The organism is Streptomyces sp. NPDC021224, from assembly GCF_044332905.1.
In the GTDB taxonomy this organism is placed as follows: Bacteria; Actinomycetota; Actinomycetes; order Streptomycetales; family Streptomycetaceae; genus Actinacidiphila.
Genome location: NZ_JBIRPW010000005.1, coordinates 57,672 through 113,772, shown reverse-complemented (window position 1 = coordinate 113,772; position 56,101 = coordinate 57,672). Strand labels below are relative to the sequence as shown.

49 protein-coding genes, 1 tRNA gene and 1 other RNA gene (2 of these 51 only partly in view) are annotated in these 56,101 nt (G+C 73.0%); 16 read left to right on the top strand and 35 right to left on the bottom strand.

Annotation, left to right across the window (positions count from 1 at the left end; genetic code table 11):
* Positions 1–894: the 3' portion of a PTS transporter subunit EIIC gene (locus ACH4PY_RS14765; protein WP_398181138.1), read on the top strand. 426 nt of this gene lie to the left of the window's left edge; the window shows 894 of its 1,320 coding nt (coding positions 427–1,320); the start codon falls outside the window, past its left edge; the stop codon is at positions 892–894.
* Positions 895–1,076: 182 nt separating this feature from the next.
* Complete coding sequence (locus ACH4PY_RS14760) at positions 1,077–2,348, top strand: PTS transporter subunit EIIC (protein ID WP_398181135.1); 1,272 nt, start codon at positions 1,077–1,079, stop codon at positions 2,346–2,348.
* 132 nt (positions 2,349–2,480) lie between these two features.
* On the opposite strand, the gene ACH4PY_RS14755 is transcribed toward ACH4PY_RS14760, so the two are convergent.
* The 8 genes from ACH4PY_RS14755 to clpS all read right to left on the bottom strand — a co-directional run bounded on the left by ACH4PY_RS14755 (position 2,481) and on the right by clpS (position 8,035).
* Positions 2,481–3,233 carry an MBL fold metallo-hydrolase gene (locus ACH4PY_RS14755; RefSeq protein ID WP_398181132.1) on the bottom strand — a complete coding sequence of 251 codons (753 nt, stop codon included), beginning with the start codon at positions 3,231–3,233 and terminating at the stop codon, positions 2,481–2,483.
* Between the two features lie 259 nt (positions 3,234–3,492).
* Positions 3,493–4,443 (bottom strand): PLP-dependent cysteine synthase family protein, encoded by a 951-nt coding sequence (locus ACH4PY_RS14750; protein ID WP_398181130.1) that lies wholly within the window; start codon positions 4,441–4,443, stop codon positions 3,493–3,495.
* Complete coding sequence (locus tag ACH4PY_RS14745; RefSeq protein WP_398181128.1) at positions 4,443–4,721, bottom strand: MoaD/ThiS family protein; 279 nt, start codon at positions 4,719–4,721, stop codon at positions 4,443–4,445. The genes ACH4PY_RS14750 and ACH4PY_RS14745 overlap by 1 nt, the downstream gene beginning before the upstream one ends.
* Before the next feature lie 159 nt (positions 4,722–4,880).
* Positions 4,881–4,994, bottom strand: a complete 114-nt coding sequence (locus tag ACH4PY_RS14740) for a putative leader peptide (RefSeq protein ID WP_398181125.1) — start codon at positions 4,992–4,994, stop codon at positions 4,881–4,883.
* Positions 4,995–5,053: 59 nt separating this feature from the next.
* Positions 5,054–5,473, bottom strand: a complete 420-nt coding sequence (locus ACH4PY_RS14735) for a Mov34/MPN/PAD-1 family protein (RefSeq protein WP_398181122.1) — start codon at positions 5,471–5,473, stop codon at positions 5,054–5,056.
* Positions 5,474–5,561: 88 nt separating this feature from the next.
* Positions 5,562–7,076, bottom strand: a complete 1,515-nt coding sequence (locus tag ACH4PY_RS14730) for an amino acid permease (protein ID WP_398181119.1) — start codon at positions 7,074–7,076, stop codon at positions 5,562–5,564.
* Positions 7,077–7,148: 72 nt separating this feature from the next.
* Complete coding sequence (locus ACH4PY_RS14725; protein ID WP_398181117.1) at positions 7,149–7,718, bottom strand: DUF2017 domain-containing protein; 570 nt, start codon at positions 7,716–7,718, stop codon at positions 7,149–7,151.
* Complete coding sequence (gene clpS / locus ACH4PY_RS14720; protein WP_398181114.1) at positions 7,718–8,035, bottom strand: ATP-dependent Clp protease adapter ClpS; 318 nt, start codon at positions 8,033–8,035, stop codon at positions 7,718–7,720. Before clpS ends, ACH4PY_RS14725 begins: the two co-directional genes overlap by 1 nt.
* Before the next feature lie 135 nt (positions 8,036–8,170).
* Between clpS and ACH4PY_RS14715 the strand changes: the two genes are divergently transcribed.
* On the top strand, positions 8,171–9,493 hold the full coding sequence (locus ACH4PY_RS14715; RefSeq protein WP_398181111.1) for a nicotinate phosphoribosyltransferase: 1,323 nt from the start codon (positions 8,171–8,173) through the stop codon (positions 9,491–9,493).
* Positions 9,494–9,799: 306 nt separating this feature from the next.
* A complete protein-coding gene (locus tag ACH4PY_RS14710; protein WP_398181108.1) occupies positions 9,800–10,375 on the top strand; it encodes an isochorismatase family protein in 576 nt (191 codons plus the stop codon).
* A 3-nt stretch (positions 10,376–10,378) separates the two neighbouring features.
* Here the strand turns inward: ACH4PY_RS14710 and ACH4PY_RS14705 are convergent, their stop codons facing one another.
* Both ACH4PY_RS14705 and ACH4PY_RS14700 read right to left on the bottom strand, forming a co-directional pair.
* Entirely contained in the window at positions 10,379–10,681 is a 303-nt protein-coding gene (locus tag ACH4PY_RS14705; RefSeq protein ID WP_398181105.1) for a hypothetical protein, read from the bottom strand.
* Positions 10,682–10,769: 88 nt separating this feature from the next.
* On the bottom strand, positions 10,770–13,202 hold the full coding sequence (locus tag ACH4PY_RS14700; protein WP_398181102.1) for an immune inhibitor A domain-containing protein: 2,433 nt from the start codon (positions 13,200–13,202) through the stop codon (positions 10,770–10,772).
* Between the two features lie 353 nt (positions 13,203–13,555).
* Here ACH4PY_RS14700 and ACH4PY_RS14695 point away from each other — a divergent pair, with 353 nt between their 5' ends.
* The gene (locus tag ACH4PY_RS14695; protein ID WP_398181099.1) at positions 13,556–13,840 is read left to right on the top strand and encodes a hypothetical protein; all 285 of its coding nucleotides are present in this window, start codon (positions 13,556–13,558) and stop codon (positions 13,838–13,840) included.
* 41 nt (positions 13,841–13,881) lie between these two features.
* On the opposite strand, the gene ACH4PY_RS14690 is transcribed toward ACH4PY_RS14695, so the two are convergent.
* Positions 13,882–14,607 (bottom strand): RDD family protein, encoded by a 726-nt coding sequence (locus ACH4PY_RS14690; RefSeq protein WP_398181096.1) that lies wholly within the window; start codon positions 14,605–14,607, stop codon positions 13,882–13,884.
* 115 nt (positions 14,608–14,722) lie between these two features.
* Positions 14,723–15,916, bottom strand: a complete 1,194-nt coding sequence (locus ACH4PY_RS14685) for an RDD family protein (protein ID WP_398181093.1) — start codon at positions 15,914–15,916, stop codon at positions 14,723–14,725.
* Between the two features lie 270 nt (positions 15,917–16,186).
* Here ACH4PY_RS14685 and ACH4PY_RS14680 point away from each other — a divergent pair, with 270 nt between their 5' ends.
* Complete coding sequence (locus ACH4PY_RS14680; RefSeq protein ID WP_398181091.1) at positions 16,187–16,669, top strand: SsgA family sporulation/cell division regulator; 483 nt, start codon at positions 16,187–16,189, stop codon at positions 16,667–16,669.
* Between the two features lie 40 nt (positions 16,670–16,709).
* Here ACH4PY_RS14680 and ACH4PY_RS14675 read toward each other — a convergent pair whose 3' ends face one another.
* A complete protein-coding gene (locus ACH4PY_RS14675; protein ID WP_398181088.1) occupies positions 16,710–18,077 on the bottom strand; it encodes an FAD-binding oxidoreductase in 1,368 nt (455 codons plus the stop codon).
* Positions 18,078–18,292: 215 nt separating this feature from the next.
* Here ACH4PY_RS14675 and ACH4PY_RS14670 point away from each other — a divergent pair, with 215 nt between their 5' ends.
* From ACH4PY_RS14670 to ACH4PY_RS14660, 3 genes are all read left to right on the top strand, one after another.
* Entirely contained in the window at positions 18,293–20,074 is a 1,782-nt protein-coding gene (locus ACH4PY_RS14670; RefSeq protein ID WP_398181085.1) for a DEAD/DEAH box helicase, read from the top strand.
* 241 nt (positions 20,075–20,315) lie between these two features.
* Positions 20,316–21,113, top strand: a complete 798-nt coding sequence (locus tag ACH4PY_RS14665) for an IclR family transcriptional regulator (RefSeq protein WP_398181083.1) — start codon at positions 20,316–20,318, stop codon at positions 21,111–21,113.
* Positions 21,114–21,172: 59 nt separating this feature from the next.
* Positions 21,173–21,961, top strand: coding sequence for a S16 family serine protease (locus ACH4PY_RS14660; protein WP_398181080.1), 789 nt, complete (start codon positions 21,173–21,175; stop codon positions 21,959–21,961).
* Positions 21,962–21,970: 9 nt separating this feature from the next.
* Here ACH4PY_RS14660 and ACH4PY_RS14655 read toward each other — a convergent pair whose 3' ends face one another.
* From ACH4PY_RS14655 to ACH4PY_RS14645, 3 genes are all read right to left on the bottom strand, one after another.
* Complete coding sequence (locus tag ACH4PY_RS14655) at positions 21,971–23,242, bottom strand: MFS transporter (RefSeq protein WP_398181078.1); 1,272 nt, start codon at positions 23,240–23,242, stop codon at positions 21,971–21,973.
* A gap of 91 nt (positions 23,243–23,333) precedes the next feature.
* Positions 23,334–23,948: an ArsR/SmtB family transcription factor gene (locus ACH4PY_RS14650; protein ID WP_398181075.1), complete on the bottom strand. Its 615-nt coding sequence runs from the start codon at positions 23,946–23,948 to the stop codon at positions 23,334–23,336.
* Positions 23,949–24,016: 68 nt separating this feature from the next.
* Positions 24,017–24,487 (bottom strand): Lrp/AsnC family transcriptional regulator, encoded by a 471-nt coding sequence (locus ACH4PY_RS14645; RefSeq protein WP_398181073.1) that lies wholly within the window; start codon positions 24,485–24,487, stop codon positions 24,017–24,019.
* A gap of 130 nt (positions 24,488–24,617) precedes the next feature.
* Between ACH4PY_RS14645 and hppD the strand changes: the two genes are divergently transcribed.
* The gene (gene hppD, locus ACH4PY_RS14640; protein ID WP_398181070.1) at positions 24,618–25,757 is read left to right on the top strand and encodes a 4-hydroxyphenylpyruvate dioxygenase; all 1,140 of its coding nucleotides are present in this window, start codon (positions 24,618–24,620) and stop codon (positions 25,755–25,757) included.
* Between the two features lie 34 nt (positions 25,758–25,791).
* Here the strand turns inward: hppD and ACH4PY_RS14635 are convergent, their stop codons facing one another.
* Positions 25,792–27,258: an MFS transporter gene (locus tag ACH4PY_RS14635; RefSeq protein ID WP_398181067.1), complete on the bottom strand. Its 1,467-nt coding sequence runs from the start codon at positions 27,256–27,258 to the stop codon at positions 25,792–25,794.
* Positions 27,259–27,497: 239 nt separating this feature from the next.
* On the opposite strand from ACH4PY_RS14635, the gene ACH4PY_RS14630 reads away from it, so the two are divergent.
* The 5 genes from ACH4PY_RS14630 to ACH4PY_RS14610 all read left to right on the top strand — a co-directional run bounded on the left by ACH4PY_RS14630 (position 27,498) and on the right by ACH4PY_RS14610 (position 32,005).
* Positions 27,498–27,569, top strand: a tRNA-Cys gene (locus tag ACH4PY_RS14630).
* A 128-nt stretch (positions 27,570–27,697) separates the two neighbouring features.
* Positions 27,698–29,698: a hypothetical protein gene (locus tag ACH4PY_RS14625; RefSeq protein ID WP_398181065.1), complete on the top strand. Its 2,001-nt coding sequence runs from the start codon at positions 27,698–27,700 to the stop codon at positions 29,696–29,698.
* A 79-nt stretch (positions 29,699–29,777) separates the two neighbouring features.
* A complete protein-coding gene (locus ACH4PY_RS14620; RefSeq protein ID WP_398181062.1) occupies positions 29,778–30,842 on the top strand; it encodes a hypothetical protein in 1,065 nt (354 codons plus the stop codon).
* Between the two features lie 26 nt (positions 30,843–30,868).
* On the top strand, positions 30,869–31,153 hold the full coding sequence (locus ACH4PY_RS14615; RefSeq protein WP_398181059.1) for a hypothetical protein: 285 nt from the start codon (positions 30,869–30,871) through the stop codon (positions 31,151–31,153).
* A gap of 84 nt (positions 31,154–31,237) precedes the next feature.
* Complete coding sequence (locus tag ACH4PY_RS14610) at positions 31,238–32,005, top strand: isocitrate lyase/phosphoenolpyruvate mutase family protein (RefSeq protein WP_398181056.1); 768 nt, start codon at positions 31,238–31,240, stop codon at positions 32,003–32,005.
* Between the two features lie 22 nt (positions 32,006–32,027).
* Here ACH4PY_RS14610 and ACH4PY_RS14605 read toward each other — a convergent pair whose 3' ends face one another.
* From ACH4PY_RS14605 to ACH4PY_RS14565, 9 genes are all read right to left on the bottom strand, one after another.
* Positions 32,028–33,059, bottom strand: coding sequence for a hypothetical protein (locus ACH4PY_RS14605; RefSeq protein WP_398181053.1), 1,032 nt, complete (start codon positions 33,057–33,059; stop codon positions 32,028–32,030).
* The gene (locus ACH4PY_RS14600) at positions 33,056–33,706 is read right to left on the bottom strand and encodes a hypothetical protein (protein WP_398181050.1); all 651 of its coding nucleotides are present in this window, start codon (positions 33,704–33,706) and stop codon (positions 33,056–33,058) included. Before ACH4PY_RS14600 ends, ACH4PY_RS14605 begins: the two co-directional genes overlap by 4 nt.
* 216 nt (positions 33,707–33,922) lie before the next feature.
* Entirely contained in the window at positions 33,923–36,241 is a 2,319-nt protein-coding gene (locus ACH4PY_RS14595; protein ID WP_398181047.1) for a xanthine dehydrogenase family protein molybdopterin-binding subunit, read from the bottom strand.
* Positions 36,242–36,323: 82 nt separating this feature from the next.
* On the bottom strand, positions 36,324–37,967 hold the full coding sequence (locus ACH4PY_RS14590) for a 2Fe-2S iron-sulfur cluster-binding protein (protein ID WP_398181044.1): 1,644 nt from the start codon (positions 37,965–37,967) through the stop codon (positions 36,324–36,326).
* A complete protein-coding gene (locus ACH4PY_RS14585) occupies positions 37,964–38,839 on the bottom strand; it encodes an FAD binding domain-containing protein (RefSeq protein ID WP_398181042.1) in 876 nt (291 codons plus the stop codon). The genes ACH4PY_RS14590 and ACH4PY_RS14585 overlap by 4 nt, the downstream gene beginning before the upstream one ends.
* Positions 38,840–39,126: 287 nt before the next feature.
* Positions 39,127–40,749, bottom strand: coding sequence for a beta-N-acetylhexosaminidase (locus ACH4PY_RS14580; protein ID WP_398181039.1), 1,623 nt, complete (start codon positions 40,747–40,749; stop codon positions 39,127–39,129).
* Positions 40,750–41,027: 278 nt separating this feature from the next.
* Positions 41,028–42,278 (bottom strand): tetratricopeptide repeat protein, encoded by a 1,251-nt coding sequence (locus ACH4PY_RS14575; RefSeq protein WP_398181036.1) that lies wholly within the window; start codon positions 42,276–42,278, stop codon positions 41,028–41,030.
* Positions 42,279–42,305: 27 nt separating this feature from the next.
* Complete coding sequence (locus tag ACH4PY_RS14570; RefSeq protein ID WP_398181034.1) at positions 42,306–42,605, bottom strand: DUF3039 domain-containing protein; 300 nt, start codon at positions 42,603–42,605, stop codon at positions 42,306–42,308.
* A gap of 11 nt (positions 42,606–42,616) precedes the next feature.
* On the bottom strand, positions 42,617–43,195 hold the full coding sequence (locus ACH4PY_RS14565) for a YqgE/AlgH family protein (protein WP_398182100.1): 579 nt from the start codon (positions 43,193–43,195) through the stop codon (positions 42,617–42,619).
* Between the two features lie 290 nt (positions 43,196–43,485).
* On the opposite strand from ACH4PY_RS14565, the gene murA reads away from it, so the two are divergent.
* Positions 43,486–44,859, top strand: a complete 1,374-nt coding sequence (gene murA / locus ACH4PY_RS14560) for a UDP-N-acetylglucosamine 1-carboxyvinyltransferase (RefSeq protein ID WP_398181032.1) — start codon at positions 43,486–43,488, stop codon at positions 44,857–44,859.
* Positions 44,860–44,961: 102 nt separating this feature from the next.
* On the opposite strand, the gene ACH4PY_RS14555 is transcribed toward murA, so the two are convergent.
* The 9 genes from ACH4PY_RS14555 to ACH4PY_RS14515 form a co-directional block, all read right to left on the bottom strand.
* Positions 44,962–45,243, bottom strand: coding sequence for an HU family DNA-binding protein (locus tag ACH4PY_RS14555; RefSeq protein WP_398181029.1), 282 nt, complete (start codon positions 45,241–45,243; stop codon positions 44,962–44,964).
* 303 nt (positions 45,244–45,546) lie between these two features.
* Positions 45,547–46,998: an NAD-dependent malic enzyme gene (locus ACH4PY_RS14550; RefSeq protein ID WP_398181026.1), complete on the bottom strand. Its 1,452-nt coding sequence runs from the start codon at positions 46,996–46,998 to the stop codon at positions 45,547–45,549.
* A 547-nt stretch (positions 46,999–47,545) separates the two neighbouring features.
* Entirely contained in the window at positions 47,546–49,825 is a 2,280-nt protein-coding gene (locus ACH4PY_RS14545; protein WP_398181023.1) for a HelD family protein, read from the bottom strand.
* A gap of 177 nt (positions 49,826–50,002) precedes the next feature.
* Entirely contained in the window at positions 50,003–50,590 is a 588-nt protein-coding gene (locus ACH4PY_RS14540) for a CGNR zinc finger domain-containing protein (protein WP_398181020.1), read from the bottom strand.
* Positions 50,591–51,266: 676 nt separating this feature from the next.
* Entirely contained in the window at positions 51,267–52,415 is a 1,149-nt protein-coding gene (locus tag ACH4PY_RS14535; RefSeq protein WP_398181017.1) for a uroporphyrinogen-III synthase, read from the bottom strand.
* A gap of 130 nt (positions 52,416–52,545) precedes the next feature.
* The gene (locus ACH4PY_RS14530; RefSeq protein ID WP_398181014.1) at positions 52,546–53,910 is read right to left on the bottom strand and encodes a nitrate/nitrite transporter; all 1,365 of its coding nucleotides are present in this window, start codon (positions 53,908–53,910) and stop codon (positions 52,546–52,548) included.
* Between the two features lie 184 nt (positions 53,911–54,094).
* Positions 54,095–54,464: a transfer-messenger RNA gene (ssrA, locus tag ACH4PY_RS14525) on the bottom strand.
* Positions 54,465–54,601: 137 nt separating this feature from the next.
* Positions 54,602–55,078, bottom strand: a complete 477-nt coding sequence (gene smpB / locus ACH4PY_RS14520) for an SsrA-binding protein SmpB (RefSeq protein WP_398181011.1) — start codon at positions 55,076–55,078, stop codon at positions 54,602–54,604.
* Positions 55,079–55,096: 18 nt separating this feature from the next.
* A protein-coding gene (locus ACH4PY_RS14515) for a S41 family peptidase (protein WP_398181008.1) crosses the window boundary here: on the bottom strand, positions 55,097–56,101 show its 3' portion. Its footprint extends 267 nt past the window's final position; only the last 1,005 of its 1,272 coding nucleotides appear in the window; its start codon lies beyond the right edge, outside the window; the stop codon is at positions 55,097–55,099.

The window sequence follows — 56,101 nt, the reverse complement described above, 5'->3', positions numbered from 1 at the left end:
GACGGGACGACGACGCTCGCGGAGTTCCAGACTCCGGGCGTCTTCGGCGGCATCGTGATGGGTCTGCTGACCGCCTTCTTGTGGCAGCGCTTCCACCGCACGAGGCTGCCGGACTGGCTGGGCTTCTTCAACGGCCGCCGTCTCGTCCCGATCATCATGGCGGGGGTGGCGATCGCCTTCGCGGTGGTGTGCCTGTTCATCTGGCCGCCGATCGGCGACGGTCTGACGAGCTTCAGCAAGAAGCTGGTGGACCTGGGCTCGTGGGGTGCGGGCATCTTCGGTGTGGCGAACCGCGCGCTGCTCACGGTGGGCCTGCACCAGTTCCTGAACACCTTCGTGTGGTTCCAGTTCGGTGACTTCACCAAGCCGGACGGCACGGTCGTGCACGGCGACATCCCGCGGTTCCTGGCGGGCGACCCGACGGCGGGGCAGTTCCAGACCGGCTTCTTCCCGATCATGATGTTCGCGCTGCCCGCGGCGGCGCTGGCGATGACGCACACGGCCAAGCCGCACCGCCGCAAGGAGGTCGGCGGGCTGATGCTGTCGGTCGCGCTGACCTCGTTCGTGACGGGCATCACCGAGCCGATCGAGTACTCGTTCCTCTTCATCGCGCCGCTGCTGTACGCGTTCCACGCGGTGCTCACGGGTGTGTCGATGGCGCTGTGCTGGGCGCTGGGCATCAAGGACGGTTTCAGCTTCTCCGCGGGCCTGATCGACTACGTCATCAACTGGAACCTGGCGACCAAGCCGTGGCTGATCCTGGTGGTGGGCGCGGGCTTCGCGGTCGTCTACTACGTGCTCTTCCGCGCGGTGATCCAGTATTTCGATCTGAAAACGCCGGGCCGCGAGCCGGAGGAGCTGGGCGAGGAGATGGAGCGCGACAACGTCAAATAACCGCGACACCGCGTGACGGCGGCCCGGACCATGCGTAAGACCCCCTGGTCAGCGGACTGGGGGGTCTTCGCTGTGCGTGAGCGGTGTGACGCAGCGCACCCGGAAGCGCGGATTCCTTTACCCGTAGGGGTCGTGTAAAACTGGTCTACACCACTGAGTGGTATAGACCACGGAGGAATCTGATGACAACGGCCACGGCCACCGCCGGCACTCCGGCGGCCCCCGCAAAGAAGCGGGGCTCCGGCCTCTTCCAGGGGCTGCAAAAGGTCGGCCGCAGCCTTCAGCTGCCGATCGCCGTCCTGCCCGCCGCCGGCATCATGGTCCGGCTGGGCCAGGACGATGTCTTCGGCTCGAAGGGCCTGCACTGGGACAAGGTCGCGTCCGTCTTCGCGAACGCGGGCGGCGCCCTCACCGGCGCGCTGCCGATGCTGTTCTGCATAGGCGTCGCCATCGGCTTCGCGAAGAAGTCCGACGGCTCGACCGCGCTGGCCGCCCTGGTCGGCTTCCTGGTCTACACCAAGGTGCTCCAGGCCTTCCCCGTCCACGACGCGATCATCAACACGACCGCGAACAAGGGCATCGACGTCGCCGCGGTCTACAACGACCCGGGCGTCCTCGGCGGCATCATCATGGGTCTGCTGTCCGCGATCGTGTGGCAGCGCTTCCACCGCACGAAGCTGCCCGACTGGCTCGGCTTCTTCAACGGCCGCCGCCTCGTCCCGATCCTGATGGCCTTCGTCGGCCTGCTGATCGGTGTGTTCTTCGGCCTCGTCTGGGAGCCCATCGGCAACGGCATCACGCACTTCGGCAACTGGATGACCGGTCTCGGCTCCGGCGGTGCCGCGATCTTCGGCGGTGTGAACCGCGCGCTGATCCCGGTCGGCATGCACCAGTTCGTCAACGCGGTGGCCTGGTTCCAGATCGGCGACTTCACCGACGCCTCCGGCACCGTCGTGCACGGTGACATCCCGCGCTTCCTCGCGGGCGACCACACCGCGGGCATGTTCCAGTCCGGCTTCTTCCCGATCATGATGTTCGGTCTGCCGGCCGCCGCCCTGGCGATGGCGCACACCGCCCGCCCGGAGCGCCGCAAGGCCGTCCTCGGCATGATGGTCTCCATCGGCCTGACCTCGTTCGTGACCGGTGTCACCGAGCCGATCGAGTTCTCGTTCATGTTCATCGCGCCGATCCTGTACGTGATCCACATCGTGCTCACGGCGGCCTCGATGGCGATCACCTGGGGCCTGGGCGTGCACGCGGGCTTCAACTTCTCCGCGGGCCTGATCGACTACGCGATCAACTGGAGCCACGCCACCAAGCCCTGGCTGATCATCCCGATCGGACTGGTCTTCGCGGTGATCTACTACGTGGTCTTCCGGTTCGCGATCCTCAAGTTCGACCTCAAGACCCCGGGCCGCGAGCCCGAGGAGGAGATCGAGGACCTCACGAAGTAGCGGACCCCACGAAGTAGCGGACCACCCGCCCCGGCGTCCGGCCGGGCTCCCGTACCGATACGGGAACCTGCTGCGCACCTGCCGGGTGCCGTGGGCGGGCGGGTGTGAGGCGGGTGTGGCCTGCCGGCTGGACTACAGCTGGTAGACCGCGCCCGCCTTCGCCAGTTCCACGGGCCCGTCGAAGGCGGTGCGGGCGTCGCGCAGGTTGACCGCCGGGCTGGTCCACGGCGGGATGTGGGTGAGCACCAGGCGCGAGACGCCGGCGCGGTCGGCGATCTGGCCGGCCTCCAGGCCGTTGAGGTGGAGGTCGGGGATGTCCTCCTTGCCGTGCACGAAGGACGCCTCGCACAGGAAGAGGTCGGCGCCCTCGGCGAGGGTGTCGAGGGCCCGGCAGGGGCCGGTGTCACCGGAGTACGCGAGGGTGCGGCCCTGGTGGCCGAGCCGGAAGCCGTAGGCCTCGACGGGGTGGCTGACCAGGTCGGTGGTGACGTCGAAGGGGCCGAGGGAGAAGCGGCCGGGGGTGAGGGTGCGGAAGTCGAAGACCTCGCTCATGCACTTCTCGTCGGGCACGTCGCCGTACGCGATGTTGAGCCGCCGCTCGGTGCCGGCCGGGCCGTAGACGGGGATGACGGGGGCGGGGCCGCCGTCGTGCCGGTAGTAGCGGGCGACGAAGTAGCCGCACATGTCGATGCAGTGGTCGGCGTGCAGATGGCTCAGCACGACGGCGTCGAGGTCGTACAGCCCGACGTGCCGCTGGAGTTCGCCGAGGGCGCCGTTTCCCATGTCGATGAGCAGCCGGAAGCCGTCCGCCTCGACGAGATAGCTCGAACAGGCCGAGTCCGCGGACGGGAAAGACCCCGAGCAGCCGACGACGGTGAGCTTCATTCCGGGAAACACCTCCGTGGGCGCGCCGCATTCACCCCATTCCTGAGGGCGTGGGGGTATTGGCGGAAGCGGTCCGCCATGTCTTGCGAGGGTAAGGCGCGCTGCGCCGCGCGGGGCCACCGTGGCACCCCGTTGTGGGCGGAATCACCAGTCCGGGGGTTCTTTTCCGTCCCGTACGGCCGCACTTGGCGATTTGTGTGGTGCGCGACACCGGGCGTGGCGCACGTCCCGGGGTGTCGCCCCGGGACGTGCGGGGGGCTCAGGCCCAGAGCTGGCCGTGCAGGGCGGCGACGGCGGCCTCGTCGCTGGGGGCGGTGTAGATGCCCGTCGACAGGTACTTCCAGCCGCCGTCGGCGACGACGAAGACGACGTCGGCGCGTTCACCCGCGCGCTGCGCCTTGGCGGCGACGCCGAGCGCGGCGTGCAGCGCGGCGCCGGTGGAGACACCGGCGAAGATGCCTTCCTGGGCGAGGAGTTCGCGGGTGCGGCGGACGGCGTCCTGCGAGCCGACCGAGAAGCGGGTGGTCAGCACGGACTCGTCGTAGAGCTCCGGCACGAAGCCCTCGTCGAGGTTGCGCAGGCCGTAGACCAGGTCGTCGTAGCGCGGCTCGGCGGCGACGATCGTGACACCGGGCACCTTCTCGCGCAGGTAGCGGCCGACGCCCATGAGGGTGCCGGTGGTGCCGAGGCCTGCGACGAAGTGGGTGATGGTCGGCAGGTCCGCGAGGATCTCGGGGCCGGTGGTGGCGTAGTGGGCGCCGGGGTTGGCCGGGTTGCCGTACTGGTAGAGCATGATCCAGTCCGGGTGCTCGGCGGCCAGTTCCTTGGCGACGCGTACGGCGGTGTTGGAGCCGCCGGCCGCGGGCGAGGAGATGATCTCGGCGCCCCACATGGCGAGCAGCTCGCGGCGCTCGGAGGAGGTGTTCTCCGGCATCACGCACACGATGCGGTAGCCCTTGAGGCGGGCGGCCATCGCGAGCGAGATGCCGGTGTTGCCGGAGGTCGGCTCCAGGATGGTGCAGCCGGGGGTGAGGCGTCCGTCCGCCTCGGCCTGCTCGATCATGTACAGGGCAGGGCGGTCCTTGACGGAGCCGGTGGGGTTGCGGTCCTCCAGCTTCGCCCAGACGCTCACCTCGTCGGACGGGGACAGGCGCGGCAGGCGGACCAGCGGCGTGTTGCCGACGGCCGCCAGCGGGCTGTCGTAGCGCATCAGGCCATGCCCCCGGCGACGGCGGGCAGGATCGTCACGCTGTCGCCGTCCTTGACGTCGGTCGCGATGCCCTTGAGGAAGCGGACGTCCTCGTCGTTGAGGTAGACGTTGACGAAGCGGCGCAGCTCGCCCTCCTCCACGACCCGGGCCCGCAGGCCGGCGTGCCGGGTGTCGAGGTCGGTGAGCAGCTCGTCGAGCGTGCTGCCGCTGCCTTCCACGGACTTCTCGCCGTCGGTGTAGGTGCGGAGGATGGTGGGGATGCGGACCTCGATGGCCATTCGTTCGCTCCAGTGAGTGCGTGGGGCATGCGGGGGTTCGTGTCGCGGTGGCGACGCGGGCTGGCTGCGGTGCTGTGCGGGCCGTACGGGGTTCGTGCGGTCGTGCGGGTCCGGGGCCCGGGGGCCCTGGGGTCGCGTGCGGCAGGGCGGGGCGCGCCGTCAGTCGCCGGGGGCGGACGGACACGCCGCGCTGGTGCGGCGGCACAGGTCGACGTGCAGCCGCGCCACGAGCAGCGAGCCCGGCGCCTTGTCGCTCACGTCGGAGGAAACCATGGGCTCATCGTATCGATTCCCGCCACCGGCCCCAGGGCCTCGTCTCGGTATCCGGGACGTCAGGCGTACGAAGCCACTACTGTGACCGGCTCTTCGGTCACCGTGCCGTCCACGATGCGGAACGAGCGGAACTGCGGCTCGGAAAACTCCTCCGCGGTGGACACCAGGACGTAGTGCGCGCCGGGCTCGTTGGCGTACGAGATGTCGGTGCGCGAGGGGTAGGCCTCGGTCGCGGTGTGCGAGTGGTAGACGATCACCGGCTCCTCGTCCCGGTCGTCCATGTCCCGGTAGAGCCCCAGCAGGTCGGTGGAGTCGAACTCGTAGAAGGTCGGGGAGCGGGCGGCGTTCAGCATCGGGATGAAGCGCTCGGGACGGCCGCTGCCCTCGGGACCGGCCACGATGCCGCAGGCCTCGTCGGGGTGGTCGGCGCGGGCGTGGGCCACGATCGCGTCGTGCAGCTCCTGGGTGATGGTCAGCATGCAAGAAAAGTACCGCCCGCCCCCGTCGTCCCTCCCCCGCCGGTGGCCGGTCTCACAGCGTCCCGGACGAGCGCGGCGGGCCGCGCGGTCACAGCGCCGCCGCGTCGGGTGCAGCCGGGCCGTCCGGGGTGCCCGGCGCCGTCTCGGCGGGCCGCGGCGGCAGGTGCGGGCGGCGGGTGAAGGCGGCGGGGTTGCGGCGGCGCAGCACCCGGTATCCGGCGGCGAGCAGCGCGAACCACACGGGCACCCCGTAGAGCGAGATCCGGGCCTGGCTGTCGGCGCCGGTCATGACGAGCACGGCGGCGAGGAAGCCGAGCGCGGCCCAGCTGGCGGCGGCCCCGCCGGGGGCGCGGAACCACGCGGTGGCGGCGCGCCCGGCGCGGACGGCGGCGCGGTAGCGGATGTGGGAGCAGAGGATGACGCCCCACGTCCACACCCCGGCGACGGTCGCGAAGGCGGTGATGTACGTGAACGCGCCGTCGGGGTCGACGTAGTTGATCCACACCCCGACGCCCATCAGGGCGACCGACGCGGCGGTGCCGGCCGCGGGGGTGCGGCGGCCGGTGAGTCGGGAGAAGAAGGCCGGGCCCTGGCCGTTGACGGCGAGGTCGCGGAGCATCCGGCCGGTGGAGTACATGCCGGAGTTGCACGACGACAGGGCGGCCGACAGCACCACGAAGTTGACGATGCCGGCGCCGAAGGGGATGCCGATGACGGCGAAGGCGGCCACGAAGGGGCTGACCCCGGGCTGGAAGTGCGTCCAGGGCACCACGCACAGGATGACGGTGAGCGCGCCGACGTAGAACAGCACGATGCGCCACGGCAGGGTGTTGATGGCCTTGGGCAGCGTCTCGCGGGGGTTCTGCGCCTCGCCCGCGGTCACGCCGACCAGCTCGACGGCGATGTAGGCGAACATGACGATCTGGAGGGTCAGCAGCGACCGGCCGATGCCGTGCGGGAAGAAGCCGCCGTCCTGCCACAGGTGGCCGGCCGACGCGGTGTCGCCGGCCGCGGACACGCCGAGGGTCAGCACGGCGACGCCGATGAGGATCATCCCGACGATCGCGGTCACCTTGATCATCGACAGCCAGAACTCGACCTCGCCGAAGAGCTTCACCGAGATCAGGTTGGCCGCGAAGAGCACCAGCAGGAAGCCGCCGGCCGCCGTCCACTGCGGTACGTGCGGCCACCAGTACTGCACGTAGGTGGCCGCGGCGGTGACCTCGGCCATCCCGGTGACGACCCACATCAGCCAGTACGTCCAGCCGGTGACGTAGCCCGCGAAGGGGCCCAGGAACTCCCGGCCGTAGTCGGCGAAGGAGCCGGACACCGGGCGGTAGGTGAGCAGTTCGCCGAGCGCGCGCATGATCGCGAAGACCGCGGCGCCCGCGACGGCGTACATCAGGATCAGGCTGGGGCCCGCCTGGTGGATGGCGCGGCCCGCGCCGAGGAAGAGCCCGGTGCCGATGGCGCCGCCGATCGCGATCATCTGGATCTGCCGGCTGCCGAGCCCGCGCTCGTAGTCGGCGTCCGCGTCCCCGCCCGGGCCCGTGCCGCCGCCGGGGGCGGGGGCGCCGGGCGGCACGTCCTTCACGTCCGTCATGCCCGGATCCGTACCACGCGGGCGGTACGCCGGAATCCACGCTCCGCCACCCGGGGGGCCGCGCGGGCGGTCTCAGCCGGTCATCGCCTCGACGAGGGACTCCTGGAGGCTGCCGAGCCAGAGGTAGGCCATCACCATGGGCTTGCGCTCGTCGCTGTCGGGCAGCTGGTAGAGGCCGTTCTGGTCGTCCTCGCTGACGTCGAGGTAGGTGCCGATCGTCAGCCGCAGGTCGTTGAGCGCGCCGAGCCACTGGCGGGCCTCGGGCGGGGCCAGCCGCAGCTCCGAGCCGTCGCGGTCGAGGCAGCGCACCATCGCGAGGGCGTCCTCGCGCTTGCGGGAGCGCAGGTCGTTCTCGGTGAAGCGGCGGAATTCCGAGGCGTCCCCGTCGTCCTCGTAGGCGTTGGGGAAGAGCCTGGCCAGCGCCGGGTCCTCCGGGGGCTTGCTGGGGCCCTCGGCGAACAGCTCCGCGAGCGGGTCGGCGTCCGGGTCGGACTCGGCGGCTCCCGGGCCGGGGCCGATCAGCTCCAGCAGCTGCACGGCGAGCGTGCGCAGGATGGAGATCTCGTCCTCGTCCAGCAGGATCGCGGCGCCTCCGCCGTCGACGCCCGTGAACACGCCCCGCCGGGCGCGGCGGCGGCCCATCAGCGGTCCTGCGACAGGGTCGCCCACAGGCCGTAGCCGTGCATCGCCTGCACGTCGCGCTCCATCTCTTCGCGGGTGCCGCTGGAGACCACGGCTTTCCCCTTGTAGTGGACGTCCTCCATGAGCTTGGTGGCCTTGTCCTTGGAATAGCCGAAGTACGTCTGGAAGACGTAGGTCACGTAGCTCATGAGGTTGACGGGGTCGTTGTGCACGAGCGTCACCCAGGGGACGTCCGGCTCCGGCACCTCGAACGGCGCTTCGCTCGAAGCGGGGCGGGTCTCGACGGGCTCGACAGGCGCGACACTCACAGGTTCCATGCTGCCGCCGGTGGGGGCTCTCGCACAAATGGGCGTGCCAGCCGGGGTGTGCGCGGGGCGCCTTCTCACCGTGTGAGGGGCCGCACACGACGGAGATCTCGTCAGTTTGACGAAATCGGGGGTAGCATCGGAGCCATGAGCACAGCAGAGCTGGGACTGCCGGTGGACGTGCCGTCCACCGCGCTTTTCACCGACCGCTACGAGCTGACCATGCTGCAGGCCGCACTGCGCAGCGGGGCGGCGCACCGCCGCTCGGTCTTCGAGGCCTTCACCCGGCGGCTGCCGGAAGGCCGCCGCTACGGCGTCGTCGCGGGCACCGGCCGGGTGCTCGACGCCGTCGAGAACTTCCGCTTCGACGCGCCCGTCCTGGACTTCCTGCGCCGCGAGCAGGTCGTCGACGACGACACCCTCGAATGGCTGGCCGGCTACCGCTTCAGCGGCGACATCTGGGGCTACCCCGAGGGCGAGGTCTACTTCCCCGGCTCGCCGATCCTGCGCGTCGAGGGCACCTTCGCCGAGGCCGTCGTCCTGGAGACGGTCGTGCTGTCGATCCTCAACCACGACTCCGCCATCGCCGCGGCCGCCTCCCGCATGGCCGTCGCCGCCGGCGGCCGCCCGCTGCTGGAGATGGGCGCCCGCCGCGCCCACGAACTCGCCGCCGTCGCCGCCTCCCGCGCCGCCTACGTCGGCGGCTTCCGCACCAGCTCCAACCTCGCCGCGGGCTTCCGCTACGGCATCCCCACCGTCGGCACCAGCGCCCACGCCTTCACCCTGCTGCACGACACCGAACGCGACGCCTTCACCGCCCAGGTCGAATCCCTCGGCCGCGGCACCACGCTGCTCGTCGACACCTACGACGTCGCCGAGGCCGTCCGCGCCGCCGTCGAGATCGCCGGACCCGAACTCGGCGCGGTCCGCATCGACTCCGGCGACCTGCTGCTGCTCGCCCACCGGGTGCGGCAGCAGCTCGACGACCTCGGGGCGAAGAACACGAAGATCGTCGTGACGTCCGACCTCGACGAGTACGCCATCGCCTCGCTCGCCGCCGCGCCCGTCGACTCCTACGGCGTCGGCACCTCGCTCGTCACCGGCAGCGGGCACCCGACGTGCTCCATGGTCTACAAGCTCGTCGCCCGCGCCGGCGACGACGGCGGGCCGCTCGTACCCGTCGCCAAGAAGTCCATGGGCGGCAAGACCAGCGTCGGCGGCCGCAAGTGGGCCGCGCGGCGGGTGGACGCGGACGGGGTCGCCGCCGCGGAGGTCGTCGGGAGCGGGCCGATTCCCGCGGAGCTGACCGACCGGCAGCTGCTCGTGCCCCTCGTCCGGGGCGGGGACATCATCGGCCGCGAGCCCCTGGAGGCGGCGAGGCTGCGCCACATCGAGGCTCGCGCCTCGCTGCCCGTGTCCGCGACCCAGCTCTCCCGCGGCGAGCCGGTGCTCCCCACGGAGGTGCTGTAACCGGGGCGCCGCCCCGGACCCGGGCTCCTTCGCGAAGGAGGGCAGGCGTTTTTCTGGGGGCGCGGGGAACTGCGCGCTCAGCCACAGCGCGCCTGCACGTCGCCACCGGCCGAAAGGGGCAGTTCGGTCCGTCCCGGACCACCGGCCGGTGGGGGCGGGCCGCGCAGTTCCCCGCGCCCCTGGTGGTTGCCCCGCGCGGCATGCGCGCCCCGGCGGGGCGTGCCGCACCCCCCCGTGCGGGCGCGGGGAGGGTGCGGGAGAATCCTCACGCTCAGGCCGTATCCATCCATCCGCCGGAAGGGCATCATGCACCGCGCACTCATCGTCGTCGACGTGCAGAACGACTTCTGCGAGGGAGGCAGCCTCGCGGTTGCCGGTGGGGCGGACGTGGCCGCCGGGGTCACGGATCTGATCGGGGAGTCCGCCGGGAGCTACCGGCACGTCGTGGCGACCCGCGACCACCACATCGACCCGGGGGACCACTTCTCGGAGCACCCGGACTTCGTGACGTCCTGGCCCGTGCACTGCGTGGCGGGGACGGAGGGGGTCGGCTTCCATCCGAACTTCACGCCCGCGGTGGCGTCGGGCGCGGTGGACGCGGTCTTCGACAAGGGCGCGTACGCGGCCGCGTACAGCGGTTTCGAGGGGCAGGACGAGAACGGCACGAGCCTCGCGGACTGGCTGACCGCGCGGGAGGTCGCGGAGGTGGACGTCGTGGGGATCGCGACCGACCACTGTGTGCGGGCCACCGCGCTGGACGCGGCGCGCGCCGGGTTCACGACCCGGGTGCTGCTGCGGCTGACCGCGGGGGTGGCGCCGGAGACCGTGCGGCGGGCGCTGGACGAGCTGCGCGGCGCGGGTGTGGAGCTGGTGGAGGCGTAGGCCTCAGACGCGGTTGAGCGCGGATATCGGGTGCCAGGGGTCGGACGTGCGGGCGCGGTAGTCGCGCCAGATCAGGCCGTCCGGGTGGTGCAGGACCGCGCTGATCTCGTCCGGCGTGGGCGGTTCGGCGTTGCCGGTGAGGCGGGCGCCGCGGAAGCCGAGGTTGCTGAGCCGGGTCAGGGCGCGCTGCCGGTTGAGCGCGTGGACGACCACGCGTATCCGGTGTGCCGCGTCGGCAGGGTCGGGCAGCGCGAGCGCCACGATGACCGTGCCGCTCGGCAGCTTGCTGAAGCCTCCGACCGCCATGCTCACATCGTGCGCCGTTCGGCCGCCGTCCACCAGCAGACGGCGGCCGAACGCATCGTTACCGCAGGTCAAACGCCCCGTGACGGGGTCAGCGGTGGGCCGGGCCGACCTGCACCGTCATGGTGCTGCCGTCCAGCGGCTGGGACACGATGGTGATGCGCGTGTTGGTGTCGGGCACCTGCACGCTGCCGTACGGGTTGCTCGCGTCGTAGTACGTGCCGTAGTGGTCGTCGAAGACCGGCGCGCCGAGCTTGGGCTCGATCTTCGTCGCGACCCCGTTGCTGTGCAGGGTCAGGCCCTTGGTCGGGAACCAGCTGAAGGTCGAGTCGTAGGCCTGGATGCGGTTGCGCATGATCGTGCCGTCCGACCACTTCTCGGCCTTGGCGTGCGCGTCGACCGGGAGTATCTCGCCCTGACCGGGGTGCAGGCCGACGTCGTTGTTGGCCTGCGAGGTGTCCCACAGCCAGATGAGCAGCCCGTTCTGGTACGGGAAGTGCTCGGCCTTCTGCGGGGCGGTGTTGAGCCAGCCGAAGTTGTACGGGCCGGTCTTCAGCGTCTGGTCGAAGGAGACGTACTGCCGGTTCTCCGCGATGTAGAACTCGGGGTAGTCGTCGGTGAAGGACGCGCCGATGCGGCTGAAGCCCTTGGCCGTCCAGCCGTTGTCGTCGCTCTCGGCGCCGTCGCTGAAGACCGCCGAGCCGTCCGCGGTGACGCTGATCGCGTCGGCGGTGAAGCCCTGCTGGGCGACGCCGCCGTCGGTCAGGTAGCGGAAGCGCAGCTGGATCTGCTTCCCGGCGTAGGCGTCGAGCGGGAAGGACAGGTCCTCGTAGGCGCCGCTGGTGCCGGTGAGCGCCGGGTAGCCGCCGCCGTCACGGGGCAGCGCCTTGCCGTTGGCGGTGCCGTCGATCGGGGTCCAGTTGGCGCCGCCGTCCGTGGAGACCTCGGTGTAGAGGAAGTCGTAGTTCTCCTCGATGTCCCACCAGCCCTTGAGGGTGAGGGACGCGGACGACGTGCCCGTGAGGTCGACCGCGCGGGTCAGCGTGTTGGACAGGTCGTCGCCGCTGCCCGACCACCACTGCTTGTCGCCCTCGGCCGGCTGGGTGACGGTCGTGGTCACCGTCTTGTCCGGGAGGCCGACGATCAGCGCCTGCTTGTCCTTGGTGTTGTACTCGGCGACGCCCAGCTTGGTGGTGGAGCGGGTCGCGGCCTTGGCCGTGCCGTAGTTGAGCCAGCCCAGCTGGAGCTTGTCCCAGGCGTTCATGTCGTCGGGGCGGTCGCCGATCGAGTCGCCGCCCGTGCCGAGCCAGGAGCCGGAGGACATGAGCGTCCAGAAGGCGGTGTTGTTCTCGCCGATGTACGTGGTGTCGTACTCGTCGGGCAGGCCCAGGTCGTGGCCGTACTCGTGGGCGAAGACGCCGAGGCCGCCGTTCTCCGGCTGGAGGGTGTAGTCGCCGACCCAGATGCCGGTGTCGCCGATCTGGGTGCCGCCCGCGCGGTTGTCCGCCGGGCCGGTGCGGCCGACGTCGGTGCCGTACGCGTACCAGCGGTGCGCCCACAGCGCGTTCGTGGCCTGCGCGCCGCCGCCGCCGGATTCGTCGACACCGGCGTGCACGATCTGGAAGTGGTCGATGTAGCCGTCGGGCTCGTTGAAGTTGCCGTCGCCGTCGTAGTCGTAGCGGTCCCACTGGTCGTACTGCGCCAGGTCCGCCTTGATCTGCGCGTCGGTGCGGCCCTGGGCCTTCTGGTCGGCGACGTACGCGGTCGTCGCGTCGCGGATCAGGTCCCAGGCGCTGGAGCAGATGGTGCTGCCGCAGTAGTTCGAGCCGTAACGGGCCTCGTTCCAGGGCACCTTGACCCAGGCGGAGACCTCACCGTCCACGGAGTAGCGGCCCGAGGACTGGCGCTCGTAGTAGGTCGCGAGCGAGTCCTTGCCGGCGGCGTGGCTGAAGTAGAGGTCCTGGAAGTGCTGCTGGTTGTAGTCGGCCTGCCAGGCGGTGCTGGTGTCCTTGGAGCGGTCGGGCCGGGCGATCTGGTTGTGCGCCGGGCCCGGGTCGCCGCCGTACTTGGTCACGGGCGGCTGGGGGCCGTCCGGACCGTCCGGGTCGTAGGTGGTCGTGCTGTCCACCTGGTCGCCGAACTCCGCGAGGATGGTGAAGATCTTGTCGGTCTTCTCCCGGCCCAGCTCGACGTACTTGCTCTTGCCCTTGCCGCCCTTGGCGCTCTTGCCGTGGCCGAGGTCGACGACCTTCGAGCCGCCGATCTGCTGCACGGTGGCCCGGCCCGCGACGACCTGCTGGAGCGCGGCGGAGCGCTCGGCGTCCTGCTGCGCGCTGAAGGGGCCCGGCAGGTCGTGGGACTGGTTGCCCGCCGGGTCGTGGGACGAAGCCGCCGGCACGCCCGCGGGCGCGCTCCCCCGGTCCGCCCCGGCGGCGCCCGCCGCGGTGGCGGTGGGCAGCACCCCCAGAACGGCGATGGCCAGGGACAACGCGGCGGTGTGGGTGATCCTCCGCTGAATCTTCAAGATTAATTGACCTCCCCTTGGGAAAGACCATTGCATCGGAGTGCCGGAGGAAAAAACAGACCTTGACTTGAGCATGGCAGGACAGTACGTTTACCGGTTTCACGGCTCCGCTGAGCGGACGTCAGCTCCACCGGACTCCCGTACCGGGCACGGGCGGTGACGCCCCCTCCGGCCGCGCTCCCCCCGCGCCCCGCACCTCGCACGGCATCGGACGCGCGTGCGACCCCGTGCGCCCCCTCGTGCACCGCACCGTCGGTAAGGTTGTGCTTACCGGGTGGCGCCCCCGGGCATGCCGAACACGAGCCACCCGTCAGCGTGCCCCCGCTTCGACGTACCCGAGGACGGTCCTTCCGATGCCACGTCCGACGTCCGCGCAACTCTTCTACGGTTCCCTCACCGTCGTCCTGTCCACCCTCGCGGCGCTGCTCGTCGCCGACATCAGCTCCGGCGCCGCCGTCGTCGCCGTCGCCGCCGTCGGCCTGCTGCTCGGCCTGGTCGTCGCCGTCGCGGTCACCGCGCCCGGCGCGGCCCGCCGCCGCACCGCCGCCCCGCAGCCCGCCGCCGTCCCGGTCCCCCGCTCCCGGGTGGCCGGCGGCACGGAGCCGCAGCGGGTCGAGGAGCACAGCCTGCGGCGCTGAGACCTCGTGCGGCGCCGCCGTCCCCTGCGTGCGGCGCCCCATCAGACGGCGGTCACGACCACGGTCCTGGCCGCCTTCTCGTGCAGCCCCTGCTTGTACGGCTTGTCGAACAGCACGGTGATCCCGATCAGCAGGAACCAGAAGCAGCTGCAGCAGAACGCCGGCAGCCACAGCACCGCGGCGCGCACCGCGGCCGCGTTCGTGCCCGGCACGCTGCCGTCGGCGAGCATCGCCGCCCGCAGGCCCATCAGCTTCTTGCCCACCGTCTGACCGGTGGACTTCGTCATGTACCACTCGTAGAGGAAGCCGAGCCCGGCGGTGAAGACCCCGCCGATCGCAGAGCGCCCGGCGCTCCAGTCGCTGCCGTGCACACCGCCCGCCGCCCAGTCCAGCAGGCCCGCGGGGACCAGCACGATGACGATGTCGATGACGCGGGCGATGACCCGCTTGCCCGCCGCCGCGAGCGGGGGCATCCCCGGCAGGGGCTGCTGCCCACCGCCACCCCCGCCGCCGCCGTAACCGGGCGGGGGTCCGCCCTGCCCCGGCGGGGGGTTGCCGTACGGGTCGCCGCCGCCGGGCGGGGGATTGCCGTACGGGTCGCCTCCGCCGGGCGGCGGGTTGCCGTAGGGGTTACCGCCCCACTGGCCGCCGCCCCCTCCGCCGGGCGGGGGGTTGCCGTACGGGTTGCCCCCGCCGGGCGGCGGGTTGTCGTACGGGTTGCCGGGCGGCGGCTGCGGCTGGGTGGGCGGCGGCTGATCACTGCTCATGACCCGAGTCAAACCCGCGAGCTGACGGTGCGCCCGCCGCCAAGATCCATCCGGGGGACCCGGACCCCGCGAGAGCGCCGACCGCCCGGCGCGGCGGAGAACGTACCCGGCGAGGCTAGGCTCCGGCGACGAACGTGCGGGCGGCCTTGTCGTGCCAGCCCTGGCGCCAGGGGCGGTCGAAGAGGGCCCAGGCCACACCGACGACGCCGACGGCGAGCGCGTTGAGGACCGAGCGGAGCGCCCAGCGGCGCAGGCTGACGCCGAAGCTCGGGGGGAGCTGGCCCTCGATGTCGAGGACCTTCAGACCCATCAGCTTCTTGCCGAGCGTGCGGCCCCAGCGCGCGGTGGGCAGCACCTCCAGCAGCACCCCCGCGAGGACGGCGACCAGCAGGATCGCCCCCGCCTCCGCACCGGTCGTGGTGTCGAGCAGCCACACCTTGACCGTCTCGCCGGTGAGCTTGGCCGCGTCGATCTTGTCCTTGGCGTGGTGGTAGGCCGCCGAGCCCAGCGGCACCGCCGCCGCCCCGGTGACGGCGGCGAAGAGCACGGTGTCGACGAGTCGCGCGGCGAAGCGGCGCCACAGGCCGCCGGGCCGGTCGTGGCCGCGGGCGGAGGCGAAGGGGTCGGCGGCGACGGGCCGCCACGGCACCGCGGCGCCGCCGTCCCGGGCCAGCTCCTGGACCTGTTCCGCCCAGGGCGCCGGGCCCTGCTGCGGCACCGCGGGCGGCGTGGCGACCGGCGTCCCGGGCGCCGGCGGCCCGACGGGCGAGGGCGTCGTCCAGGAGGGCTGCTCGGGGGCCTGCGGCTGCGGCACCAGCGGGCGGGCGGCGCCGCCCCCGTCCGGTGCGCGCCAGGAGATCGGCGGCAGGTCACCGCCGGGCGGGTTGGCGGCGGGCACCGGCCACACGGGCGCGGCGGGAGCCGGGCCCCCCGCGGCGGCGGCCGCCGGGGGCCGGGAGGCCGTAGGGTCGGGCCACACCGGCCGTGCGGCGGAGGGAGCGGAGGCGGCGGAGGGCGCGGCGGGCGCCGGCTGCTCGGGTTCGCCCTGGACGGCGGCGGGCGCGGTCGGGTCGGCGTCGAGGAAGACGGGACCGGACTCGTCCAGCGCGGGGGCGGCGGGCGCGGCGGAGGCCGGTGCGGCGGAACCGGGCGCGGGGCGGCTCGTCCCCGGGACCCACGACGTGCCGTTCCAGTACCGGATGTAGTTCGGAATCGACGGGTCCGGGTAGTAGCCCGGCGCCGGTGACGGCGAGCCGCCGGCCCCGGCCGCGCCGGAAGGACCGGAGGTACCAGAAGGGGGAGCGCTCATGGGTCACAGCTTCCGTATCTGCTCGGCCGGGGGATACAGCGTCCAGACATACCAGACCCGGGCGGCCGTTGGGCTCGCGCCACCGCGCGCCACCCCGTCTGACACGTCATTACCCGTCCGCGCCCCCGCGCGCCCCCTCTTCCGGAATTTTGAACCGAAACCCGAGAAGTCGCGTAATGGTGAGGGAGGCACGCGCTCTCTCCAGGTGCTGGCCCCGCTCGCGACACCCGCCAACTGGGGCCACCGCGCCAAGGAAAGGACGTCGACTCGATGCAGACCGTGGTGGAACGCGAACTCGAAATGCAACTGGTGCTGTCGCCCGAGCGCAGCATCCCGGTGCCGGCCCGGCTGGTCTACCGCACGGACGACCCGTTCGCCGTGCACATCACCTTCCATGTGGGTTCCGACCTGCCCGTCAACTGGACCTTCGCCCGTGAGCTGATCGTGGAGGGCGTCTTCCGCCCCTGCGGGCACGGCGACGTGCGGATCTGGCCGACGAAGGTGGGCGGCCGCAGCGTGCTGTGCATGGCGCTCAGTTCACCGGACGGCGAGGCGCTGCTGGAGGCGCCCTCGTCGCCCGTCGCGGCCTGGCTGGAGCGCACCCTGCGGGCGGTGCCGCCGGGCACCGAGCACGAGCAACTGGGCATGGACGACGGGCTGGAGCGGCTGCTCGCGCCCGCCGCCGGTGACGACCTGTGGCTGCGCGACCCGTGGAAGGAGTCCTCGGACGACACCCCCGACACCGGTGCGTGACGGGGGCGCCGCGGGAGACCGCCCGCACGCGGTGCGGGCGTCAGAAGACCTTGCCGGGGTTGAGCAGCCCCTTGGGGTCGAACACGGCCTTGATGCCGCGCTGGAGTTCCATGCCGGTCGGGCCGATCTCCCGGGCCAGCCACTCGCGTTTGAGCAGACCCACCCCGTGCTCGCCGGTGATCGTGCCGCCGAGTTCCAGACCGAGCGCCATGATCTCGTCGAAGGACGCGCGGGCCCGCCCGGTCTCGTCCTCGTCGTGCCGGTCGAAGCAGACGACGGGGTGGGTGTTGCCGTCGCCCGCGTGCGCGCACACGCCTATCGTCAGGTCGTGCTTCGCGGCGATCGCGGCGACGCCCTCCAGCATGTCCGCGAGCCGTCCGCGCGGCACGCACACATCGTCGATCATCATCGCCGTCGACACCTTCTCCAGCGCCGTCAGCGACAGCCGCCGCGCCTGGAGCAGCATCTCCGACTCCGCCGCGTCCTCCGCGGGCACCACCTCGGTCGCGCCCGCGGCCGTGCACAGCTCACCGACCGCCGCGAGGTCGGCCGCCGCGTCCGGGGTGTCGAACGCGGCCAGCAGCAGCGCCTCGGTGGACTCCGGCAGCCCCATCTTCGCCAGCGCGTTGACCGCCCGCACCGTCGTGCCGTCCATGAGCTCCAGCAGCGACGGCACGTGCCCGCCCGCCATGATCGCGCACACCGCGGCGCCCGCCGCGGCCGCCGACGGGAACTCGGCGACCATCGCGAGCTGCTGCGGCGGCGCAGGCTTGAGCGCGAGCACCGCCCGCACCACGACCCCGAGGGTGCCCTCGGAGCCCACGAACAGCCGCGTCAGGTCCAGCCCGGCGACGCCCTTGGCCGTACGCCTCCCGGTGCTCAGCAGCCGCCCGTCGGCCAGCACGACGTCCAGGCCGAGCACGTACTCGGCGGTGACGCCGTACTTGACGCAGCACAGGCCGCCCGCGCCGGTCCCGATGTTGCCGCCGATCGTGCACTGCTCCCAGCTCGACGGATCCGGCGGGTAGTACAGCCCCTGCTCGCCGACCGCGCGCGACAGCACGGCGTTGACGACACCGGGCTCGACGACGGCGATCCGCTCCACCGGGTCGATCTCCAGGATCCGGTCCATCTTCGCGAGCGACAGCACGATGCAGCCGTCCACGGCGTTGGCGCCGCCCGAAAGACCCGTGCGGGCGCCCTGCGGGACGACGGGGACGTCGTGCGCGGACGCGGTCCGCATCACGTGCTGGACGTCTTCGACGGTGCGCGCCAGCACGACGGCGAGGGGGGTGCCCGCCTCGGAGAATCCCGCCATGTCCGCGGAGTACGCCTCCGCGACCGCCGCGTCCGTGATCACTGCCCCGCCGGGCAGCCCGGCTGCCAACTCCTCGATGACCTCACCCATTCCCTTACCTTCGCATCCGCGACGCCTGTCGCACTAGGTCTCTTCTCCGCCGGGGGCGCCGCCCTGCGCGGAGGGCAGGGACCACGGTGTGACGTCGGTCGCACAGACGTGGGGGGCTGAGCGTCAGAGCCGAGGGCCGGGCCGGTGGCCGTTACGCTGGGGCGTCCCACGGGCCGGCTGGGCCGGCCGCCGCCTTCCACCCCCCGCCGGAGACCGTGACTACCTCGCACCCCCACCACCTGTCCCCCGCTTTCCCCGGCCGCGCGCCCTGGGGGACGGCGAACAAGCTGCGGGCCTGGCAGCAGGGCGCCATCGACGCGTACGTGGCGCGCCAGCCGCGGGACTTCCTGGCGGTGGCGACACCCGGCGCCGGCAAGACCACGTTCGCGCTGTCGCTCGCGTCGTACCTGCTGCACAACCACCTGGTGCAGCAGATCACCGTCGTGGCGCCGACCGAGCATCTCAAGACGCAGTGGGCGGACGCGGCGGCGCGGATAGGGATCCGGCTGGATCCGCAGTACAGCGCGGGTCCGGTCGGGCGGGAGTTCCACGGCGTGGCCGTGACGTACGCGGGCGTCGGCGTGCGGCCGATGCTGCACCGCAACCGGTGCGAGTCGCGCAAGACGCTGGTGATCCTGGACGAGATCCACCACGCCGGCGACAGCAAGTCGTGGGGCGAGGCGTGCCTGGAGGCGTTCGAGCCGGCGACGCGGCGGCTGGCGCTGACCGGTACGCCCTTCCGGTCGGACACCAACCCGATCCCGTTCGTGGTGTACGAGGAGGGCAACGACGGCATCCGCCGCAGCTCCGCGGACTACACGTACGGCTACGGGAACGCGCTCGCCGACAACGTCGTGCGGCCGGTGATCTTCATGTCGTACAGCGGCAACATGCGCTGGCGCACCAAGGCGGGCGACGAGATCGCGGCGCGGCTGGGCGAGCCGATGACGAAGGACGCGACCGCGCAGGCGTGGCGTACCGCGCTGGCGCCGACCGGCGACTGGATGCCGAACGTGCTGCGGGCCGCCGACCAGCGGCTGACCGAGGTGCGCAAGGGCATCCCGGACGCGGGCGGCCTGGTGATCGCCACCGACCAGGACTCGGCGCGGGCGTACGCCAAGCTGCTGCGCGAGCTGACCGGCAACAAGGCGACCGTGGTGCTGTCGGACGACACGGGCGCGTCCAAGCGGATCGAGGAGTTCAGCGCGTCGGAGGACCGCTGGATGGTCGCGGTGCGGATGGTGTCGGAGGGCGTGGACGTGCCGCGGCTGGCGGTCGGGGTGTACGCCACGACGATCTCCACGCCGCTGTTCTTCGCGCAGGCGGTGGGCCGTTTCGTGCGGTCACGGCGGCGCGGCGAGACGGCGTCCGTCTTCGTCCCGACGATCCCGACGCTGCTGGAGTTCGCCGCGGAGATGGAGGTCGAGCGCGACCATGTGCTCGACAAGCCGAAGAAGGCGGGCGAGGACGACCCGTACGCCGAGGAGGACCAGCTGCTCGCGGAGGCCGAGCGGGAGCAGGACGAGGCCACCGACGACGACCAACTGCCCTTCGAGGCGCTGGAGTCCGACGCGGTCTTCGACCGGGTGCTCTACGACGGCGCCGAGTTCGGCATGCAGGCGCACCCGGGCAGCGAGGAGGAGCAGGACTACCTGGGCATTCCGGGGCTGCTGGAGCCGGACCAGGTGCAGATACTCCTGCAGCGGCGGCAGGCCCGGCAGATCGCGCACAGCCGGCGCAAGCCGGACGAGGAGGCGGATCTGCTGGAGCTGCCCGCCGAGCGCCGCCCGGTCGTCTCGCACCGGCAGCTGCTGGAGCTGCGAAAGCAGTTGAACACCCTGGTCGCCGCGTACAACCATCAGAGCGGCAAGCCGCACGGCGTGATCCACACGGAGCTGCGCCGGGTGTGCGGCGGTCCGCCGAGTGCCGAGGCGACCGCCGGTCAGCTCGGCGAACGGATCAAGAAGGTGCAGGAGTGGGCCACCCGAATGCGATGATTTCGGCTGTGTTACAGCGATATGAAAAGCAACGAGGCGTCACCACACCGCCCGGATTGTGGACGGCCTCTTCCGCTGAGCGGTACACGACCGCTACCGTGCCGATCACGCACGCGCCGTGGCAGAGCCGCCGCGGAGCGCAGCCGGTAAGCCGACATCCGGCGGCCTCTCCGCGCACCGCCGCGGGACCGGCGGTGCATCCCCCCGACAGGCGCCGCCGATTCTATGAGGGAGGGGCGTCGTGACCGCCGAGACGTCTCAGACACTGGACCGGGGCCTTCGGGTCCTGAAACTGCTCGCCGACACCGACCACGGGCTGACCGTCACCGAACTGGCGTCCAAACTCGGCGTCAACCGGACGGTCGTCTACCGGCTGCTGGCCACCCTGGAGCAGCACTCGCTGGTCCGCCGCGACCTCGGCGGCCGGGCCCGGGTGGGCCTCGGTGTGCTCGGCCTCGCCCACCAGGTGCACCCGCTGCTGCGCGAGGCGGCGCTGCCCGCGCTGCGCTCGCTGGCCGAGGACATCGGCGCGACCGCCCACCTCACCCTCGTCGACGGCAGCGAGGCGCTCGCCGTCGCCGTGGTCGAACCCACCTGGACCGACTACCACGTCGCCTACCGCACGGGCTTCCGGCACCCGCTGGACCGCGGCGCGGCCGGCCGGGCCATCCTCGCCGGGCGCGGCATGCAGCCCACCGCGGACGGCAGCCGCTGGGAGCGCTTCGCCGACAGCGTCGAGGCCGAGGGCGAGGGCGCCACGGCCGACGCCGACCCCGCGGGCGGTACGGGCGACGAGCGCGGCACCCTGGTGCGTACCGGTACCGCCACCGTCGGCACGGGCCTGGCGACCGACCGGGTCCGCTACGTCCTCACCCACGGCGAGCTGGAGGCGGGCGCGAGCGGCGCCGCGGCCCCGCTGCTGGGGGTGCCGGGCGTGGAGGGCAGCGTCGGCGTGGTGATGCTCTCCGAGGCGGTGCCCGAGCGGGTGGGACCGCGGGTGGTGGAGGCCGCGACGGAGGTCTCCGAGGCGCTGCGCTGAGGCCTGCCGCGGGGGGCGCGGGTTCGGGGCGGGCGCCCGGGTGAAATAAGGTCGGGCGCATGCCTAAGCTTTCCCGCCGCTCCACGATCCTCGCCGCGTGCTCGGCGGTCGTGGCCGCCCTGCTGGCCGTGGCCGCCCTCGCGCCGCTGCCGGTGGTCATCGCCGAGCCCGGGCTCACCGCCGACGTGCTCGGCAGCAACGCGGGCACCCCGGTCATCACGGTCAGCGGGTCCCCGGTGCGGGCCACCAGCGGGCAGCTGCGGATGGTCACCATCCAGGCGACGGGGCCGTCGGCGTCGGTGCACTTCACGGACGTGGCCAAGGCGTGGTTCGCCGACGACCAGGCCGCGATGCCGCGCGAGGCGGTCTACCCCAGCGGGAACACGACCGAGGAGATCGACAAGGTCAACCAGAAGGAGATGACGCAGTCGCAGCAGGACGCGACCGCCGCGGCCCTGAACCATCTCCACCTGTCACCCTCCACGGTGAAGGTCGAGCTGCGGCTCGCGGACGTCGGCGGCCCCAGCGCAGGACTGCTCTTCTCCCTCGGCATCATCGACAAGATCGCCGGCAACGGCCGCGGCGGCGACCTCACCGCCGGCCGTGTCATCGCCGGCACCGGCACGATCGACGCGCAGGGCAAGGTCGGCGCGGTCGGCGGTGTGCCCCTCAAGGAGCTGGCCGCCCGGCGGGACGGCGCCACCGTCTTCCTCGTCCCGCGCGCGGAGTGCTCGGACGCCAAGGCCCGGCTGCCGAAGGGCCTTCAGCTCATCCCCGTCGAGACGCTGAACGGCACCCTGTCCGCGCTGGACGCGCTCGCGGCGGGGAAGAAGACGCCCACCTGCTGAGGCGCCCGCTCAGGCGGCGTCCGCGGACACCGTGACCGTCGCGGCCTGCGGGTGCGGGGCGTCCCAGCTGCGGAAGGCGGGCAGCACCAGCGGGCTCAGCGTCGTGAGCAGGTAGGCGCCGCTGACGGCGGCGAGCGTGGCCCGCAGCCCGGCGTACTGCACCAGATACCCGGCGGCGAGCCCGCCGAGCGGCATCGCCATCAGGCACCCGGACGTGACGGCGCCGAAGACCCGGCTGCGCAGCCGCTCCGGGACGAGCCGCACCATCTCCGTACCGATGATCGGGTTGAGCACGCCCGCCGCGATCCCGCACGTCGCCGTGACGGCCATCAGCGGGGGCAGCCCCGGCACGAACGCGGCGACCGCGGTGCGCGGGAAGCCCGCGACCAGGAACGCCCCGATGAACAGCCCGCGGCGCGGCAGCCGGTGCCCGTACGCGCCGTACAGCAGCGAGCCGACGAGCGCGGCGCCGCCCGTCGCCCCGGACACCAGCCCGATCGCGTACGCGCCGCCGAGGTGCTCGCGCGCGTCGACCGGCAGCAGCACCGCCGACCACGCCTGGTCCAGCGCGTTGGTGACCATCACCATCACCACGACCGCGAACAGCAGCCGGGCGCGCACCAGATACCCGTAGCCCTCGCGCAACTGCGCCCCGTAGCCCAGCTCCGCGGGCTCCGCGTCCTTGCCGCGCGGCCTGCCGTGCGCGCGGGCACCCAGGCCGATCAGCAGCGCGGAGGCGGCGAAGGTCGCGGCGTCCACGAGCAGCACGTCGGCCGCGCCGAGCGCCGCGATGAGCCCCCCGGCGAGCGGCGCCCCGAGCATCCGCGCCCCGCGCGTGGCGCCCTCGTAGCCGCTGGACGCCCGCGCCACGGTCGTGCCCGCCAGCTCCGCGAGCCGCGGCATGAGCACCTCCCGCGCGGTCTCGCCGGGCGCGTGGAACAGCCCGGAGACGGCGACGAGCGCGAGCAGCGTCCCGTACGACAGCGCGCCCGCCATGTGCAGCACGGGGATCGCCCCGACCGCGACGGCGCACACCGCGTCGGACACCACACTGCTCACGGTCTGCCCGAGCCGGTCGATGAGCGGCCCGCCGAGCAGCGCGGCGGCCGCCACCGGCAGTGTCGAGGCGAAGGCGACGAGCCCGGCGCGAGCCGGGCTGCCGGTGGTCTGGAGCACGAACCACGGGACGGCGACGATCGTCAGCATGTTGCCGGTGACGGATATGACGTTGGCGACGAGCAGCAGGACCAGCGGTCGCCGGTCGGCACGGTCGGTGGGCACGTTTCCCCCTGGGACGTGATGCGTCTGCGGGCCGGTCCGCCGCCGGGTGGGCGGGCGGACCGCGGTTGCTCTGCGCGGCGGCTTCGTGCGGCTAGTCCGCGTGGCGCGGGAAGGCGTGCAGGTGGACGCGGATCCGGGCGGAGTCCGCGGCGTCCTCCGCGACCTGGCCGCGGTAGGAGTCGATGAGCTCGTGCAGCCGGTCGTCCAGCTCACGGGCGAGGTCCGGGGTGAGGTGCAGGGTGAAGTCGCTGACGTCGAAGGCCTCCTGCCACCGCTCGGGCCACTCCCCCATGGTGCCGAGCCAGGCGCCCAGCTCCTCGGAATGCGCGGCGGCCTGCGCGAACAGCAGCGTGTTGAGGGCCCCGCGCACCTCCGGATCCGGGTGCCGCATGAACTCCGTGACACTGTCCACCCGGCTCCCCCGGTGCGCCGCCCGCCACCACCGCTCCCGCCCCGTCCCCCGCCCGGGATCGTCCACGACGAACCCGTACGCGGCGAGCTGCCGCAGGTGGTAGCTGGTCGCCCCGCTGGACTCCCCGAGCCGCGCGGCGAGCGCGGACGCGGTGGCGGGCCCGAACTCCCGCAGCGCCCCCAGCAGCCGCACCCGCAGCGGATGCGCGAGCCCGCGCAGCGACCGCGGATCGAGCGGGGGCACGTCGTCGTGGCGCGGCGCCTCGGCCGCGGGCAGGTCGGTCACACGGACCACGCTAGGCGTGCAAAGGTTCCTTTGCAACGGATTTTGCAAAGCAACCTTTGCACGCCCGGTCCCTGCCGCTACGCCTCCCGCGCCGCCTGCTCCACCAGGGGGATGATCCGCATCGGCACCGGGTTCTCCAGGGCGATGGCCGTCGAGGCGCGGACGATGCCGTGGAAGCCGACGACGCGGTCGATCACACGCTGGAGGTCGGCGTTGGAGCGGGCGACCAGGCGGCAGAGCATGTCGCCCTCGCCGGTGGTGGTGTGCAGCTCCAGGACCTCGGGGACGGACGCGAGGTGGGCGCGGACGTCGGGGCCGAGGCCCTGGCGGATCTCCAGGGTCGCGAAGGCGGTCACCGGGTAGCCCAGCGCCGCCGGGTCGACCTGGGGGCCGAAGCCGCGGACCACGCCCTGGGAGCGGAGGCGGTCCAGGCGGGCCTGGACGGTGCCGCGGGCCACGCCGAGGCGGCGGGAGGCCTCCAGGACGCCTATCCGCGGCTCCTGGTCCAGCAGCACGATGAGCCGCCCGTCCAGCGCGTCGATCCCCATCCCCGCCCACCGGCCTTCCGCATGGTCATCCTGCACAGATTGACCCCCCGATCGTCGCTTCCGCTGGACAGCTTGTCCATGGAAATCCGGAACTGTTGCGCACCCTGAGAGCCGGGGAGACGCTGTGGGCATGACTGAGACCAAGGGCGAGACCACGGACGGGACCGGGGACGTCTTCCCCGTCAAGGGCATGGACGCGGTCGTCTTCGCGGTGGGCAACGCGAAGCAGGCCGCGCACTACTACTCCACCGCGTTCGGAATGCGCCGGGTGGCGTACTCCGGGCCCGAGAACGGCAGCCGCGAGACCGCCTCGTACGTCCTGGAGTCGGGTGGCGCGCGCTTCGTCCTCACCTCCGTCATCAAGCCCGTGACCGAGCGCGGCCGCTTCCTCGCCGAGCACGTCGCCGCCCACGGCGACGGCGTGATCGACCTCGCGATCGAGGTGCCCGACACCCGGGCCGCGTACGCGTACGCCGTCGAGCACGGCGCCACCGGCCTCGCGGAGCCGTACGAGCTCAAGGACGACCACGGCACGGTGGTGCTCGCCGAGATCGCCACGTACGGGCAGACCCGGCACACCCTCGTCGAGCGCACCGGCTACGACGGCCCCTACCTGCCCGGGTACGACACCGCCGCCCCGCTCGTCGAACCGCCCGCCCGCCGCTACTTCCAGGCCGTCGACCACTGCGTCGGCAACGTCGAACTCGGCCGCATGAACGAATGGGTGGAGTTCTACAACCGCGTCATGGGCTTCACCAACATGAAGGAATTCGTGGGCGACGACATCGCCACCGAATACTCCGCCCTCATGTCGAAGGTCGTCGCCGACGGCACGCTCAAGGTGAAATTCCCGCTCAACGAGCCCGCGGCCGGCAAGAAGAAATCCCAGATCGACGAATACCTGGAGTTCTACGGCGGCCCCGGCGTCCAGCACATCGCGCTGGCCACCAACGACATCGTCGCCTCCGTCCGCGCCATGCGCGCCGCGGGCGTCGAATTCCTCGACACCCCCGACTCCTACTACGACACCCTCGGCGAATGGGTCGGCGACACCCGCGTCCCCCTCCACGAACTGCGCGAGCTGAAGATCCTCGCCGACCGCGACGAGGACGGCTACCTGCTGCAGATCTTCACCAAGCCCGTCCAGGACCGCCCGACCGTCTTCTTCGAGATGATCGAGCGGCACGGCTCGATGGGCTTCGGCAAGGGCAACTTCAAGGCCCTCTTCGAGGCGATCGAGCGTGAGCAGGAGCGCCGCGGCAACCTGTGAGCCGTAGACCGGTGGGGTCCGCGGGCCCCACCGGTCACGCCGCCTCCGGCCGCAGCCGGCGGGAGATCGCGGCGGCCGCCAGCGCCAGGGCCGCCGCCGGGAGGAAGACCGCGGCGAAGGCCGCGGGATGAGCGGCCGTACGGGCGGCGGCGTGCGCCACCGGAGCCACCGAGCCGCCGCCGAGGGCCGCGAAGACCGAGCCCGCGGCGCCGACGAAGACCACGTTCGCGAGGGCGTCGCCGACCTGGAGGGCCGCGGAGTTCGTGCCGGTGTCCGCCGGGCGGGACACCCGCAGCATCAGCACCGTGAGCGTCGAGATCGTCATCCCCATGCCCATGCCGCCCGCGCACCACGCCACCGCCACGACCGCCGGCGGCACCGCGTGGTCCAGCGCGAGCGGCACCACCGCGATGGCGCCCGCCGTGAGCAGCATGCCCACCTGCACGAGCCGCTCGCGCACCGGCTCGAAACGCGGCCTGGCCTGGAGGTACGAGCCGAGCGCCCACGTCAGGCCGCCGCCCGCGAGGGAGAGGCCGGCGAGCGTCGGTGACAGTCCGCGCTGGGTGACGAGCATGAGCGGGATGAACGTCTCCGCCGCCGCGAAGGTGCCGGACGCGAGCCCGCGCATGAGGACGACCGTGGGCAGCCCGCGGGCCGCCCGGAAGGTGCCGCGGGGCAGCAGACGCAGGGCCGCGGGCACCAGCAGGGCCGCCCCCGCGAGCGCGGGCAGCACCGACAGCAGCCGCAGGTCCTGGCCCGCGTACTGGAGCAGCACCGCCCCGCAGGCCAGCAGCGCGGCGAGCCCGATCCGCCGCCCGTCCATCCGCGGCCGCGCCGCGGGGTCGCGCGGGGCCGCGTGCGCTGCCGTACGCCGCAGGGCCGGGAGCATCACCGCGAGCGGCAGCACGACCAGCGCCGGGATCGCCAGGAAGACCCAGCGCCAGCCCAGCTGTTCGGTCACCGTCCCGGACACCAGCGGCCCCACGATGGACGGCACGACCCAGGACGCCGAGAAGGACGCCATCACCGCGGGCCGCAGCCGCTCCGGATAGGCCAGCCCCACCACCACGTACAGCGCGACGATGACCAGCCCGCCGCCGAGCCCCTGCACCGCCCGCCCGAGCACGAACACGCCCATCGCGCTCGCCGTGCCGCTGATCACCAGCCCCGCCCCGAAGGCCGCGATCCCGGTCGCCAGCGGGGCGAGCGGGCCGCCGCGGTCGCACCACTGGCCGCTCACGACCATCGCGAACAGGGACGTCGTGAAGTAGCCGGAGAAGCCGAAGGCGTAGAGGCCGAGCCCGTGCAGATCGCGGGCCGCGACGGGCATGGCCGTGCCGACGGCGGTGGCCTCGAAGGCCACGAGCAGCACGACGGACACGACCCCGAAGGTGAGGGCGCGGTACTCGCGCCCGAGAATCCCGCCGTCGTCCGCGGCCTCCCCGGCCCCCTCACCAGGTACGACGCCCGGTTCGGCCTTCCTGTCCCCTGCAACGCTCATCGCCCCAGCGTAAGGGGCGTTCCCGCGTTTCACCCCTGCCGTGCGACGGTACTCCGCTCCCCCTTCCGCCCTACGTCCCGCGCCCTACCCGCCCCCTCCCGTGAACCCGTGTGAACGCGCCGTTGCGGTCGCATGGCACTCCCCCCTTTCCCGTTGACCCCCTCCCCCGCGGACGGCGATGCTCGTAGCGCAAGGAAAACGCAGCACGAAAGAGCACCGAGCAGCACGAAGCAACGCACGGCCGTGTGCCCGAGTGGTTCAGGGACTCGATTGCAAATCGAGTGACACCGGTTCGAATCCGGTCACGGCCTCTTTCCCGCTCCGCGCCCGATGGCGCAAAATGGACGTTTAAGCGGAATCACCCCGCACGTACCTCCCGTCTCACCTAACGTCGCTTCCGGCCCCTGCGATCGGCGCGGGCCTTGGGGGGAGCGAAAAGGTGAACGACTTCTCGGGAGTGGACCCGGACCGGGTGCGCTTACTCGCGAACCGGCTGAAGACGCTGGCGGACACCCTGGAGCGCGAGGCGCCCGGCATCCGCAAGCATTTCGACGACTGGCACGGCACGATCAGCCAGTCCCTGCTCTTCCAGCAGGTCACGCAGATGCGCAAGGACGCCGACGACATGGCCAAGCGGGCCGACCTGGCCCTGGAACTCGCGCACGGAACCCACATCGGCGACCCGTCCAGCCCGACGTACGGCTTCGTCGACGTCCCCTGGGACGTCAACGAGATCGACGTCACGCGCGAGGCCCAGCAGGAGGCGCAGCTCCTGAAGGAAGCGATGGACGACCCCGACGACCCGAAGTCGCGGAAGACCATCGCCGAGGTCGCGCAGTCGATGGCCGACCACAAGGACGACCCCGCCTACATGCAGGCGTTCATGGCGAACGGCGGCCTGGACCAGGCGGCGCGCGCCGCCCGCGTCCTGCACGGGCAGGACGGCACCACTGCGGACGAACAGGTGCTCAGCAAGCAGTCCGAGGCGATACTCGCCCAGTTCGGGCAGGGCGTCCAGGGCGCGACCACCATGGCCCAGCAGGGCAGGATCACCGTGCCGCCGGGCTGGGAGAAGTCACTCACCCAGCCCGCCGACGGCGACATGTGGTCGGTCGGCATGCTCTTCAAGTACGGCCCGCCCGGCGACAAGTGGGACGCCAAGGTCCTCTCCGACGTCGGCGGCGCGATGCTCGACTGGCGCAGCTCCCGGGACATGCGCCCCCATTACGCGGAGCCGACCACCACCTGGTCGGGCGGCTACATCGACCCCGACCAGAACGCCTGGTACGTCTCCCTCGGCCTCAACTACGGCGGCGGCAAGAACTCCGAGCAGAAGCGGATGAGCATCTCCGCGAACGACCCGTCGATCGCCCTGATGCAGCGCGTCAGCGAGAACGCCGACGCCTCCCGCGACCTGCTGACCGGCCCCAAGGGCCCCGACCACGCCAAGGTCCTGGTCAGCAACAAGTGGCACACCCCGGGCCTTGACCAGCTCAACGACGCCAAGTTCCCCGCCGCCGTCATCCGCGCCGCCACCCTCGACCGCACGCACCACCCGCAGGACTCGGTCGAGGCGACAGCGAACATCGTGAACGCCGCCGGCGCCGAATACACGCTGGAACAGCACATGAAGCCGGCGGAACGCAAGGACTACCCGCCGGGGAACACGGAGATCACGCACACGCTCTCCAGCGTCTTCCAGGCGTACGTGCCGGATTTCGCCGAATCCTGGAGAACGGACGCCCGGAAGGCCGGTCCGAACACGCAGGACGGTTCACTGGCCGTCGGCGACGCCCAGACCCGGCTGTTCCTCAGCATGATCATGCAGAACCCGAAGGAATCGGCGAACCTGCTCCAGTCCGTGGACTCGCAAATCACCCTCGCCACCATGGGCGGCCTGGACACGGACACCTTGCAGGACCTCAACCACTACGCCGCGCTGCGGGGCGAGATCTTCGGCACGAACAGCGGCAACGCGATCCACGACGCCGAACTCCTGGACTCCGAGAATTCCAGCCGGGAAATGTGGTTCAACATCTTCTCCAGCGGCGTCGCCGCTTATCCCGGCGGTCCGGCCTGGGGACAGGCCGCGATCTGGGCGGGCCTGCCCTATGCGGACACGCTGTTCTCCACCGGCAACGCCGCCCAGGCGGAGAGCGAGTACGAGAAAGGGCTGTACGAGCAGAAGGACGCGATGCGTATACCGGTCATGCAGGGAATGCTGCGCTCCGGAAAGATCCAGCCACCTGCGGGCCGCCCGGAGTGGGGCAACGGCGACATCGTCATCAAGACCAAGGACGACGCAAAGGTGTTCAACGACTGGTGGGCCGCACTCACCGCGGGGGACCACAAGGACCGCGTTCCCGTTCTCGACAAGGCGGACGCCGGAATGATGGAGTATTTCAACGAGGGCAGCGGAAGGGTCAAGTCCCCTTCCTGAGGGGCACATCACCGTAACCCATTCACCAACTCGTCGGCGACGCACGGCGTGGAAGAAAAGGCGGGACATGCGGTACCGAATGAGCCAGAGACGTTCCGCGACGGCGCTGCTGGTCCTTGCCGTCCTGGCCGGGGGCGCCGCGTGCGGGGGCGGGGACGGGTGGAAGCCGCCCGCCAAGGGGCAGGCGGCCGTGCTCTTCCGCAACGCGGGCAACGGCCTGGACCCCAGCCACGACATCAGCCCGCTCGGCGCGCTGTATCTCGCCGACGACGGCACCCTGGCCGTCTACGACGGCTTCGTCTACACCGTCTCACCCGGGCGCGAGGTCACCAAGTGGTGGCAACCGGACGTCGCGCGGGACGGTGCCGGCGGGCTGGTCGCGCTGCCGGACCACAGCGTCGCCGTAGGCGCCTACGGCCGCGTGTACCGCCGGGACGCCAAGGGCCGGACGACGCCGCTGGCCGGGGTGGTACGCAAAGGCGCGACCCGCCACCAGCCCGTACCGGCGAGCGCCGACGCGGCCGCTTACCACTTCTACGGCGTCGCCACCCCCTTCGGTATCCGCCCCGACGGCGCCCTTCTCGTCTCCGACGCCGAAGCCGTATGGGCCCTCAAGGACGGCACCCTCACCCGGCTGTACGTCTACCCCCACAACGGCACGGACAAGCCGGGCCGCCTCCCCGCCGACTACGCCATCACGTCCAACACCGTGGACGGCGCCGGGAACGCATACGTCGGCACCGGCAACGACGACGGCGGCGTGGGCGGCCCCACGCTCGACGAGATACGGGTCGTGCACCCGGACGGCACCTCCGCCCCCCTCGCCGTCCCCGCCCGGGCTCCCGGCATCGCGCCGCCGCTCAGCGGCCTCAAGGCCCTGTCCATGGCAGGCGGCGACGGCGAGAGCGTCTACGTCAACACCAGGCATGACAACGACCAGTACCTGCTCCGCATCAGCGGCGGCGGCGGCGTCACGGTGCTCGCCCACCACCTCGTCGCCGACGACAGCGAGATCGACTGCAAGAACCACCAGCCCATGCAGGCCAGGGAAATCTCCTGCGCCCTCCCGGAAACGATCACCTACCGCAACGGCAGGCTCGTCATGGGCGGGCACGTGCACTACTTCCTCGAACTCGCCGTCTGACCGCACGGCCACCGGAAAGGACACCCATGGGCGCGCCCGACGCGGACCGGCTCGACACCGCCTGCCGCCACGACATGCAGCTCATCACGACCTCCGTCGGCAAGATCCAGGGAGCCATCGGGGACGTGATCTCCCTGATGGGCCCGGACACCTGGTCCGGGACCCCCGCACAGAACTGGGAGACCGACGCCCGCGGCCGCATGGCCCAGCTCCTGCGCCTCTTCACCACCTACCCGCCCGAGCAGGACCGGCTCATCGAGAAGGCACGTCAGGACCAGGACGCGAAGGACAGCAAGCGCACCGGGACCTGACGGGGAGCGGGGGCGGATTGGCCCATGTTTTCCGGGGCCGAGTGGTCCAGTGCGGCGGGTCGCCCAGGCCGTAACGTCGGGCGTATGACGACGCACCAGACGAACACCGCGCGGACCGCCGACGCCACCGGGCACGCCGCCGTGCTGCGGGGCCTGCACCACGGGCGGGCGCAGGGGGATCCGCTGATCCTGCCCGGGCCGTGGGACGCGGCCAGCGCCCGGGTCTTCGCCGACGCGGGCTTTCCCGCGCTGGCCACGCCGAGTGCCGGGGTCGCGGCCTCGCTCGGCTACCCGGACGGGCAGGGCACCCCGGCGGCGGAGATGTTCGCGGCGATCCGGCGGATCACCCGGGCCGTGGACGTCCCCGTGAGCGCCGACATCGAGGCGGGGTACGGGCTCGGGCCCGAGGAGCTGGTGGAGCGGCTGCTGGAGGCGGGCGCCGCCGGATGCAACCTGGAGGACAGCGACCCGGAAACGGCCACGCTGGTGGACGCCGGGAGGCAGGCCGAGCGCCTGGCCGCGGTGGTCGCGGCGGCGGGCGGCGCGCTCGTCGTCAACGCGCGCGTCGACACCTACCTGCGCGGCGACCGCACCCCCCAGGCCGCGATCGACCGCGCCCTGGCGTACGCGGCCGCGGGCGCCGACTGCGTCTACCCGATCATGGCGCCCGCCACCCACCTGGGGCAGATCGCCGAGGCGGTGGGCGTCCCCGTCAACGCGATGTGCAAGCCGGGCACCCCCTCGCCCCGCGAGCTGGGCGCGCTGGGCGCCTCCCGGGTGACCTTCGGCGGCGGCCTCCAGGCGCAGGCGCTGGAGGCCGTCCGCGAGATGGCCGCGGGGCTGGTTGGCTGAACGGCCGCGGGGGGCCGGGCCGTCAGCGGACGACGGCCTGGCTCTCCCGTACCGTCACGGCCGTCGGCGTCCGCGACTCCCCGTCGGGCAGCGGCGGATCGGCCGCGGGCCCGTCCGGATTCGCGGAGGGCGTCCAGTGCACCTTCCACACCACGGACGTGGTCAGGGTGTAGCCGCCGCGCGCGGACGCCTTGCGGTAGGTGATGTTGCAGGGCGCCCCGTGGGAGTTCAGCTTGTAGCCCCCACCGGACTTCGCCAGCGTGTACGTGCAGCTCGCCGGGTCCGCGTCCCCGGTCGTCGAGACCCGCAGCGCTGACGGCTCGGCGACGACCGTCGAGGCGACGTGGATGCCGAACGCCGGATAGTCCAGGCTCGCCGTCACCGTCACCCGGTCCAGCGGCTCGGCGAACGTCACCTCCGTGGGGAGGTTGACGAGCTGGTTCTTCGGCGTCGGCCGCAGCGTGACCGGCGGGGGCGGCAGGACGGTGGCCGCGTAGGCCATTCCGGCGAGCGTCTTGGGGTCGATGGGCGAGACCTCGGGCGGCGGCGGGTTGTCCGGCGTGAACCAGGCGTAGGGGTCCAGGGCGGCGCACTGGTCGGCCTTGCTCAGGTCGGGGATCTTCAGCTCCCACCAGGCGCCCTTCTGGCCCTTGTGGAAGTCGTCCGCCCCGTACTCCTTGGCCATGCTCGCGTAGGCGTCCGCCGACGACGTGTAGTGGCTGTTGAGGAAGCCCTCGAACTCCTCCGGGGAGTACACCGGTTCGTACCAGCACGCCGGCGGCTTCCACACGGCGCCGGCGGGCGGCGTCATCGTCGAGCCCGTGCCGCGGTAGCTGTAGGAGAAGCGGACCGAGGTCTGGAGGGTGTCGCCGCCGGGCGGGGCGGAGTCCCCCGGACCGTCGTGGTGGCCGAAGGCGCCCTTGGCCGCGCTCGGCCACGCCAGGGACAGCAGGCAGGCCTGCGCCAGGGCGGCGGCCGCGAGCACGGTGCGGACGCGCGTGCGCGAGCGCGCGCGGGTGCGGGTACGGGTACGGGTACGGAAGGGGTTCGTCATCGCTGGCAGCTCTTCGCCCGGTCCTGCGACCGATAGTCCGTCATCTGCCACGTCCCGTCGGCGGACTTCTTCATCCGCGCGGTGTGCGCGGTGAAGTCGTCGAGGCTCGGCGTGGTCCTGGTGACCTTTCCGGTCTTGGTGTCCTTGTCGAACGTGTCGCGCTGGCTCTCGCAGAAGGTGACGCCCGCGGTCGTCGCGTCGGTGACGGTCACCTTGCGGTCGTAGAACAGCGTCGTGCCGGTGATCGTCGTGTGGTGGTTCTGCCCCCAGTGGAGCTGGGAGTCCCAGTAGCCCGCGGCGAGCCCGGTCACGTACGCCTTGTACGCCGGCAGCTTGGGGTCCAGCGTGGCGAGGGCCAGGTAGACCGCCTGCTGCGCGTACGCCTGGTCCCGCAGGACCGCGTCCTTGACCGCGTCCCCCGTCGGGTCCGCGTCCACGACGACCTTGACGTCCCTCGGGAAGTCGAACACCGGGCCGGGCGGGGCGGACTCGGACGCCGTCGTACTCGCGCTCGGGGCGGGGGCCGGGGTGCCGGTGCCCGATGCGTCGATCTTCTTGTCGCCGCCCCCGCCTCCGCCGCAGGCGGTGAGCAGGAGGGCCGCGGCCAGGGTGGCGGCCGCGGTGAGGTGGGACGTTCGGGGTCGCATCGTGTGGTGCCCTGTTCTCCCGGGTGGACTGCGCGTGCTCTGGTCGGCGGGAGAAACGGGCTCGGCCGTCACCTCGGCGTCATCAGGGGCACCACGGTCTCCGCAGCCCCCGTGCAGCACCGCCGGTCACCGGCAGCCACACCTGCATCCCCCTGAGCCTTACGCTAGCGGGCCGTCAGGTGTCGCGTCCACGAATACCCCGTGGCGGGTGTGTGGTCATGCCGTGGTGGGGGGCTTGACGATGGCCGCCTGGGGGCGGATCGGGAGGCGGGAGACGGGGCGTCCGGTCGCCGCGCGCACCGCCGCGGCGACGGCGGCGGGCGCGGTCACGACGGGCACCGCGCTGACCGCCTTCGCGCCGAACGGCGCGACGACGTCCCGCTCCTCGACGAGCTTGACGATGCGCACCTCGGGCGCGTCGAGGGCGGTCGGGAGGGCGTAGCCGGTGAGCGAGGGGCGTTTGACGATCCCCCGGGGCGCGCGCAGGTCCTCCATGAGGGCCAGGCCCATGCCCTGGGTGACGCCCGCCTCGATACGGGCGGCGAGCTGGCGCGGGTTGAGGACGCGGCCGACGTCCTGGGCGACGGCGAACTCGACGACACGCACCGCGCCCAGTTCGATGTCGACGTCGACGACCGCGCGCACCGCGCAGAAGGTGAGGCCGACGAAGGCGTCGCCCTGGCCGTTGTCGTCGAGCCGGTCGGTGGGGTGCGGGCGGCACTGCGCGGTGGCCCACAGCTCCTTGCCGTCGAGGGTCTCGGCGACGGTCGTGGAGAGCACCCCGTCGTACGAGGTGATCTTGCCGTCGGCGATGGTGAGCAGCTCCACGGACATGCCGAACTTCGCGGCGAGCGGCTGGAGGAGCTGGGTGCGGACCATCTTCGCGGCGCGCTCCACGGCCCCGCCCGACACCCAGGTGTGACGGCCGCGGGCGGCGGGCCCGGCGGGCGGCTGGTCGGTGTCGGCGGGCAGCACGCGGACGTCGTCGACGCCGAGCACCTCCTGCACGATCTGCCGGGCGAGGGTCGCGAAGCCCTGGCCGGTGTCGACGGCGGCGCAGATGACGGTGGCCCGGCCGTCGTGCACCCGCACGGTCGCGGTGGACACCTCGTCGGTGCCCTCGGCGCCGAGGACGTGGACCATGCCGAGCGCGTAGCCGACGCCGCGGCGCACCGCGCCGGGTTCGCCCGCGCCCGCGGTGCCGCCGGGCAGCAGCCACTGCGACTCGTCGTCGCCGTCGGGCAGCGGCGGCAGGTCGGCGTCACGGACGGCCTTGAGCAGCTCGCCGACGGGCGCCGGGCAGGTGACGGTCTGGCCGGTGGGCAGCAGGTCGCCGGTGGCCATGACGTTGCGCATGCGGATCTCGGCGGGCTCCAGGCCGAGTTTCGCGGCGAGCTTGTCCATCTGGCCCTCGTAGGCCGTGCAGACCTGGAGCGCGCCCTCGCCCCGGACGTGGCCCGAGGGCGGGTTGTTGGTGCGCACCGCCCAGCCCTCGACGAAGACGTGCGGGACGACGTACGGCCCGGCGGCGAAGGCGACGGCGGCGGCGAGGGCGTCCGAGGACGCGTCGGCGTACGCGCCGGCGTCCAGCAGGATCTGCGCCTCGACCTTGACCAGGCGGCCCTCGGAGTCGGCGTGGTGGCGGTAGCGCAGCAGGGTGGGGTGCCGGTGGGCGTGGCCGAGGAAGGACTCCTCGCGGGTCGCGACGAACTTCACCGGGCAGCCGGTCCGCAGCGCCAGCAGGCCCAGCGGCAGCTGGATGCCGGAGTCCTCGCGGTCGCCCATCGCGCCGGGCACACCGGTGACGACGACCTTGACGTGGTCGGCCTCCAGGCCGAAGCAGGCGGCGGCGATGTCGCGGTCGGCGTGCGGGTCGGTGGAGGCGACGTACAGCTCCACGCCGCCGTCCGGGCGCGGCACGGCCAGACCCGCCTCGGCGCCGATCGGCGCGGGGTCCTGGCGGCCGACCCGGTACAGGCCCTCGACGATGACCTCGCCGACGGCCTCCGGGTCGCCGAAGCGCAGCGGGATGTGCCGGATCAGGTTGCCGTCGGGGTGCAGCGGCTCGGCGGCGAAGGCCTTCTCCGGGTCGGTGACCGGCTCCAGCACCTCGTACTCGACGAGGATCGCGGCGGCGGCGAGCCGCGCGGTGTCGGGGTGGTCGGCGGCGACGGCGGCGATCGGCTCGCCGTGGTGGCGGACCATGTCGGTGGCGAAGACCGGCCGGTCGGCGACCCGGCGGCCGTGCATCGCGTCGCCGGGCACGTCCTCGTGCGTGATGACGGCGCGCACGCCGGGCATCGCGGCGGCCTCGGCGGTGTCGATCCGGACGATCCGCGCGTGCGGGTGCGGCGAGCGCAGCACCGCGGCCCACAGCAGCCCCTCGGCCCACAGGTCGGCGGCGTACGGGTAGGTGCCCTGCGTCTTGGCGGGCGCGTCGGTGGACGGCAGCGACGTGCCGATGCCGTGCGGGCTGCCGCCCGCGGGCGCCGGCGCCGTCTCCGTGGCGGGACCCGGCCCCTCGATGACGCTCATCGCGCGCCTCCCGTCGTGTGCGGTGCCGTACGCGGCCGTACGGGCGAGGACTCGGCGTGGGCGGCGGGGAGGCGGCGCGCGGTCATACGGCGTTCTCCGGGGATGCGGGTCCGGGCTGGGCGGGGATACGGGCGGCGGGCGGCGGTTCGTCCGCCTCCTGGGCGGTACGGCCGTCCCGGGCGGCGACGACCTGGCGTACGGCGTCCACCACACCGCGGTAGCCGGAGCACCGGCACAGGTTGCCGGAGAGGGCCTGCCGGGTCTCCAGGTCGGTGGGGCGGTGGTTGCCCTCCAGCAGGTCGTGCATCGTCATCGCCATGCCGGGGATGCAGAAGCCGCACTGGACGGCGCCGCAGTCGGCGAGCGCCTGCTGGATGTCGCAGGGGCGGCCGTCCACGGACAGGCCCTCCACGGTGCGTACTTCGGAGCCCGCGGCGGTCGCGGCGGGCACCAGGCAGGAGGCCACCAGCCGGCCGTCGACCTGCACCGAGCAGGCACCGCACTCGCCCTGCTCGCAGCCGTCCTTGGCGCCCGCCAGGCCCAGCCGCTCGCGCAGCACGTACAGCAGCGACTCGCCGAGCCACGCGTCGGTGACCGGGCGTTCGGCGCCGTTGACCCGCAGGACGTAGGAGGCGACGGGGTGTTCGCTGCGGGTCGGCTCGGGCGCCTCCTCCGCGGGCTCGGGCTCGGCCCCTTCCGCGGGCTCCGCGTCGTCGTCCGCGCCGACGGCCTCGGCCTGCGGCAGCGGCTGCGGCTCGGCCCCGGGCACGTACTCGGGCCCGGCGTCCTCGGCGGCGTCCTCCTGCGGGGCCGCGGCACCGTCCTGCGCGGGCCCCGACTCCCCCCGCGGGTAACCCGAGGCGTCCTCCGGCGCGGCGGCCGGCTCACGGGCGGGGTAGACGCCGCCGCCCTCCGGCGCGGTGCCCACCTCCCGCGGCGCGTACCCGGCGGTGCTCTCCGGCTCGTGCGGCGGGTATCCGGCGGGCTCCCCCGGCGCGTGCCCGGCGCCGTCCTCCACCCCGTACCCGGCGGCGCTCTCCGGCTCGTGCGGCGGGTATCCGGCGGGCTCCCCCGGCGCGTGCCCGGCGCCGTCCTCCGCCCCGTACCCGGGGGCGCTCTCCGGCGCGGCGTAGTCGCCCGGGTAGGGCTCCGCCGGGGCGTCGGGGCCCGGCGGCGCGTCCGGCACCTCGTCGACCGCGGCGGGCCACCCCGTCTCGGCGGGCGGCTGCCAGGGCGCCGCGCCCGGTGCGGTGAAGGCCGACCACGAGGTCTCCCGGGGCGCGGCCGCCTCCGGCTCCTGGGGCGGCGCGGACCAGCCCGCGGTCTCCCCCGCGGCGGCCTCCGCCTCGGCGCGGGCCTGCGCCTGCGCGGCCTGCGCGGCGGCGGCGCCCTGCCCGAACATCCCGGCGGGGAAGGACTGCGTGGTGGTGGGGGCGGGCGAGGGCGCCTGGTCCCAGGGCGAGGTGAAGGCGCCCACCGAGTACTCGCCGGAGTCGCCCTCGGGCTCGTCCCGGATCACCGGGATCGTCCAGCTGGTGGCGGGGTCCTGCTCGCCCACCGGGCCGTGCGCGCTGAGCGGGTCCTCGCCGGGGCGCGGCTCGGGCGGCAGCTGCGCGGCGAAGGAGACGTGCATGGTCTGGTCGGGGTCGTAGTCCCCGCCGCCCGGAACGGGCTGCCAGGCCCCGGAGTTGCCGGCGCCGCCCGGCGTCTGCGGCTGGTCGGTCATGCCAGGGCCCTCCCGAGCGCTCGGCGGGACAGTGCGGCCACGGTACGGCGCAACTGGACGGCCGCCGGAGGCAGGTCCACGCCGGGCTGGTCGGGGATGCACGCGGCGGCCACGTACTCCCCGAAGGCGGTGCAGGCCTCCGGGGCGAGGCTGCGTTCGCCGTCCCAGTCGATGAGCCCGGCGACCCACTGCTCGGCCTCCAGCGGGCGCAGCGGCACCTGCGCGACCGCGCCGACCGCGCAGCGCACCTGGCGTCTGGCCGGGTCGACGACGAGCGCGACCGACGCGACGGCCCGGCCGGGGCCGGTGCGGCCGGTGGCTTTCAGGAACGTCTGCGGGGCGTGCAGCAGCGGGATGCGCACGAAGGCGACCAGTTCGCCGGGCCGCAGCGGGTCCATGCCGGTCAGCAGGTGGCTGACCGGGATCTCCCGGTCCGACTCCGGCCCGGCCAGCACGACGCTCGCCTCCAGCGCGGCCAGCACCGGCAGCGCGTCACCGGTCGGCGCGGCCGAGACGATGTTGCCGCCGAGCGTGCCCGCGTTGCGGATCTGCGGCGGCCCCGCGGAGCGCGCGGCGGCGGCGAGCGCGGGGATGAGCGCGGCGAAGTCGGGGCGGCCCATGCGCGCGTGGGTCAGTCCCGCGCCCAGCAGCGCGGCCCCGTCGGCGTACTGCCAGCCGCGGATCTCGGCGATCCGGCCCAGGCCCACGAGTGCCGCCGGGCGCAGCAGCCCGGAGTTCACCGCCGCCATCAGGTCGGTGCCGCCCGCGACCGGCACGGCGGTGGGCATGGCGGCGAGCGCCGCCACCGCCTCGTCGAGCGAGGACGGCAGTGTGACGATCTCCGCCGCCGCCTGCTGTGCATACGCGCTCACGCAGCTGCCCCTTCCCGGCCTTCCTCGGTCACGCGGTAGCCGTACCGTACGTGCTGACAGCCCGGACGTGGCAACTCTGGCACATCTTCCCCAGGGGCCGTCGCGCAGGTCCACGACGTACCGATCCGTCCGCCACGCCGGTGATCGTACGTCTCCCGGGGAAATCGGCACAGTGCCATGTTTGGCGTCCTTCGCGAATTTGCGCCGGATTACGCGTCCACCGTGCCAGGTCCCGCCGTACGGGGCACGGAAGTTCACGGATTTCCCGCGCCCGCCGTACGGCCGGGTCACACGATCGGGGGCGGCCCGTCCTTCGGGCGCCCGACGACGCCGGGACGGCGCTGCCAGGGCCGCGGACCGGACGGCGGCCGGTACTCGACACCGAGGGCGTCCAGCCGCGCGTAGTGCGTACGCATCCGCGCCTCGAAACCCGCCCAGTCGCGCTCCGGCGGCGCGGGGAGCTCGGACCAGGCGACCTCCGCGAAGGCCGACAGCCGCGGGTAGACGGCATAGTCCACCGCGCGGCCCGAGTCCAGCACCTCCGTCCAGACGTTGGCCTGCGTACCGATCACATGCGCCGCCTCCGCCGCGGTCAGCTCCGCCGGGACGGGCTCGAACCGGTAGACGTCCTCCAGCGTCCGCACATGCGCGATCGGCACCGGCTCGTCCGGGCCGTCCGCCTGCCGCCAGTCCAGGTACACCTCCGTCTGCGGGCACATCACCACGTCGTGCCCGGCCCGCACCGCCGCGATCCCGCCCGCGTAGCCCTGCCACGACGACACGGCCGCGCCCTCCGCGAGGCCGCCCTCCAGGATCTCGTCCCACCCGATGAGCCGCCGCCCGCGCTCCGCCAGCCACCGGTCGAAGTGCCGGACGAACGCGCTCTGCAGCCCGTCCTCGTCCCCGACGCCCAGCTCCGCGATGCGCGCCTGCGCCACCGGCGACCGCCGCCACTGCTCCTTCGGGCACTCGTCACCGCCGACGTGCACGAACGTGCTCGGGAAGATCTCCAGCAGCTCCCCGAACACGTCCTCGTAGAACCGCAGTACGGTCTCGGTCGGCGCCAGCACGTTGGGGTTGACGCCCCAGCGGTCCAGCACGCCCAGCGCCGCGGTGTCCACCACGTCGGTGTTGCCCAGCTCCGGATACGCGGCGATCGCCGCCTGCGAATGCCCGGGTACGTCGATCTCCGGCACCACCGTGATGTGCCGCTCCGCCGCGTACGCGACGATCTCCCGCAGGTCGTCCTGCGTGTAGAAGCCGCCGTGCGGGCGCTCGTCCCACACCGGCGAGGGCTCCAGCCCCACCCTCGTGCGCTCCCGCCACGCACCGACCTCCGTCAGCCGCGGGTGGCCGCGCACCTCCATCCGCCAGCCCTGGTCGTCGGTCAGGTGCAGATGCAGGACGTTCAGCTTGTGGACCGCCATCAGGTCCAGATGCCGCAGGACGCCGTCCTTCGGCATGAAGTGCCGCGCCACGTCCAGCAGGAAGCCGCGCCACGCGAAGCGCGGACGGTCCGCGATCTCGCACACCGGCAGGGTCCAGGCGGCGCGGTTCGGCAGCGGGGCCCGGCGGAACGCGGCGGGGCCCAGCAGTTGGCGCACCGTCTGCGCCGCCCAGAACACGCCCGCCGCGTCGCCGCCCCTGAGCTCCACCCGCTCCGGGGTGACCGTCAGCCGGTACGACTCGGCGCCGAGCCCCTCCTCGAGCCCGAGGCTCACGGTGCCGCCCCCGGCGCCGTCCTGGGCGCCGAACTCCACGCCGGTGGCCGCGCCCAGCACTCCGCGCAGCCACCGCGCGGTGCGCTCCGCGCCGGGTCCCACCTCCAGCCGTACGGCGTCCCCCAGCGCGAAGCGCCCTTCCCCTTGCCGCACCGTCTGCGGCGCCGGAATCAATTCCACGCCGCACATCCTGCCGCGCGGGGGGCTGGGGGGTGCGCTCCGGGGTGGCTTGTCGCGGTGCGCTGCGCGGCCTTGCGGTGGGTGGGGGTTGCTCGCGCAGTTCTCCCCCAGAGCTTCGCCTGGGAGGTGCCCCCACGCGCTCCTTTGCGCGGCGCGACCGGTGGGGGGACAGCACCCGTTTTCCAGGGGCGCGGGGAACTGCGCGACCAGCCCACCACCGGCGGACGGTCGCGACGGCTACCGCACGTGGCAGCCCGGGGCGCAAAGCTCCCCCCGCAGGGGGGAGGTCAGATGGAGCGGCGGGAGTGGAAGGTGACCGTGCCGGCGACGGCCCAGGTGGCCGCCAGCCAGCCGGCATGCGCAAGCGCGAGGTCACGCCACGTGGCCCGCGTCGCGGACGCGGCAAGCGCCCCGGCGAGCCCCGCACCGAGCAGCACCGCGGGCATGACGATCTGGAGGCGGCCGAACCAGGAGAAGAGGAAGGTGCGGCGGGTGAAGTCGGGGCCGTACCACCAGTGGACGCCGACGAGGGCGAGGACGACGCCCGCGGCGCCCGCGGCGGTGACGGGCAGGGCCGCCCACAGCGGCCACAGCTCGCGCCGCCAGGCGCGGTCGGCGACGAGTCCGGTGGTGAGGAGGGGGGCGACGGGGATGACCGCCCCGACGTGCGCGGCGCGCAGCCGCCGGAGCCGGTCGTCGGTGGCCAGCTCGGTGCGGACGGTCGCGCGGATGCCGCGCATCCGCGCGACCGCTCCGGTGCCGGTCCGCCGGCTGTGCAGGCGGACGAGGACGACGAGCAGCAGCGCGGTCACGAGGAGTACCGCCCCGGCGGCGACGAACTGCCAGTCGTCGCCGGTTTCGATGCGGTAGAGCTGGATGGCCCACAGGACGGCGACGGCGACCCCGCCGGTGAGGATCCCGGCGCGGGGGGCCTGGAGCTGTCCGGGGTCGGCGCCGAGCAGCAGGGAGCGTTCGACGGCGGCGCGGTGCTCCGCCCGCAGCCGGCGGGGGATGCGGCCGAGGATGCCGCGTCCGGCGCTGAGCGAGCGGGCGAGGGCGACCTGGGCCTCGGCCTCGCGGGGGGCCAGCTCGACGGCTCTGCGGGCGGCGGCGACCGCGTCGGGGACGCGGCCGAGCCGCCGGTAGACGTCGGAGAGCAGCACGGCGGGTTCCCAGCCGTCCGGGTCCGCCCCGCCGGCGCGCAGCGCGACGATCAGCGCGTCGTGGACCTCGTCGAGTGAGAGAAGGACCACACCGGCGAGCACGAAGACGTCGGCCGCCTCGGCGGGCCCGGCCAGGGCCAGCGCCCAGTCGACGGCCTCGCGGGCCTCGGCAGGGCGCCGCTCCTGGGCGAGGACCCAGGCGCGCAGCAGGTAGCCGGCGCTGCCGTTGCGCTCCACGAAGGCGTCGCCGACCACGGCGTGCGCCTCCGCGAAGCGCCCTTGGGCGACGAGCGCGTGGACGCGCTCGCCGCTGGTGGAGTCGTCGTCGGGCGCGTCCGGCGTACCGAACACGCCCCCGTCACCCTCGTCTTCCACGGGCCTCCCCTGTCCGCCGGAAGGGCGTCAGGCGTTGCCGCCGCTGCCCTTGCCGGACTTGTCCTTGCCCCCGCCGCCGAGCGGCATGCCCTCGTAGATCTCCTTGCACATCGGGCAGACGGGGTACTTCTTCGGGTCGCGTCCGGGGACCCAGACCTTGCCGCACAGGGCGACGACGGGCGTGCCTTCCAGCGCGCTCGCCATGATCTTGTCCTTCTGGACGTAGTGCGCATAGCGCTCGTGGTCGCCGTCACCGTGGGAGAGCTGCGGAGTCGGCTCGACCAGGGTGCCGGTGCCCGCCCCGCGCTCGGGCTCAAGAGTGCTCATAAGAGACAAGACTAGTTGAGGGAGGGATCGTCGGGATACGTGGCCACCATGGCCAGCTCGTTCCGCTGTCGGCGCAGCACGGAGCGCCACAACCGCTCCGGGTCGGGCGCGGACACGTCACCCGGCTCGGACTCGACGACGTACCACGCCCCGTCGACCAGCTCGCGTTCCAGCTGTCCGGGTCCCCAGCCGGAGTAGCCGGCGAAGATGCGCAGGGAGCCCAGCTCGGCGGCGAGCAGCTCGGGCGGGGCCTCCAGGTCGACCAGGCCGATCGCGCCGTGCACGCGCCGCCAGCCGAGCAGCTCGACCGCTTCGCCGGGGCGCGGCTCGCCGGGTACGACGGCCAGGCCGAGGGCGGAGTCCAGCGAGACCGGGCCGCCCTGGAAGACGACCTGCGGGAGCACCGCGAGGGCCGCCCAGGGCTGGAGGACGTCGCCGACGCCGACCGGGGTGGGACGGTTCAGGACCACGCCGAGGGACCCCTCGGCGTCGTGGTCGAGGAGCAGCACGACCGCCCGGTCGAAGTTGGGGTCGGCCAGCTTCGGGGTGGCGACGAGCAGCCGTCCGGTGAGCGAGGACACCTCGGTCATGGTCCACATGATCCCGCATGCGGGCCGCGCTGGGGAGTCGTCGCCGGGACCGGTGACCAGCGCCTGGGCGCGCCCGCCGGTGGTACGCGCGGGCGTACGGCGGCGTCCGGCGGGCATACGGCGGGCATACGGCGGCGGGGGCGCCGGTAGGCCGCAGGCGGTACCCCCGCGGCAGGGCAACAGGAGGGGCGCGCGGGGCGCATTACCATTTCCCCTGTTCCTCTTGTTCTGCTGTTCCACGGCTCCACGGCTCCACCCCGTTCCGAACCGTTCCGACGATCGCGAGATCCATGACCGACATCGCCGATGTACTGCTTGTCCATGGCGGAACCCCTCTCGAAGGCGAGATCCGGGTCAGAGGCGCGAAGAACCTCGTGCCGAAGGCCATGGTCGCCGCCCTCCTCGGCAGTGAACCCAGCCGGCTGCGCAACGTGCCGGAGATCCGCGACGTCAAGGTGGTGCGCGGGCTGCTCCAGCTGCACGGCGTGACGGTCGAGGCGGGCGACGAGCCGGGTGAGCTGGTGCTCGACCCGACCCGGGTGGAGAGCGCCAACGTCGCGGACATCGACGCGCACGCGGGCTCCTCGCGCATCCCGATCCTCTTCTGCGGCCCGCTGCTGCACCGCCTCGGCCACGCCTTCATCCCGGGCCTGGGCGGCTGCGACATCGGCGGCCGGCCGATCGACTTCCACTTCGACGTGCTGCGGCAGTTCGGCGCGCGCATCGAGAAGCGGGCCGACGGCCAGTACCTGGAGGCCCCGCAGCGGCTGCGCGGCTGCAAGATCCGGCTGCCGTACCCGTCGGTGGGCTCCACCGAGCAGGTGCTGCTGACGGCGGTGCTGGCCGAGGGCGTGACGGAGCTGTCCAACGCCGCGGTCGAACCGGAGATCGAGGACCTGATCTGCGTCCTGCAGAAAATGGGCGCGATCATTTCCATGGACACCGACCGCACGATCCGCATCACCGGTGTGGACAAGCTCGGCGGCTACACCCACCGGGCGATCCCGGACCGGCTGGAGGCGGCGTCCTGGGCGAGCGCGGCGCTCGCCACCGAGGGCAACATCTACGTGCGCGGCGCGCAGCAGCGCTCGATGATGACCTTCCTCAACACCTTCCGCCGGGTCGGCGGCGCCTTCGCGATCGACGACGAGGGCATCAGGTTCTGGCACCCGGGCGGCCCGCTGGACGCCATCGCGCTGGAGACCGACGTCCACCCCGGCTTCCAGACCGACTGGCAGCAGCCGCTGGTCGTCGCACTGACGCAGGCCTCGGGCCTGTCGATCGTGCACGAGACGGTGTACGAGTCCCGGCTCGGCTTCACCGAGGCGCTCAACCAGATGGGCGCGCACATCCAGCTCTACCGCGAGTGCCTGGGCGGCAGCGCGTGCCGTTTCGGGCAGCGCAACTTCCTGCACTCGGCGGTGGTGTCCGGGCCGACCAAGCTGCAGGGCGCCGACCTGGTCATCCCCGACCTGCGCGGCGGCTTCTCGTACCTCATCGCTGCGCTGGCCGCGCAGGGCACCTCACGGGTGCACGGCATCGGCCTGATCAACCGCGGCTACGAGAACTTCCTGGCCAAGCTGCAGGGTCTGGGCGCGCACATCGAACTGCCCGGCGTGCCCGCCCCGGCCTCCGGGGAGTCTCCGGCGGTCGCGGTCGCCTGAGTCGGCGTCCGGTCGTGCGCGAGGGCGGCCTCCCCGGTGCCGGGGAGGCCGCCCTCGCTTTTTCTACGGCGTTGCCTGGGCCCATGAGGCCGGGCGCGCAGCTCAGTTGCCCTTGGCGGCTTCCTTGAGCTTCGAGCCGGCGGAGACCTTCACGCTGTAACCGGCCGGAATGCTGATCGGCTCACCGGTCTGCGGGTTGCGGGCGGTCCGGGCGGCACGGTGAGTGCGCTCGAAGGTCAGGAAGCCGGGGATGGTGACCTTCTCGTCGCCCTTGGCCACAATCTCCCCGACGGTGTCGGCAAAGGCACCGAGGACGGCGTCGGCGTCCTTGCGGGTCACCCCGGCACGGTCGGCCAGGGCGGCCACCAGCTCACTGCGGTTCATATCTGTGTACTCCCGTGTTCTTTCTGCCATGGGGGCGCGAGCTCGAAGCTGTTGCTGTGTGCCTCACTGCCCAGGTGTGCATCCTGCCCCCATATATGGGCCGAAAGCCAATCGCCTGCCCGCGCGAGTCGCGGAAAAAGCGTTGCGGGACGGCGGGGATGACGGATTGTCGTCCGGTGTTCGACGCTCGGAATACGATTCCGGCCGCTTTCCCGGCGCGCCTTCCTCGCGCATCCCGCCGCGTCCAGCCCACCCCCGCCGCGCACCCGTGGAACACCCGTCCCACCGGTTGCTTCCGGTACCTCACAGCCCCGCGGTGGGCTCCGTCGTCACGGCCGCGGACACCGCGGGCCCCTGCGCCCGCGCCGCCGCCCGCACCGCGTTGGCGACCGCGCCCGCGACCCGGTCGTTGAAGACGCTGGGCACGATGTAGTTGGCGTTCAGCTCGCCGTCACCGACCACGTCCGCGAGCGCGCGGGCCGCGGCCAGCATCATCTCGGTGTTGACGGTGCGGGACTGGGCGTCCAGCAGGCCGCGGAAGACACCCGGGAAGACCAGCACGTTGTTGATCTGGTTGGGGAAGTCGCTGCGCCCGGTCGCGACCACGGCGGCCGTCCGGCGGGCCTCCGCCGGGTCCACCTCCGGGTCCGGGTTGGCCAGCGCGAAGACGATCGCGCCGTCCGCCATCGCGGCGACGTCCGCGCCGTCCAGCACGTTGGGCGCGGACACCCCGATGAAGACGTCCGAGCCCACCACGGCCTGCTTGAGCGTGCCCGTCACGCCCTCCGGGTTGGTGTTGTCGGCGATCCAGCGCAGCGCCGAACCCTCCGGCGCGTCCACCAGATCCTCGCGCCCGGCGTGCACCACCCCGTGGATGTCGGCCACCACCGCGTGCTTCACGCCCGCCGCGATCAGCAGCTTCAGGATCGCCGTACCGGCCGCGCCCGCGCCCGACATGACCACCCGCAGCTCGCCGATCTGCTTGCCGACCACCCGCAGCGCGTTCGTCAGCGCCGCCAGCACCACGATCGCGGTGCCGTGCTGGTCGTCGTGGAAGACCGGGATGTCCAGCGCCTCGCGCAGCCGCGCCTCGATCTCGAAGCAGCGCGGCGCGGAGATGTCCTCCAGGTTGATGCCCGCGAAGCCCGGCGCGATGGCCTTCACGATCGCCACGATCTCGTCGGTGTCCTGCGTGTCCAGGCACAGCGGCCACGCGTCGATCCCCGCGAACCGCTTGAAGAGCGCCGCCTTGCCCTCCATCACCGGCAGCGCGGCCTTCGGCCCGATGTTGCCCAGCCCCAGCACCGCGGAGCCGTCCGTGACCACGGCGACGCTGTTGCGCTTGATCGTCAGCCGCCGGGCGTCCTCCGGGTTCTCCGCGATCGCCATGCACACCCGCGCCACACCCGGCGTGTAGACCATCGACAGGTCGTCACGGTTGCGGATCGGGTGCTTGGACTGCATCTCGATCTTGCCGCCGAGGTGCATCAGGAACGTACGGTCCGACACCTTGCCGATCGCGACACCCTCGATACCGCGCAGCTTCCGGACGATCTCCGCCGCGTGGTCCGTCGAGCTGGCCGCGATCGTGACGTCGATCCGCAGCCGCTCGTGCCCCGACGCGGTGACGTCCAGACCCGTGACCGATCCGCCGGAGGACTCCACCGCGGTGGTCAGCGCGCTGACCGCGGTCCCGCCGGCCGGGACCTCCAGACGCACGGTGATCGAGTACGAGACGCTTGGCGCCGTTGCCATGACGACCTTCTTCCGGTTACTGCTGAAGTGCTGAGGGTGGGGGTACGTCGTGGTACCCCGGGTACCCGTGGAACATTACTTCCACCATGTGAATCAGCGGCAACGCCCGGGTTCACCCTCGCGGCGGGGAAGAGCTTCCCGCGATCGTTTGTTAGCCTGGGTACGGCACCGGCCCGATCCAAGCCCCCGGGCCCAACCTTAGGCGCTTCGAGCGCCCACTTGCCGCGAGGCGAGCATGGCGGGTCGGTGTCACCAACCTTCGCCGGGTATCCCCGTCGGGCCCCGGCCCGAGCCCGTTTCCGCGGCTCCCCCCGGCTGACCCCAGCCCCGGCCGGCCCCCTCCGGGGCGCGGGCCCTTTGCCCCACGGGTTGCCCCTTCCCGCCGTCGCGGGACCGTTCCCTTTCGCTGTGGCTGGTCGCGCAGTTCCCCGCGCCCCTGGTGGTTGCCCTCTGCGCGCAGAGTGACCGTTTTTCAGGGGCGCGGGGAATGCGCGACCAGCCCCCACCGGGGGAAAGTGAAACTCTCCACCGCAAGGGGCAGCTCCCCCTAGGGGAGGAGGAGGTCCGGGACGCCCGCGGGGTTCGGGGAGTCGGGGGCCGTCGCCAGGACGGCAAGGCGCTGGGTCGCCCGCGTGAGGGCCACGTACAGGATGCGAAGGCCCGCGGGGGACTCCTCCGCGATCTCCGCCGGGCTCACGACGAGCGTCGCATCGTACTCCAGCCCCTTCGCCTCAAGGCTGCCGAGCGCGACCGCCCGGTCGCCCAGCCCCTCCAGCCACTCCCGCGCCTGCGCCCGCCGGTGCATGGCGACCACGACGCCCACCGTGCCCTCCACCTCGCCGAGCAGCCGCTCGGTCTGCGCGCGGACGTCCGCGCCGAGGTCGTCGCCGGCGACGGCGAAGCGGGGCGCGATCCCGGTGGAGCGGACCGCGCGCGGCGGCTGCGTCCCGGGCATCGCCAGCGCCAGCACCGTGGAGGCGACCTCGGCGATCTCCGCGGGGTTGCGGTAGTTCACGGTGAGGGTGAAGCGCCGCCGCGGCCGCGTCCCGAGCGCCTCGTCGCGCGCCTGCGCGGCCTCGTCCACGTCGGACCACGAGCTCTGCGCGGGGTCGCCGACGATCGTCCAGGTCGCGGCGCGTCCGCGGCGGCCGACCATGCGCCACTGCATGGGCGTGAGGTCCTGCGCCTCGTCGACGATGACGTGCGCGTACTCCGTGCGTTCCTCCTCCAGCCGCTCCGCGCGCCCGCGCCGCCCGCCGGCCATCCGGTCGGCGTAGGTGGTGACCTCCTCCAGGCCGGTCAGCTCGTCGAGCGGGTCCGCCTCGCGCCGTACCGGCCGGGGCAGCGGCCCGAGGAGTGCGGCCAGCTCGTCGAGCAGCGCGACGTCGTGCGTGCTGACGCCCGTGCGGCGCAGCGAGCGGGCGACCCGCCGGATGTCCGGCGGGGTGAGGGTGCGGCGCGCCCAGCGGCCGAGCCGCCTGTCGTCGGCGAGCGCGGCGAGCACCGTGCGCGGCTCCAGCAGCGGCCACCACGCGTCGAGGAAGTCGGTGAAGTCCTGCTCGGTGCTGATGTCCTCGTCGAAGCCCTGGCGCTCCTCGGCGGCGAGTTCGGCGTCGTCGAAGGTCCGCCCGGTCTTGCGCCACAGCGCGTCCAGCAGGAGGCGGCGGGCGCGCGGCCGGAGCAGGTTGACCGGTGCGGTGCCGCCGAGGACGTTGCGGCGTACGGCGCCCAGTTCGCCGGCGGTCAGCTCGATGCGCCGTCCGAAGGCCACCACCCGCAGGGTCTCGGGCGCGCCGGGCACCGCGTCGAGGCAGCCGCGGGCGGCGCTGCGCAGCACCTTGAGCATCCGCAGCGAGCCCTTGACGCGGGCGACGGCGGGCTCGTCGTACAGGTCGGCGGTCACACCGTCGACGAGCGAGCCGAGCGCGCGGATCGCGACCTGCCCCTCCTCGCCGAGCGACGGCAGCACGCCCTCGGTGTACGCGACCAGCAGCGGTGTGGGGCTCACGCACAGGATGCCGCCGGCGTAGCGCCGCCGGTCCTGGTAGAGGAGGTAGGCCGCGCGGTGCAGGGCGACCGCGGTCTTGCCGGTGCCGGGGCCGCCGGTGACCTCGGTGACGGAGGCCGCCGGCGCCCGGATGACCATGTCCTGCTCGGCCTGGATGCTCGCGACGATGTCGCGCATGCTGTGCGTCCTGGCCTGGCCGAGCGCGGCCATGAGCGCGCCGTCGCCGACGACCGGCAGGCCCGTCGTCAGGTCCGGGCGCAGCAGGTCGTCCTCGACGCCGAGGACCCGGCGGCCCTTGGAGCGGATGACGCGGCGGCGCACGACGCGCCCCGGCGCGACGGGCGTCGACCGGTAGAAGGGCGCGGCCGCGGGCGCCCGCCAGTCGATGACGAGCGGGGAGTAGTCGGAGTCCAGCACGCCGATCCGGCCGATGTGCAGGGTCTCGGCGATGTCGGCGGTCGCGTCGGGACGGATCGCGTCGTCGGCGGGCTCGACGGAGGTGTACGCGCCGTCCGCGCCCTTCTGGCCGTCCTTGCCGCGCAGCAGGTCGATCCGGCCGAAGAGGAAGTCCTCGAACTCGGAGTTGAGGCGGTTGAGGTGCACGCCGGCCCGGTAGACCTGCGCGTCGCGCTCGGCGAGCGCGCCCGGCGTGCCGACGTGGCCGGCCTTGGCCGCGTCGCTCATCAGGAACTCCACCTCGTGGATCTTCTCCTCCAGGCGGCGGTAGACCCGGTCGAGGTGGTCCTGCTCGACGGCGATCTCCCGCTCCCTGGCGCCGCCGCCCCCCTGCCGGTCCTGAACTGCGGTCTGCGCGGCCACGCAGGGCCCCCTTCGTCCTTCGTCCGTACGTCATGCTTGCGCCCGCGGTGTCCCGTTCCGTAGCCCGTTCCGCGCGAACGACAGCCTGCAACCGTACGCGACCTGCGCGCTTCTGCCCACCCGGCGGTACCGGCCCGACCTGTCGGATTCGCCCCGGTGGGCCCGGGGCGGCCCCGCTCAGGCGTTCCGCAGCGCCGGACCCGTACGGCGGCGGTGCCGGGCGACACGCTCGCGGTTGCCGCACACCTCGCTGCTGCACCAGCGGCGGCGCCTTCCGCGGGAGGTGTCGAGGTAGACCAGCGAGCAGTTCTCGCCCTCGCAGCGGCGCAGCTGGGAGCGGGCGACGGGGTCGGTGAACAGGTCCACCGCGTCCCGCGCGACCGCCGCGAGCAGCGAGGCCGCGTCGGGGGGCGCGGCGAGGGTCCGGGTCAGCTCGCCGTCCGGCCCGAGCACGGCGCGCGGGGCGGGCGGGGCGTGACGGGCGAGCGCGTTCAGCCGGGCGACCGCGTCCGGCGGGGGCGGAGCGGCGGTGAGCTGCGCCTCCACGAGCTCTTCCAGGAGAGCGCGCAGCTCGCGCAGGCCGCGCGCCCAGGCGGCCCAGTCCGCGTCCGCGGGCAGCGGGGTCCCTGGCGGGACGAGGCCCGTGCCGTACAGCCACTCGGTGACGCGGTCGGCGCGGTCGAGGCGCTCGCCGACCGGGCGGGCCACGCGTGTCGCGACGAGGTCCAGGCAGACCCGCCCCCCGTCGAACCTCAACTCCCCCACGGTCCCCTCCCTCCCACACGGTCGCCCCCCAGAGTGCCGCGCCCTTGCCGGGGGGGCTAGATCCGTGACGCTCCGTTTCTGCGCGGTGCGGTTTCGCTGCGCGAGCTTGCGGTGGGTGGGGGTTGCTCGCGCAGTTCTCCCCCAGGGCTTCGCCTGGGGGTACCCCCACGCGCCCCTTGGGTTGCCCGGCGGGGCATCGCGCTTCCCCTCCGGTGGGTGGGGTCGGGCGCCACCACGGGGCACCTCCTCGGAATGCGCCTTCACCCTCTTACCGAGTTGGTGAGGCACTAGGAAGCGCATTCCTGCGGGGGCACCCCGCACCGTCCCCCTCCAGGAGCTATGGCGGCTGCCTGCCGGTGGGGGTGATGTGCGAGAGGTGCGGGCACCCGTTTTCCCACGGCGCTGGGCGCCGGTGCGTGGGGACGGCACCCGTTTTCGGGGGCGCGGGGCACGGCAGCGTGGGACAGCACCCGTTTTCCAGACGCCCGGGGCACGCCAGCGTGGGACAGCACCCGTTTTCCAGACGCCCGGGGCACGGCAGCGTGCGAGAGCACCCGTTTTTAGGGGCGCGGGGAACTGCGCGCTCAGCCCCCACCGGGGGAAAGGCGACATGCCACCGCAAGTGGCAACCACCCAGGGGCGCGGGGCACCGCAAGGTGGAGCCCGGAGCGCCAGGTCAGGACGGCGGAGCGTACTTGTCGGCGTGCGGGTCGAGCGCGAGGCGGTAACCGCGCTTGACCACGGTCTGGATGAGGCGCGGAGCGCCCAGCGCGGCGCGGAGCCGGGCCATCGCCGTCTCGACGGCATGCTCGTCCCGCCCGGCCCCGGGCAGCACCCGCAGCAGGTCCGCCCGGGAGACGACCCATCCGGGTCGCCGCGCGAGGGCCCGCAGGAGGGCCATTCCGGCAGGCGGCACGGGCCGGAGCGCGCCGTCGACGAGCGCGGCCTGGCCGCGGATCTGGATCTCGTGCCCGGCGACGGGAAGCGGCCGGACCCGCCCGGGAAGCTCGCGGGCGAGGAGCTGGACGAGGGGGCCGAGCCGGAAGCGTTCGGGCTGGAGGGTGGGGATGTCGTGCGCCTGGAGGGGAAGCGCGGTGACGGGCCCGACGCATCCGGCGAGGACGTCGCTGCGGAGGGCGTCGAGGTAGGCGTCGAGGCGGCCGCGCTGGGCGGCGCGGTTGAGGAGGGAGGCGGAGGCGGGGGCGCTGGTGAAGGTCACGGCGTCGAGGGCGCGGGAGGTCACCGCGTCGAGGAGGCGGTCGACGGGGGCGAGGTCCTCGGGGGGCATCCAGCGGTAGACGGGGACGGCCACGACGCGGGCCCCGGCGGCGCGCAGCGACTCGTTGAAGCCGGGCAGCGGCTCCCCGTGCAGCTGGACGGCGACGCAGCGGCCGTCGACGCCCTCGTCCAGGAGGCGTTCGAGGACCTCGGCCATGGATTCGGACGCGGGCGACCACGCCTCGGTGAGCCCGGCGGCGCGGACGGCGCCGCGTACCTTGGGCCCGCGGGCGAGGAGTTCGACCTCGCCGAGCCGCCGCAGCAGCGCTTCGCCGAGGCCCCACCCGTCGGCGGCCTCGATCCAGCCGCGGAAGCCGATCGCGGTGGTGGCGACGACGATGTCGGGCGCGTCGTCGAGGAGTTGCTTGGTCGTGTCGAGCAGTTCCGCGTCGTCGGAGAGCGGCACGATGCGCAGGACGGGCGCGCGCAGCACCGCGGCGCCGCGGCGTTCCAGCAGTGCGGCCAGCTCGTCGGCACGGCGGGCCGCGGTCACGCCGACGGTGAAGCCCGCGAGGGGCGGTACCGCCGTGGGGGAAGTCGGCTCCATCGTCTCGTCCACCTTGCCGCTCGGTTTCCTGTTGCGCCCCGCCGCCCCGCCCGGGGACTCGCATCGTCCCAAGGCGGGGTGACGGGTTCGGTTCGCCGGGATTTCCCGGGTGTTACGTGGTGCGCGCCGCTCACACCTCGGCGTACGCGGCGGAGGTCACCGGCGTGGCCTGTTCCCCCGTGGTGCCGGTGCGGGCGGGGCGGCGCAGGTATACGGCCCAGGTGACGAGGAAGCACACCGCGTAGTAGGCCAGGAAGGCCACGAAGGCGGGGGTGCCGTCGGCCGTGTCGAGGAAGGACTCGCGGAAGGCGAGGTTGATGCCGACGCCGCCGAGCGCGCCGACCGCGCCGATGAGGCCCATGGAGGCGCCGGACAGCCGCCGGGCGTGCGCGGCGGCGGCCTCACCGGTGAGGCCGGATGCCTCGGCCTTCTTCTGGAAGATGCCGGGGATCATCTTGTAGACCGCGCCGTTGCCGAGTCCGCTGAGCACGAACAGGGCGATGAAGCCGGGCAGGAAGAGCCCGAGCGACTCGCGGGCGGAGGCGGCGATGACGACGCCGGTGGCGGCGGCCATGGCGAGGAAGTTCCACAGCGCGATGCGCCCGCCGCCGAAGCGGTCGGCGAGCCGCCCGCCGACGGGCCGGACCAGCGAACCGAGCAGCGGTCCGATGAAGGTGAGGTAGGCGGCGTGCAGCGGGGTGCGGCCGAACTGGTTCTGCAGCACCAGGCCGAAGGCGAAGCTGTAGCCGATGAAGGAGCCGAAGGTGCCGATGTAGAGGACCGACATGATCCAGGTGTGCGGGTCCTTCGCGGCGTCGATCGCGGCGCCGGTGTCGTTCTTCACGGGCGCGAGGTTGTCCATGAAGAGCGCGGACAGCAGCGCGGCCACGACGATGAGCGGGATGTAGACGGCGAGCACGACCCGCGGGTGCCCGGCCCCGGCCGTCGCGATGACCAGCAGCCCGACGAGCTGGATCGCGGCGACCCCGATGTTGCCGCCGCCCGCGTTGAGGCCGAGCGCCCAGCCCTTCTCACGCAGCGGGTAGAAGGCGTTGATGTTGGTCATGGAGGAGGCGAAGTTCCCGCCGCCGACCCCGGTGAGCGCGGCGACCACCATGAGCGTCCCGTACGACACCCCGGGGTGCATGACGACGGCCGCGGTGACGGTCGGCACGAGCAGCATCAGCGCGCTGACGATCGTCCAGTTCCGCCCGCCGAACACCGCGACCGCGAAGGTGTACGGCACCCGCAGCACCCCACCCACCAGGGTGGGCAGGGCGACCAGGAAGAACTTCCCGGCCGGGTCGACGTGGTAGTCGGGCCCCATGAAGAGCACCATCACCGACCACAGGCTCCAGATGGAGAAGCCGATGTGCTCGGAGAGCACGGAGAAGACGAGGTTGCGCAGCGCGGTACGCCGCCCCCCGCCCTCGTTCCAGAACCGCTCGTCCTCGGGATCCCACGTCTCGATCCACCGGCCCGTCCACCGACTCATGGCGCCTCCCTGTGTGCTCCACCGGATGTCGCCCCCGACGATAGGAACGCCGCGTTACCCCCTGATGCCCCGACGTGACACGAACGCAACCGTGCTCTCATTCCCCGCCCGACCCCCCTGTGAGCCCCCCGAAACGCCGAACGGCGCCCCCCGCGTACGGGAGGCGCCGTTCGGCGCATGGGATGAGTGGAGATGGCGGGAATCGAACCCGCGTCCTGTGGTGCGGAAACAGGGCTTCTCCGAGCGCAGTCCGCTGTGCTTTTCTCGGCCCCGGCGGTCACGCGGACAAGCCGCCGACGGGCCCAGTCACTGTTTGGTTTCCTTCAAGGACCCGTGACCGGTCCTAGAAGTTTAGATCCCTTGATGATGCCAGGATCCGGGTCGGGATCACCCCCGGGCTGACACTTCGCAAGTCGCTACTTAGGCAGCGAGGGCGAAGGAATCGCGCTTGGTGTTGGCGATTATTGGTTGCGACATATGGTTAACGAGATCATTGCCGCTTCCTCGGCTCGCTTCCCCTGCTTCGACATCCCCAGTCGAAACCGATCATCCCCATGTGGTGTTTTCAAGGTGCACACCGGACTCACCATGGCCCGGTGCCGCTGCGTCCATCGTACGTGATCAGCGCGCGGCGCGGCCAGCGTATTCCCCGGGGAGGCCCCAGGGAGACCCGGGAAGGCCCCCGGAGGGGTCAGCGCTGGCGGCGGCGGGCGGCGGACACCGCGCGGTCGGTCTCGCGGCGGTCCTGCTTCTCGCGCAGGGTCTGCCGCTTGTCGTACTCCTTCTTGCCCTTCGCGACCGCGATCTCGACCTTGGCGCGTCCGTCCTTGAAGTACAGGGCGAGCGGCACGATGGTGTGGCCGGTCTCGTCGTACTTCTGCTGGAGCTTGTCGATCTCGGCGCGGTGCAGCAGCATCTTGCGTTTGCGGCGGGCGGTGTGGTTGGTCCACGTGCCCTGGGTGTACTCCGGGATGTGCACGTTGTGCAGCCACGCCTCGCCGCCGTCGAGCTGGCCGAAGCCGTCGACGAGGGACGCGCGTCCCTGGCGCAGCGACTTCACCTCGGTGCCCGTGAGCACCAGGCCCGCCTCGAACGTGTCCAGGATGAGGTAATCGTGCCGCGCCTTCTTGTTCTGCGCGATCAGCTTGCGACCGGTCTCTTTTGCCATAGCGGGCCCATTCTCGCACTACGAGGGGGTACCGAGGCCAGCCATTACCGAGCGGGCCTCGGCGAGGGCGTCGTCGCCGCCCGTCACCTGGACGTCCGGCTCGATGCCCTGGCCGTCCACGGTGCGGCCGTCCGGCAGCCGGTAGTGGCCGACGGTCAGCTCGGCCACGGAGCCGTCCGGCAGGGTGCTGGGCATCTGCACCGAGCCCTTGCCGAAGGTGCGCGAGCCGACGACGACCGCGCGGCCGCGGTCCTGGAGGGCGCCGGCCAGCATCTCGGCGGCGCTCATCGTGCCGCCGTCGACCAGCACCACGAGGGGGACGGCGGTGTCGCCGCCGGGGTCGGCGTAGAGGGCCTGCTGCTTGCCGTGGACGTCGTAGGTGGCGACCAGGCCGCCGTCGAGGACGGCGGAGGCGGTGGCGACGGCCTCCTCGACCAGGCCGCCGGAATTGCCGCGCAGGTCCAGCAGCACGCCGTGCCGGGCCGCCCGGACGGCCGCGCGGACCTGCTCGCCGGCGCCGAGGGAGAAGGCGTCGACGGCGACGAGGGTGGGGCCCTGCGGGCCGTCGGGGTGGGTGACGGTGACCGCCTCGGTGGGCAGTGTGGCCCGCTGGACGGTAACGGACAGCCGGCGGTCGCCGCGCAGCAGCACGAGGGTCACGGTGCTGCCGGGGACGTTGTCGCCGCGCAGGTCCGCGACGACCTCGGTGACGGCGAGGCCGGTGCACGCCGTGGAGTCGATGGAGACCAGGACGTCACCGACGCGCAGCCCGGCCGACGCGGCGGGGCTGCCCGCCTGCACACGGGCGATCTCGACCCGCCCGCCGTCCACCTGCCGCACCCACAGGCCCACGCCCACGTAGCGGCCGTCCAGCGCTTCCTGGAGGCCCGCGTACTCCTGCGCGGTGTAGTACGACGACCAGCGGTCGCCGCTGCGGCTGACGAGCCTGCGGGCGGCCTGCGGGCCGGCCGCACCCTGTCCGGTGCCCCGTGCCGGGCTCGAGGTGCCCGTGCCCGAGGGACC

What these genes read in the sequence shown, in the direction of transcription:
- ACH4PY_RS14760 (WP_398181135.1), top strand. Translation starts at nt 1,077, where the DNA reads ATGACAACGGCCACGGCCACCGCCGGCACTCCGGCGGCCCCCGCAAAG.
- ACH4PY_RS14755 (WP_398181132.1), bottom strand. Translation starts at nt 3,233, where the DNA reads ATGAAGCTCACCGTCGTCGGCTGCTCGGGGTCTTTCCCGTCCGCGGAC.
- ACH4PY_RS14750 (WP_398181130.1), bottom strand. Translation starts at nt 4,443, where the DNA reads ATGCGCTACGACAGCCCGCTGGCGGCCGTCGGCAACACGCCGCTGGTC.
- ACH4PY_RS14745 (WP_398181128.1), bottom strand. Translation starts at nt 4,721, where the DNA reads ATGGCCATCGAGGTCCGCATCCCCACCATCCTCCGCACCTACACCGAC.
- ACH4PY_RS14740 (WP_398181125.1), bottom strand. Translation starts at nt 4,994, where the DNA reads ATGGTTTCCTCCGACGTGAGCGACAAGGCGCCGGGCTCGCTGCTCGTG.
- ACH4PY_RS14735 (WP_398181122.1), bottom strand. Translation starts at nt 5,473, where the DNA reads ATGCTGACCATCACCCAGGAGCTGCACGACGCGATCGTGGCCCACGCC.
- ACH4PY_RS14730 (WP_398181119.1), bottom strand. Translation starts at nt 7,076, where the DNA reads ATGACGGACGTGAAGGACGTGCCGCCCGGCGCCCCCGCCCCCGGCGGC.
- ACH4PY_RS14725 (WP_398181117.1), bottom strand. Translation starts at nt 7,718, where the DNA reads ATGGGCCGCCGCCGCGCCCGGCGGGGCGTGTTCACGGGCGTCGACGGC.
- clpS (WP_398181114.1), bottom strand. Translation starts at nt 8,035, where the DNA reads ATGGAACCTGTGAGTGTCGCGCCTGTCGAGCCCGTCGAGACCCGCCCC.
- ACH4PY_RS14715 (WP_398181111.1), top strand. Translation starts at nt 8,171, where the DNA reads ATGAGCACAGCAGAGCTGGGACTGCCGGTGGACGTGCCGTCCACCGCG.
- ACH4PY_RS14710 (WP_398181108.1), top strand. Translation starts at nt 9,800, where the DNA reads ATGCACCGCGCACTCATCGTCGTCGACGTGCAGAACGACTTCTGCGAG.
- ACH4PY_RS14705 (WP_398181105.1), bottom strand. Translation starts at nt 10,681, where the DNA reads ATGGCGGTCGGAGGCTTCAGCAAGCTGCCGAGCGGCACGGTCATCGTG.
- ACH4PY_RS14695 (WP_398181099.1), top strand. Translation starts at nt 13,556, where the DNA reads ATGCCACGTCCGACGTCCGCGCAACTCTTCTACGGTTCCCTCACCGTC.
- ACH4PY_RS14690 (WP_398181096.1), bottom strand. Translation starts at nt 14,607, where the DNA reads ATGAGCAGTGATCAGCCGCCGCCCACCCAGCCGCAGCCGCCGCCCGGC.
- ACH4PY_RS14685 (WP_398181093.1), bottom strand. Translation starts at nt 15,916, where the DNA reads ATGAGCGCTCCCCCTTCTGGTACCTCCGGTCCTTCCGGCGCGGCCGGG.
- ACH4PY_RS14680 (WP_398181091.1), top strand. Translation starts at nt 16,187, where the DNA reads ATGCAGACCGTGGTGGAACGCGAACTCGAAATGCAACTGGTGCTGTCG.
- ACH4PY_RS14675 (WP_398181088.1), bottom strand. Translation starts at nt 18,077, where the DNA reads ATGGGTGAGGTCATCGAGGAGTTGGCAGCCGGGCTGCCCGGCGGGGCA.
- ACH4PY_RS14660 (WP_398181080.1), top strand. Translation starts at nt 21,173, where the DNA reads ATGCCTAAGCTTTCCCGCCGCTCCACGATCCTCGCCGCGTGCTCGGCG.
- ACH4PY_RS14645 (WP_398181073.1), bottom strand. Translation starts at nt 24,487, where the DNA reads ATGGGGATCGACGCGCTGGACGGGCGGCTCATCGTGCTGCTGGACCAG.
- hppD (WP_398181070.1), top strand. Translation starts at nt 24,618, where the DNA reads ATGACTGAGACCAAGGGCGAGACCACGGACGGGACCGGGGACGTCTTC.
- ACH4PY_RS14635 (WP_398181067.1), bottom strand. Translation starts at nt 27,258, where the DNA reads ATGAGCGTTGCAGGGGACAGGAAGGCCGAACCGGGCGTCGTACCTGGT.
- ACH4PY_RS14620 (WP_398181062.1), top strand. Translation starts at nt 29,778, where the DNA reads ATGAGCCAGAGACGTTCCGCGACGGCGCTGCTGGTCCTTGCCGTCCTG.
- ACH4PY_RS14615 (WP_398181059.1), top strand. Translation starts at nt 30,869, where the DNA reads ATGGGCGCGCCCGACGCGGACCGGCTCGACACCGCCTGCCGCCACGAC.
- ACH4PY_RS14610 (WP_398181056.1), top strand. Translation starts at nt 31,238, where the DNA reads ATGACGACGCACCAGACGAACACCGCGCGGACCGCCGACGCCACCGGG.
- ACH4PY_RS14605 (WP_398181053.1), bottom strand. Translation starts at nt 33,059, where the DNA reads ATGACGAACCCCTTCCGTACCCGTACCCGTACCCGCACCCGCGCGCGC.
- ACH4PY_RS14600 (WP_398181050.1), bottom strand. Translation starts at nt 33,706, where the DNA reads ATGCGACCCCGAACGTCCCACCTCACCGCGGCCGCCACCCTGGCCGCG.
- ACH4PY_RS14595 (WP_398181047.1), bottom strand. Translation starts at nt 36,241, where the DNA reads ATGAGCGTCATCGAGGGGCCGGGTCCCGCCACGGAGACGGCGCCGGCG.
- ACH4PY_RS14590 (WP_398181044.1), bottom strand. Translation starts at nt 37,967, where the DNA reads ATGACCGACCAGCCGCAGACGCCGGGCGGCGCCGGCAACTCCGGGGCC.
- ACH4PY_RS14580 (WP_398181039.1), bottom strand. Translation starts at nt 40,749, where the DNA reads ATGTGCGGCGTGGAATTGATTCCGGCGCCGCAGACGGTGCGGCAAGGG.
- ACH4PY_RS14570 (WP_398181034.1), bottom strand. Translation starts at nt 42,605, where the DNA reads ATGAGCACTCTTGAGCCCGAGCGCGGGGCGGGCACCGGCACCCTGGTC.
- ACH4PY_RS14565 (WP_398182100.1), bottom strand. Translation starts at nt 43,195, where the DNA reads ATGACCGAGGTGTCCTCGCTCACCGGACGGCTGCTCGTCGCCACCCCG.
- murA (WP_398181032.1), top strand. Translation starts at nt 43,486, where the DNA reads ATGACCGACATCGCCGATGTACTGCTTGTCCATGGCGGAACCCCTCTC.
- ACH4PY_RS14555 (WP_398181029.1), bottom strand. Translation starts at nt 45,243, where the DNA reads ATGAACCGCAGTGAGCTGGTGGCCGCCCTGGCCGACCGTGCCGGGGTG.
- ACH4PY_RS14550 (WP_398181026.1), bottom strand. Translation starts at nt 46,998, where the DNA reads ATGGCAACGGCGCCAAGCGTCTCGTACTCGATCACCGTGCGTCTGGAG.
- ACH4PY_RS14535 (WP_398181017.1), bottom strand. Translation starts at nt 52,415, where the DNA reads ATGGAGCCGACTTCCCCCACGGCGGTACCGCCCCTCGCGGGCTTCACC.
- ACH4PY_RS14530 (WP_398181014.1), bottom strand. Translation starts at nt 53,910, where the DNA reads ATGAGTCGGTGGACGGGCCGGTGGATCGAGACGTGGGATCCCGAGGAC.
- smpB (WP_398181011.1), bottom strand. Translation starts at nt 55,078, where the DNA reads ATGGCAAAAGAGACCGGTCGCAAGCTGATCGCGCAGAACAAGAAGGCG.